At 72.7% G+C, this 56,966-nt stretch carries 47 protein-coding genes (1 of these 47 running past the window's edge); 20 read left to right on the plus strand and 27 right to left on the minus strand.

Going from position 1 to position 56,966, the window contains the following annotated elements; genetic code table 11:
- Nucleotides 1–54: 54 nt before the first annotated feature.
- Together AB0M28_RS04310 and AB0M28_RS04315 are read right to left on the minus strand one after the other, a co-directional pair.
- The gene (locus AB0M28_RS04310; protein ID WP_365397806.1) at nt 55–255 is read right to left on the minus strand and encodes a hypothetical protein; all 201 of its coding nucleotides are present in this window, start codon (nt 253–255) and stop codon (nt 55–57) included.
- 171 nt (nt 256–426) lie between these two features.
- Entirely contained in the window at nt 427–684 is a 258-nt protein-coding gene (locus tag AB0M28_RS04315; protein ID WP_365397489.1) for a DUF6158 family protein, read from the minus strand.
- 145 nt (nt 685–829) lie between these two features.
- Here AB0M28_RS04315 and AB0M28_RS04320 point away from each other — a divergent pair, with 145 nt between their 5' ends.
- Both AB0M28_RS04320 and AB0M28_RS04325 read left to right on the plus strand, forming a co-directional pair.
- Entirely contained in the window at nt 830–1,627 is a 798-nt protein-coding gene (locus tag AB0M28_RS04320) for a methyltransferase domain-containing protein (RefSeq protein WP_365397492.1), read from the plus strand.
- Nucleotides 1,628–1,679: 52 nt separating this feature from the next.
- On the plus strand, nt 1,680–2,648 hold the full coding sequence (locus AB0M28_RS04325) for a 2-dehydropantoate 2-reductase N-terminal domain-containing protein (RefSeq protein WP_365397495.1): 969 nt from the start codon (nt 1,680–1,682) through the stop codon (nt 2,646–2,648).
- Nucleotides 2,649–2,669: 21 nt separating this feature from the next.
- On the opposite strand, the gene AB0M28_RS04330 is transcribed toward AB0M28_RS04325, so the two are convergent.
- Complete coding sequence (locus tag AB0M28_RS04330; protein WP_365397498.1) at nt 2,670–3,134, minus strand: DUF2269 family protein; 465 nt, start codon at nt 3,132–3,134, stop codon at nt 2,670–2,672.
- Between the two features lie 184 nt (nt 3,135–3,318).
- Between AB0M28_RS04330 and AB0M28_RS04335 the strand changes: the two genes are divergently transcribed.
- Nucleotides 3,319–4,287 (plus strand): helix-turn-helix domain-containing protein, encoded by a 969-nt coding sequence (locus AB0M28_RS04335; RefSeq protein ID WP_365397501.1) that lies wholly within the window; start codon nt 3,319–3,321, stop codon nt 4,285–4,287.
- 71 nt (nt 4,288–4,358) lie between these two features.
- Nucleotides 4,359–5,273, plus strand: coding sequence for an LLM class flavin-dependent oxidoreductase (locus AB0M28_RS04340; RefSeq protein WP_365397504.1), 915 nt, complete (start codon nt 4,359–4,361; stop codon nt 5,271–5,273).
- Between the two features lie 52 nt (nt 5,274–5,325).
- On the opposite strand, the gene AB0M28_RS04345 is transcribed toward AB0M28_RS04340, so the two are convergent.
- The 5 genes from AB0M28_RS04345 to AB0M28_RS04365 all read right to left on the minus strand — a co-directional run bounded on the left by AB0M28_RS04345 (nt 5,326) and on the right by AB0M28_RS04365 (nt 10,062).
- Nucleotides 5,326–6,627, minus strand: coding sequence for a M48 family metalloprotease (locus tag AB0M28_RS04345; RefSeq protein WP_365397507.1), 1,302 nt, complete (start codon nt 6,625–6,627; stop codon nt 5,326–5,328).
- A gap of 56 nt (nt 6,628–6,683) precedes the next feature.
- Nucleotides 6,684–8,735: a DUF5107 domain-containing protein gene (locus tag AB0M28_RS04350; RefSeq protein WP_365397510.1), complete on the minus strand. Its 2,052-nt coding sequence runs from the start codon at nt 8,733–8,735 to the stop codon at nt 6,684–6,686.
- Between the two features lie 118 nt (nt 8,736–8,853).
- On the minus strand, nt 8,854–9,396 hold the full coding sequence (locus tag AB0M28_RS04355) for a GNAT family protein (protein ID WP_365397513.1): 543 nt from the start codon (nt 9,394–9,396) through the stop codon (nt 8,854–8,856).
- Nucleotides 9,389–9,778: a glyoxalase superfamily protein gene (locus tag AB0M28_RS04360; protein ID WP_365397516.1), complete on the minus strand. Its 390-nt coding sequence runs from the start codon at nt 9,776–9,778 to the stop codon at nt 9,389–9,391. Before AB0M28_RS04360 ends, AB0M28_RS04355 begins: the two co-directional genes overlap by 8 nt.
- Before the next feature lie 56 nt (nt 9,779–9,834).
- Entirely contained in the window at nt 9,835–10,062 is a 228-nt protein-coding gene (locus AB0M28_RS04365; RefSeq protein WP_365397519.1) for a LapA family protein, read from the minus strand.
- An 83-nt stretch (nt 10,063–10,145) separates the two neighbouring features.
- Here AB0M28_RS04365 and AB0M28_RS04370 point away from each other — a divergent pair, with 83 nt between their 5' ends.
- Nucleotides 10,146–10,949 (plus strand): HAD family hydrolase, encoded by an 804-nt coding sequence (locus AB0M28_RS04370; RefSeq protein WP_365397522.1) that lies wholly within the window; start codon nt 10,146–10,148, stop codon nt 10,947–10,949.
- Between the two features lie 69 nt (nt 10,950–11,018).
- Here the strand turns inward: AB0M28_RS04370 and AB0M28_RS04375 are convergent, their stop codons facing one another.
- On the minus strand, nt 11,019–13,220 hold the full coding sequence (locus AB0M28_RS04375) for a M4 family metallopeptidase (protein WP_365397525.1): 2,202 nt from the start codon (nt 13,218–13,220) through the stop codon (nt 11,019–11,021).
- Nucleotides 13,221–13,467: 247 nt separating this feature from the next.
- Between AB0M28_RS04375 and AB0M28_RS04380 the strand changes: the two genes are divergently transcribed.
- Nucleotides 13,468–14,442, plus strand: coding sequence for a LysR family transcriptional regulator (locus tag AB0M28_RS04380; RefSeq protein ID WP_365397528.1), 975 nt, complete (start codon nt 13,468–13,470; stop codon nt 14,440–14,442).
- 40 nt (nt 14,443–14,482) lie between these two features.
- On the opposite strand, the gene AB0M28_RS04385 is transcribed toward AB0M28_RS04380, so the two are convergent.
- From AB0M28_RS04385 to AB0M28_RS04420, 8 genes are all read right to left on the minus strand, one after another.
- A complete protein-coding gene (locus AB0M28_RS04385) occupies nt 14,483–15,409 on the minus strand; it encodes an LD-carboxypeptidase (protein ID WP_365397530.1) in 927 nt (308 codons plus the stop codon).
- Nucleotides 15,410–15,423: 14 nt separating this feature from the next.
- Nucleotides 15,424–17,412, minus strand: coding sequence for a prolyl oligopeptidase family serine peptidase (locus AB0M28_RS04390; protein WP_365397533.1), 1,989 nt, complete (start codon nt 17,410–17,412; stop codon nt 15,424–15,426).
- A 117-nt stretch (nt 17,413–17,529) separates the two neighbouring features.
- Nucleotides 17,530–18,879 (minus strand): M20/M25/M40 family metallo-hydrolase, encoded by a 1,350-nt coding sequence (locus AB0M28_RS04395; protein WP_365397536.1) that lies wholly within the window; start codon nt 18,877–18,879, stop codon nt 17,530–17,532.
- Complete coding sequence (locus AB0M28_RS04400) at nt 18,872–19,705, minus strand: M55 family metallopeptidase (RefSeq protein ID WP_365397538.1); 834 nt, start codon at nt 19,703–19,705, stop codon at nt 18,872–18,874. The genes AB0M28_RS04395 and AB0M28_RS04400 overlap by 8 nt, the downstream gene beginning before the upstream one ends.
- Before the next feature lie 59 nt (nt 19,706–19,764).
- Nucleotides 19,765–20,502, minus strand: coding sequence for a methyltransferase domain-containing protein (locus AB0M28_RS04405; protein WP_365397541.1), 738 nt, complete (start codon nt 20,500–20,502; stop codon nt 19,765–19,767).
- A gap of 113 nt (nt 20,503–20,615) precedes the next feature.
- A complete protein-coding gene (locus tag AB0M28_RS04410; protein WP_365397544.1) occupies nt 20,616–23,090 on the minus strand; it encodes a SpoIIE family protein phosphatase in 2,475 nt (824 codons plus the stop codon).
- A gap of 128 nt (nt 23,091–23,218) precedes the next feature.
- Nucleotides 23,219–25,639, minus strand: a complete 2,421-nt coding sequence (locus AB0M28_RS04415) for an MFS transporter (RefSeq protein WP_365397784.1) — start codon at nt 25,637–25,639, stop codon at nt 23,219–23,221.
- Nucleotides 25,640–25,914: 275 nt separating this feature from the next.
- Entirely contained in the window at nt 25,915–26,358 is a 444-nt protein-coding gene (locus tag AB0M28_RS04420; RefSeq protein WP_365397546.1) for an SRPBCC family protein, read from the minus strand.
- Between the two features lie 141 nt (nt 26,359–26,499).
- Between AB0M28_RS04420 and AB0M28_RS04425 the strand changes: the two genes are divergently transcribed.
- Complete coding sequence (locus AB0M28_RS04425) at nt 26,500–27,567, plus strand: Rv2578c family radical SAM protein (protein ID WP_365397549.1); 1,068 nt, start codon at nt 26,500–26,502, stop codon at nt 27,565–27,567.
- A 7-nt stretch (nt 27,568–27,574) separates the two neighbouring features.
- Here AB0M28_RS04425 and arc read toward each other — a convergent pair whose 3' ends face one another.
- The 3 genes from arc to AB0M28_RS04440 all read right to left on the minus strand — a co-directional run bounded on the left by arc (nt 27,575) and on the right by AB0M28_RS04440 (nt 31,159).
- The gene (arc, locus tag AB0M28_RS04430; protein WP_365397552.1) at nt 27,575–29,287 is read right to left on the minus strand and encodes a proteasome ATPase; all 1,713 of its coding nucleotides are present in this window, start codon (nt 29,285–29,287) and stop codon (nt 27,575–27,577) included.
- Complete coding sequence (locus tag AB0M28_RS04435; protein WP_365397555.1) at nt 29,284–30,357, minus strand: hypothetical protein; 1,074 nt, start codon at nt 30,355–30,357, stop codon at nt 29,284–29,286. The genes arc and AB0M28_RS04435 overlap by 4 nt, the downstream gene beginning before the upstream one ends.
- 148 nt (nt 30,358–30,505) lie before the next feature.
- Complete coding sequence (locus AB0M28_RS04440) at nt 30,506–31,159, minus strand: TetR family transcriptional regulator (RefSeq protein WP_365397557.1); 654 nt, start codon at nt 31,157–31,159, stop codon at nt 30,506–30,508.
- Between the two features lie 80 nt (nt 31,160–31,239).
- On the opposite strand from AB0M28_RS04440, the gene AB0M28_RS04445 reads away from it, so the two are divergent.
- On the plus strand, nt 31,240–31,917 hold the full coding sequence (locus tag AB0M28_RS04445) for a DUF2993 domain-containing protein (RefSeq protein ID WP_365397560.1): 678 nt from the start codon (nt 31,240–31,242) through the stop codon (nt 31,915–31,917).
- A 58-nt stretch (nt 31,918–31,975) separates the two neighbouring features.
- On the plus strand, nt 31,976–34,153 hold the full coding sequence (locus AB0M28_RS04450; RefSeq protein ID WP_365397563.1) for an MMPL family transporter: 2,178 nt from the start codon (nt 31,976–31,978) through the stop codon (nt 34,151–34,153).
- A gap of 3 nt (nt 34,154–34,156) precedes the next feature.
- Here the strand turns inward: AB0M28_RS04450 and AB0M28_RS04455 are convergent, their stop codons facing one another.
- The 3 genes from AB0M28_RS04455 to AB0M28_RS04465 form a co-directional block, all read right to left on the minus strand.
- On the minus strand, nt 34,157–34,537 hold the full coding sequence (locus AB0M28_RS04455; protein ID WP_365397566.1) for a VOC family protein: 381 nt from the start codon (nt 34,535–34,537) through the stop codon (nt 34,157–34,159).
- Nucleotides 34,538–34,598: 61 nt separating this feature from the next.
- Nucleotides 34,599–35,225, minus strand: a complete 627-nt coding sequence (locus AB0M28_RS04460; RefSeq protein ID WP_365397568.1) for a HEAT repeat domain-containing protein — start codon at nt 35,223–35,225, stop codon at nt 34,599–34,601.
- A 42-nt stretch (nt 35,226–35,267) separates the two neighbouring features.
- Nucleotides 35,268–36,482 carry a sialidase family protein gene (locus AB0M28_RS04465; protein WP_365397571.1) on the minus strand — a complete coding sequence of 405 codons (1,215 nt, stop codon included), beginning with the start codon at nt 36,480–36,482 and terminating at the stop codon, nt 35,268–35,270.
- A 307-nt stretch (nt 36,483–36,789) separates the two neighbouring features.
- On the opposite strand from AB0M28_RS04465, the gene AB0M28_RS04470 reads away from it, so the two are divergent.
- Nucleotides 36,790–38,592 (plus strand): 3-hydroxybutyryl-CoA dehydrogenase, encoded by a 1,803-nt coding sequence (locus AB0M28_RS04470; RefSeq protein WP_365397574.1) that lies wholly within the window; start codon nt 36,790–36,792, stop codon nt 38,590–38,592.
- Nucleotides 38,593–38,614: 22 nt separating this feature from the next.
- Nucleotides 38,615–39,379: a TetR family transcriptional regulator gene (locus AB0M28_RS04475; protein WP_365397577.1), complete on the plus strand. Its 765-nt coding sequence runs from the start codon at nt 38,615–38,617 to the stop codon at nt 39,377–39,379.
- Between the two features lie 300 nt (nt 39,380–39,679).
- Here AB0M28_RS04475 and AB0M28_RS04480 read toward each other — a convergent pair whose 3' ends face one another.
- From AB0M28_RS04480 to AB0M28_RS04495, 4 genes are read right to left on the minus strand one after another with little or no spacing between them, the layout of a single operon-like run.
- Nucleotides 39,680–40,918 (minus strand): RDD family protein, encoded by a 1,239-nt coding sequence (locus AB0M28_RS04480; protein WP_365397579.1) that lies wholly within the window; start codon nt 40,916–40,918, stop codon nt 39,680–39,682.
- 43 nt (nt 40,919–40,961) lie between these two features.
- A complete protein-coding gene (locus tag AB0M28_RS04485) occupies nt 40,962–42,194 on the minus strand; it encodes an NAD(P)/FAD-dependent oxidoreductase (protein ID WP_365397582.1) in 1,233 nt (410 codons plus the stop codon).
- Nucleotides 42,191–42,826 (minus strand): PadR family transcriptional regulator, encoded by a 636-nt coding sequence (locus AB0M28_RS04490; protein ID WP_365397585.1) that lies wholly within the window; start codon nt 42,824–42,826, stop codon nt 42,191–42,193. The genes AB0M28_RS04485 and AB0M28_RS04490 overlap by 4 nt, the downstream gene beginning before the upstream one ends.
- 7 nt (nt 42,827–42,833) lie before the next feature.
- Entirely contained in the window at nt 42,834–43,313 is a 480-nt protein-coding gene (locus tag AB0M28_RS04495) for a hypothetical protein (protein ID WP_365397588.1), read from the minus strand.
- Nucleotides 43,314–43,750: 437 nt separating this feature from the next.
- Here AB0M28_RS04495 and AB0M28_RS04500 point away from each other — a divergent pair, with 437 nt between their 5' ends.
- The 9 genes from AB0M28_RS04500 to AB0M28_RS04540 all read left to right on the plus strand — a co-directional run.
- The gene (locus AB0M28_RS04500; protein ID WP_365397787.1) at nt 43,751–46,486 is read left to right on the plus strand and encodes a Tat pathway signal sequence domain protein; all 2,736 of its coding nucleotides are present in this window, start codon (nt 43,751–43,753) and stop codon (nt 46,484–46,486) included.
- A gap of 372 nt (nt 46,487–46,858) precedes the next feature.
- Complete coding sequence (gene ccrA, locus AB0M28_RS04505) at nt 46,859–48,172, plus strand: crotonyl-CoA carboxylase/reductase (RefSeq protein WP_365397790.1); 1,314 nt, start codon at nt 46,859–46,861, stop codon at nt 48,170–48,172.
- Complete coding sequence (locus AB0M28_RS04510; RefSeq protein WP_365397590.1) at nt 48,172–50,181, plus strand: protein meaA; 2,010 nt, start codon at nt 48,172–48,174, stop codon at nt 50,179–50,181. The genes ccrA and AB0M28_RS04510 overlap by 1 nt, the downstream gene beginning before the upstream one ends.
- The gene (locus AB0M28_RS04515; RefSeq protein WP_365397592.1) at nt 50,178–51,143 is read left to right on the plus strand and encodes a CoA ester lyase; all 966 of its coding nucleotides are present in this window, start codon (nt 50,178–50,180) and stop codon (nt 51,141–51,143) included. The genes AB0M28_RS04510 and AB0M28_RS04515 overlap by 4 nt, the downstream gene beginning before the upstream one ends.
- 3 nt (nt 51,144–51,146) lie before the next feature.
- Complete coding sequence (locus AB0M28_RS04520) at nt 51,147–51,653, plus strand: MaoC family dehydratase (protein ID WP_365397594.1); 507 nt, start codon at nt 51,147–51,149, stop codon at nt 51,651–51,653.
- A 3-nt stretch (nt 51,654–51,656) separates the two neighbouring features.
- On the plus strand, nt 51,657–52,862 hold the full coding sequence (locus AB0M28_RS04525; RefSeq protein WP_365397597.1) for an acyl-CoA dehydrogenase family protein: 1,206 nt from the start codon (nt 51,657–51,659) through the stop codon (nt 52,860–52,862).
- Nucleotides 52,863–53,028: 166 nt separating this feature from the next.
- The gene (locus AB0M28_RS04530; protein ID WP_365397601.1) at nt 53,029–53,676 is read left to right on the plus strand and encodes a phosphatidylserine decarboxylase; all 648 of its coding nucleotides are present in this window, start codon (nt 53,029–53,031) and stop codon (nt 53,674–53,676) included.
- Entirely contained in the window at nt 53,663–54,517 is an 855-nt protein-coding gene (gene pssA, locus AB0M28_RS04535) for a CDP-diacylglycerol--serine O-phosphatidyltransferase (protein WP_365397603.1), read from the plus strand. Before AB0M28_RS04530 ends, pssA begins: the two co-directional genes overlap by 14 nt.
- 1,156 nt (nt 54,518–55,673) lie before the next feature.
- Nucleotides 55,674–56,966, plus strand: the 5' portion of a protein-coding gene (locus AB0M28_RS04540; protein WP_365397606.1) for an AlkA N-terminal domain-containing protein. Its footprint extends 183 nt past the window's final position; 1,293 of the gene's 1,476 nt are visible here — the first part of the coding sequence; it begins with the start codon at nt 55,674–55,676; its stop codon lies off the right edge, out of view.

Genomic DNA, 56,966 nt, shown 5'->3' on the forward strand with positions numbered 1-56,966 from the left:
GCCTGCTGGACGAGGCGGACGACTCCGGTGGCCTGCTGCTCAACGGCGACCTTGTCAAGCTCGGCACCGGCCAGGACGTGCGTGGCCGGGGCCGGTGTGCAGGCCGCGCCGGGCGAACCAGCCGGCCGCCGCCAGCCGGAGCGCGTCGCCGCCGCCCGGCGGCTCGGGGCGCGCGGGGGCGGCGGAGAGGGCGGCCGCGAGCTCGGGCAGCGCCGGCAGCCCCGCCTCGTCCGCCATGGCCACGGTCCGCTCCATGCGCACCTCCGTCGGCACCCTCGGTTGACCGCCGGTCGTTCCGACCCGCGCCGGCTCTCGATGAACTCCCGGTCGATCCCTCCACCTTCGCAGATCGGGGCTGGTGGCGGCGGGAGGCTTCACCCGCCCCGGTGACGCGGGGTGCCTCGCCACCGGGGCCGCGCGGGTGGTTCAGTGCCGCTCGCGGGCGCCGTCGCGGGTGCGGCCCGGGGCCACCATGCGTTCGGGGTGGCGGCGCAGGAACTCGCCCTCCAGTTCGGCCATGCGGGTGTTGTGGGCGGCGAGCGCGGCCGGGGAACCGTGCAGCAGGGTGTCGTGCCGGGTGCGGTGGATCGTCTCCAGCTCCCGGATGAGCTGGTGCTCCTCCAGCTCATGGGGCGCGACGCCGTGGGGGCGGCCGTCCTTCTCGCTGTCGGGGTCCTCTGACATGGCAGCGTCCTCTCGGCTCGGCGGTCTGAGGCCAGGATCGGGTACCCGGCGCGAGGCGGCTATTCAGGAGGGGTTGCGGGTCACGGATCGTCCGTATGATGATACGGATCTGCTCACTATGCGAGAAGATCGCTAGGCTGCGGACATGGCTACCTACACCCACGGGCACCACGAGTCCGTCCTGCGCTCCCACCGCTGGCGCACCGCCGAGAACTCCGCCGCGTACCTCCTCGGCGAGCTGCGCCCGGGGCTGCGGGTGCTGGACGTCGGCTGCGGTCCCGGCACCATCACCGCCGATCTCGCCGAGCGCGTCGCCCCGGGCCGGGTGACGGCCGTCGACACGGCACCGGGCGTGCTCGAGGACGCCCGGGCGGAGGCGGAGCGGCGCGGCGCGACCACCGTGGACTTCGCGGTGGCGGACGTGGAGCGGCTGGACTTCCCGGACGACTCCTTCGACGTCGTCCACGCGCACCAGGTCCTGCAGCACGTCGGCGACCCCGTGCGGGCGCTCGCCGAGATGCGCCGGGTGTGCCGGCCGGGCGGCGTGGTCGCGGCGCGCGACTCGGACTACGCGGCGATGACCTGGTACCCCGCGGCGCCGGAGCTGGACGACTGGCTGGCGCTGTACCGGCGGGTCGCCCGGTCGAACGGCGGCGAACCGGACGCCGGGCGGCGGCTGCTGAGCTGGGCGCGGGCGGCGGGCTTCACGGACGTCACGGCCGGCGCCTCGGTGTGGTGTTTCGCCACGCCGGAGGAGCGCGCGTGGTGGAGCTCGCTGTGGGCGGACCGGACGACGGCCTCCTCGTACGCGGGGATCGCGGTCGGCGGCGGACACACCACGGCGGAGGCGCTGGAGCGGATCGCGGCGGCGTGGCGGACGTGGGGCGAGGCGCGGGACGGGTGGTTCAGCGTGCTGCACGGGGAGATCCTCTGCCGGGTGTGAGACCGCCCCGGGCGCCTTGCGGGGTCCGCGGGGCGCCCGGCAAGATCACCGCATGCGCTACGTCATTCTTGGGGCAGGGGCCGTCGGCAGCACGATCGGCGGACGGCTGCACGATTCCGGGCACGAGGTGGTCCTCGCCGCCCGCGGCAGACAGTACGAGGCGCTGCGCGCCGACGGTCTGCGCCTGACGCTGGCGGACGGCGTCCGCTCGCTGCGGATACCGGTCGTCGGCGGACCCGACGAGCTGGAACCGGGCGGCGACGACGTACTCCTGGTCGCGGTCAAGACGCAGGACGCGGTGGCCGCCCTCGACGCGTGGGCGCCACGGCACGGCGCGACCCCCGTGATCTGCGCGCAGAACGGCGTGGAGGGCGAGCGCCTGGCACTGCGGCGGTTCGCCGAGGTGTACGGGATGTGCGTCTGGCTGCCGTCGGTGTTCGTCGAACCGGGCGTGGTGGCGGCGCCGTGCGCGCCGCTCACCGGCGTGCTGCATCTGGGGCGTTACGGCGCGGGGCCCGACGACACCGCGCACCGGGTCGCCGGGGACCTGGAGAAGAGCGGCTTCGCGGCGCCGGTCGTCGCGGACGTGATGCGCTGGAAGTACGCCAAGCTGCTGTCGAACCTGGGCAACGCCCTGGACGCCCTGACCGGCGACGTCAGCTCACCGCAGGCGGCGGACCTGCTGGCGCGGGCGCGGACGGAGGGCCGCGCGGCGCTTCAGGCGGCAGGCATCGCGTACACACCGGCCGACGAGGAGCGCGCCGTGCGGGGTGACCGCGTGCGTCCGCAGCCGGTCGAGGGGGTGCCGAAGACGGGCGGTTCGTCGTGGCAGAGCCTGGCGCGCGCCACGGGGTCGATCGAATCGGACTACCTGAACGGCGAGATCGCGCTGCTGGGCCGCACCCACGGCGTACCGACGCCCGTCAACGACCTCCTCCAGCGGGAGGCCGCCGCGGCCGCCCACGCGGGGCGGGGGCCGGCGAGCATGACGGCGGCGGAACTGGCGGGGCTCGTGGGGTGATCCGGCCCGGGCGGTCGGATCTCAGGCGCCCGTCGTCGAGCCGGGGCGGACGATCATCAGGACGGTGACCGTCGCCCACAGCAGGTTGAACAGCCCCGTGAGCATCGCCAGCTGTGCGGTGTGGGCGCGCTCGACCGGCTGCCCGGCGTCGACGGCCTCCAGCAGCTCGTCCTGGCGCGGCAGGACCAGGACCGCCAGCACGCCGGCGGCCGCCGCTGTCAGCGTGATGGAGGCGATGAGCCAGGCGTCGCCCAGGACGCCCATCGCGGAGGCCGTGCCGAAGCCGAACAGCGGGACGGCCAGGCCGACACCGGCGTAGACGCGGCAGATGCGGTGCAGCAGGCGGACGGTGCCCGCCCCCGCGTCCGTCTCCGCGTCGGCGCGGGCGCGGCGGACGGCCGCGGGGTACATGCTGGCGGCGACCGTCACCGGGCCGACGGCGAGGATGGCCGCGATGACGTGCAGGGAGAGCAGGAGCTTGGTCACGGGAGCGGGGGCGCCTTCCTGAGGGTGGCCACGGGTTTGCCCGCCCCACGCTAGGAAGCGGCCCGTCGTCCGCCCAGTGGCTGGAACGACAACAATCCACGGATTCCCGCCAGCACCCCGCGCCGTGGCCGTCCCGTACAACCCCAGTTCATCGGGCTGGCGGGAACCCGCCTATCGTGGGGAAATGCACACCGTGGCGATCCTGGTCCTGGACGACGTGATCTCCTTCGACATGGCGGCCCCGCTGTGGACCTTCCGGCTCACGCGGCTCCCCGACGGCCGCCATCCGTACCGGGTGCGCGTCTGCGCGCCGACGCCCGACGTACGGTCCGACGGGATGACCATCCACGCCGAGTGGGGGCTCGAGGCGCTGGCCGACGCCGACACCGTCATCGTGCCCGGCTGCACGGAGGAGGCCGCCCCGCCGTCCGCCGAGGTCCTGGACGCGCTGCGCCGGGCCGCCGCGGCGGGCACCCGGATCGCGTCCGTGTGCGTGGGCGCCTTCATCGTGGCGGAGGCGGGTCTGCTGGACGGCCTGAAGGCGACGACCCACTGGATCGCCGCCGCCGAACTGGCCCGCCGCCACCCCCTGGTCGAGGTCCAGCCGGACGTGCTGTACGTCGACAACGGCCAGATCCTCACCTCCGCGGGCGCGGCGGCGGCCCTGGACCTGTGCCTGCACATGATCCGCCGGGACTTCGGCTCGGCGGTGGCCGCGGACGCGGCGCGGATGTCGGTGATGCCGCTGGAACGGGAGGGCGGCCAGGCGCAGTTCATGACGCACGCGTACCCGCCGGTGCCGCGGGGCTCCGCGCTGCAGCCCGTGCTCGACTGGATCGAGGACAACCTCGCCCGCGAACTGACGCTGCGCGACATGGCGGAGCGGGCCGGGATGAGCGAGCGGACGTTCAGCCGCCGGTTCCGCGAGCAGACGGGCAGCACCCCGCTGCAGTGGCTGCTGCGGGCCCGGGTGCGACAGGCGCAGTACCTGCTGGAGACGACGGACCACCCCGTCGAACGCATCGCCCACCGCGCGGGCTTCGGCTCCCCGACGGCGTTCCGCGAACGCTTCCGCCGGGTGGTCGGCACCACGCCGCAGTCGTACCGGGCCGCCTTCCGCGGCGGCGGTCAGGTGGCGGTGACGGCGGGCTGACCCGACTTGCCGTTCGCAATACGAACTAATATGGTTCGTGTTACGAACTCAATCGGTGGAGGGGGAACACGATGTCCGCACAGGAAGTCGTCTTCGGATTCGGCGCGCACAGCAGTATCGACGACGCGGCCGAACTGCTGCGCATGGTGCGGCAGGCCGACCGGGACGGGCTCGACCTCTTCTCGCTGTCCGACCACCCCTACCTCGGCGGCCGGCTGGACGCGTACGCCGCACTCGGCTTCCTGCTCGGCCGCACGGAGCGCATCGCGGGCTTCGCCAACGTCACCAACCTGCCGACCCGGCCCGCCCCGATGCTGGCCCGGACGGTCACGTCGCTGTCGGCGCTGTCCGAGGGGCGGGTGGTGCTCGGTATGGGCGCGGGCGGGCTGTGGGACCGCATCGCCGCCATGGGGGTGCCGCGGCTGTCGCCGGGCGAGGCGGTGGAGGCGTTCGAGGAGGCCATCACCCTGGTCAAGCGGCTGTCCGGGGGCGGGGCGCCGGTCACCTTCCACGGCCGCCACTACCGGGTGGACGGGATCGAGCCGGCGCCCGTCGCCGCGCCCCTGGTGTGGACCGGGTCGAACGGCCGCAAGTCCCTGGCCGCCACCGGCCGCGTGGCCGACGGCTGGATCCCCGGGCACGCGGCGGACTGGCTCAGCGACCGCTACCGGACCTCCCGTCCCGTGATCGACGAGGCGGCGGCGTCCGTGGGCCGCGCCCCGGCCGACGTCCGCACGGTCTACAACTTCCCCGGCCGCATCACCGACCGCCCGCTGTCCGCCACGCGCGACGCGGAACGCCGCTGGCTGGGCGGCTCCGTCGAGCAGTGGACCGAGGAGCTGACCGGCGCCGTGCTGGAGCACGGGGCCTCGGGCTTCATACTCTTCGACGCCGGCCACGGCTCCCCGGACCCGCGCACCCTCGCCCGCTGGGGCGCGGAGGTCGCCCCGGCGGTGCGGGAGGCGGTCGCGAAGGAGCGGGGCTGAGGGGCGCGCGGGTCCGGCCCACGGGATCGGCGGCGCGCGCCCCTTCGCGCACTCAGTACTGCGCCAGGTCCCGTACGACCACGCGGGCCAGCCGCCGGGCCGCCGGGCGCAGTTCCTCGTCGACCGCCTTGGCCTGCGCCTCGTCCAGGGTGATCCGCGCGGGGACCTGCTCGCCCTCGCGGATGCGCCGGGCGCGCAGGTGCGTCGGCGGGTGCGTGGTGTCGACGGCGTGACCCCGGGCCTCGTCGACGCGGCGCAGGCGTTCGAGTTCCCGGGGCGGCACCGTGCGCACGGCCTCCGTGACCTGCTCCCACAGACCGTCCTCGATCGCCCGGGCGTCCACACCGGCCCGGCGGGTGCCGGCCAGGGCGGACTGCCGCCGCAGCACGGACTCGGCGGTGCCGTGCTGCGCCAGCCGGTCGAACAGCCCCGCCGCCGCCTCGCTGGATCCGGTACGGGCGGCGAGGTCGTCGGCGTGGTACTCGGCGCGCTGCGTGGAGCGCAGCATGAGCCGGCTCAGCAGCATGGCCGTCCAGACCGCCAGGGCGTACGGCACGGTCATGACCGCGCTGATCACGAACTCGACGGGCCCGGACGGGCGGTCCGGCACGAGCACCCGGATCCACTCGGACAGCGACCGCATGGCCGTGCCGATGACGAGGTTCCCGCCTGTGTCGCCGTTCACGAAGTGCCCGAACTCGTGCCCGAGGAGCGCCACCCGCTCCTGCGGACCGAGCGCGCTCCACAGCGCCATGCCGATCTCCAGGCGCCGCCCGCGGCGGATCCCGTAGGCCATGACCGAGGCGTTGTACTCGGGGCTGACCTCGACCACGTCCACCCGGCGGGTGCCGTAGTCGTCGGCGATCCGGTCCAGCAGCTCGAACAGCTGCGGAGCGTCCTGCCGCCGCAGCCGCGGCAGTTCGTCGTCCAGCTTGGGGAACCGCGGGCGCAGCAGGACCACCAGCGCGAGACAGAACACCCCGTACGCCGGATAGATCCCCTTCCCCCAGCCGAGGGCGATGAACAGCACGCCCCCCACGAGCAGGGCGACCGTGACACCGTGCACCAGCCAGGCCACGGCGTACGCGGCCAGCGTCGTCGCGTCACGCCGCGGTCTGCCCGCCGGCCGCCCGCCGGACAGTTCGGCGTACAACCGCTCGCCGTACGTCCTGGCCAGCCTCCGCTGGAACGCCGCCAGCCGCCCACCCCGCGGCTCCTCGGCGACCGGGTCCACGTTCCACCCGCAGCCGTCGCACCAGACGACGAACCTCGGGTCCACGGGCATGTCCGCACCGCAGTCCGGACACGCCCGTCTCTCGCCCGCCGACACGCCGGCGGACACTCCCTCGCTCATATGATCCCTCCCGATTCGGGGGGAGATCATATGCACGTCCGTGCTGGTCAGGAACCCTACGGACGCATCCGGAAGTCATAGTCCGCCGGGAGCGGATGGCGCAGGCGCGCCTCGGCGCGGACGTCGCCCGTCACCGGGCCGTCCCCGGCCTCCAGCCGCTCCGCGATCGCGTACCAGACCTCGGCCAGGATCTCCGCGCCCTCGCGCAGGTCGGGGACCTCGAAGCCCGCGTCGAAGATCTCCCGGGCCTCCCGGACCCGGCCCTGGGCCAGCAGGACCTGGGCACGCAGCAGTTGGAGGCGGCCGCGCTCCAGCACCGAGGGGCTGAGGCGGTCCAGGACGCGGGCGGCGGCGTCGTGGCGCGCCACCGCCAGCAGCGCCGGAACCGCCTCGCAGGCGAGGGCCGTGAGGAGCGCCGTGCCCGCCGCGCAGCGCTGGACGGACTCCTCGTACAGGTCCACCGCCCGCTCCGCCGAGCCGGTCACCGCCTCCGCGACGGCGAGGCACCGCAGCGTCCACGGCGCCGGACCGGCACCGGCACCGGCATCCGCGTCGGCACCCACGCCGTCGCCGGCGCCCGCACCCGCACCCGCGTCCGCCGAGCGCTGCCAGCTGCGCACCGCCTGCGAGAGGTCGCCCGCGTGCCACTGCGCCACCCCGAGGTGGTAATCCGTGAGCGCGGACGGCGGCGCCGCCTCCAGCAACTCCCGCCAGGGCGCGGCGACCAGCGTCGGCCCGGGTATGCCGCCGCCGGCGGGGAACACGCCCGTGCGCAGCAGCTCCCGCCAGGGCTCCTGCTCCTCCCCCAGCGCCGCCGGCCCGAACGGCGTGCCCTGCAGGTCGAAGCCCGCCCGCTCCACCTCCAGCGCACCCCAGCCGGAGCCGGCGGCCAGCGCCTCCTTGGGCTCGGTGTCCGCGTACGGCAGCCACTCGGCGTACGCGGCGTCCACCGCGCTCCGGGGCAGCGCCGACTCCAGCCGTGCCGACGCCTCGGCGCGCGCGGCCGCCCAGTCCTCGCCGTGCACCGCGGCGGGGTCCGCGGACAGCGGGCCGTACGCCTCCAGCCAGGTGAAACTGCCGCCCGGGTCCAGCGGTATGTGCTCCAGCTGGGTGCGGGCGAGACCGGCCTGGATCTCCAGATAGCCGCCGTCCGTACCGCCGTTGAGCCACCGCTGCCACTGCTGTCCGCCGCGCCCGTGGCCCCAGAGGAACAGCTTGCGGCCGCGCAGCAGGTCCGTGGACGTCTGCACCAGCCCCTGACCGTCGCCGTCCAGCGCGGTGATCCAGCGGCGGGTGCCGTCGGTGAGCTCGTAGAAGTAGTCGGCGGGGTACTCGCTGCGCAGCGGGTACGAGCGGTCCAGCCCGTCGTACTCCGGGACCGGCACACGGTTCAGCGTGCGGCTGTAGCCGAAGTGCCAGGCCTCGTCGGCGGGGGCGATGACACGGGTGTCCGGTGTCTCCGGCGCGGCGATGTTCGACCACCAGTACACCGGTTTGACCTCGGCGTGCGGATTGCGCACCCGGACGCCGACGTACAGGAAGTCGGAGCCGTCCGGCAGCCAGAAGTCGATCTGGTACGGAAGGTCCCGCAACCGCTCCCACTCCCACAGCCGCAGCATCTCGCCGCCGTCCGGCGCGGGGACGCGTGCCGCGTGCATCGGGGCGCAGCTCAGCGTGGTGTGGCCGGTGGCCCCGAGGTTGAACTCCACCCCGCCGGAGAACCAGGCGCCGGCGAGGGCGAAGTCCGCGAACTGCAGCACGGGGTTGACGTACAGCAGCTCGCGGCCGAGCCCCTTGTGGAACAGCGAGTGCAGCCGGCCGCCCAGTCCCGGCAGCACCGTGGCGCGCAGCCGGTCGTTCTCCAGCACCAGGGCCTCGACGTCCGTCGCGGCGCGCTGCCGCGAGTAGCCGTCCTGCCGCCGGACGGGGAGCGTGTCGCGTATCGCCGCGTAGCCGATCTGCCGGGCCATGTCGGGCGGCAGATCCTGCCTCGCGGCGCTGTCGAGCTCGTGCAGCTCGTCCAGCGGGCGCAGGGCGGGCAGTGGGTTGGCCGGGCCGAGCGGCGCGGCGGGGAGGGTCAGTGTGGTACGGCGTACTGTCGTGGGCACGGAAGCAGTTGACCATGTGGCCGCGGGCGCTGACCAGCCCCCTTTTACCCTCTCTCGGCGATGACTTTTGTCAGCGGTCGGGGCGTCCGAGGGTAGGCGAGGGCGCTGAGGGTAGGCGTCAGGCCCCCGCGACCATCTCGCTGGTGATCGCCCACCGCTCGTGGTCCCGCCAGGCCCCGTCGATGTACAGGAAGTCCGGCGAGAAGCCCTCCAGCCGGAAGCCGCCCCGCTTGACGAGGGCGATCGACGCCTCGTTGCCCGGCTGGATGTTGGCCTCCAGCCGGTGCAGGCCCAGCGCGCCGAAGGCGTGCCGGACGACGAGCCCCAGCCCCTCCGTCATATGGCCGCGCCCGGCACCGGAGGCGAAGGCGCCGTAGCCGACCGCGCCGCAGAGGAAGCCGCCCTGGACGATGTTGTTGATGTTGAGGTAGCCGACGATGGCGCCGCTGTCCCGGGCGCACACGACGAACCCGGCCGCGCCCGGTCCCTCCAGCCGGTCCAGCAGCGCCGCGAACGCCTCCGGCGTGTCCGCCGGGAAGAGCCACGGCCGGTGCATCTCGGCGCTCTCCCGCACCCCCGCCAGGAACTCGGCCTCGTCCCCACGTGCGGTGTAGCGGATCGCGGTGCGGTCGGTGGCGCCCAGATATCGATGATCAAGCATCGCCCGAGTGTACGGAATCGGGCTGCACCAGACGCAACCGGTTTCCGAAGGGGTCGGTGAGCTCGAGGACCGTCCCGACCTGGGAGTCCTCCTCCAGCCCGGGCTTGAGGTACGGATAGTTCCGGGCGCTGAGCTCCGCGTGCAGCTCCCCCACGCCGTCGGCCTCCACGTACACCGCGGAACCGGGAGTGGCGTCGCCGTGGTGCTCGGACAGGTGCAGCGTCAGCCCGTCGCGCGAGACCTGGAGGTACACGGGCAGGCCCGCGGCGTAACGGTGCTCCCAGTCGACCTTGAAGCCGAGGTAGTCGACGTAGAACTCGAGCGCCTTGGTGATGTCGAAGATCCGCAGGATGGGTACGGTGCGCCGGAAGAAGACCGTCATACACCCACTATGCCGCGCCTCCCGCCATCCGGCCGAGGTCCGTCGTAAGGCAGCGTTCAGCCGCGCCTGCTGCGCAGCGCCCAGCCGACGAGTACGCCGATCAGGGCCGTGATCAGCAGGGCGACCCACAGCGGCATCGTCACTTCGGGGATGAGCAGCCGGATCTTCGTCTGGCCGGTGTTCTCGAAGATGAAGACGAGACCGAGGATGCCGAGCACGCCCACGGTGATCCGGCCCGGCGTGAGGAACCCCCGCTTGCCTTTCTGCTCCGTTGTTTTCGCCATGATCCAGCATGTGCGCAGCAGGGCCCCGCCCGCCGCACACGTTACTCCGAACGGGTGAATCTCCTGCCCGTTAACCTGGGCCGATGCCTCTTCCAGCGCTCATCGCCACCGACCTCGACGGCACCCTGCTGCGCCGCGACGGCACGGTCTCCGCCCGTACCCTCGCCGCCCTGCGCCGGGCCCGTGACCGGGGCGCCGAGATCGTCGTGGTCACCGCCCGCCCGCCCCGCTACGTCGACGCCCTCGCCGACGCCACCGGGCTCACGGGGCTGGCGGTCTGCAGCAACGGCGCGATCGTCTACGACCTTCGGACGCGCACCGTGCGCGACAGCCGCGTCCTCGCGCCGGAGGTGGCGCGGCGGGTGGCCGGGGAGCTGGACGCGGTGCTGCCGGGGATCGCGTTCGCCGTGGAGAGCGGGCACCAGGTGTGGTGCGAGCCCTCGTTCACCCTGCGGTTCGCGGCGGACGGCGGGGCGGAGGTGGAGCTGCCGGGGCGGGACGAGCTGTGGCTGCGGGACGCACCGATCGTCAAGCTGCTCGCCTGGTCGGCCCGGCTGGACGCGGACACCATGCACGCCGCGGCGGCCGCCGCGGTGCCGGGGCTGGCGGAGGTCACGCACTCGGGCGGTACGGGGCTGCTGGAGATCAGTGCGCCCGGTGTGACCAAGGCGGGCACGCTGGCGGCGCTCTGCGCGGCGGCGGGGATCGCCCCGGCGCAGGTCCTGGCGTTCGGCGACATGCCCAACGACCTCACCATCCTGCGCTGGGCGGGTGCGTCGTACGCCGTGGCCAACGCCCACCCGGCGGTGCTCGCCGCGGTGGCCGCGCACACCGCCGGGAACGAGGAGGACGGGGTGGCCGTGGTGCTGGAGGAGATCTACGGATAGGCGGACGCGGAGCGGGGTGCCGCGGCGTGGACGGAGTTCACCGCGGCACCCCCTTTCCCTACCCCCGGACTAGGGCGTGGTCACGCCCAGGGTGTAGGTGCCGGAGCCGCTGTAGGCGTGCACGACGTAGCGGTAGTAGCCCGCCGTGCCGCTGTAGCGGATGTCCTCGTCCTGGCCGGGGCTCGTGGACTCGGCGACGTCGGCCCAGGCCGCGCCGTTCCACTTCTGCAGGTAGAGGTCGAAGTCCGTGCCCGCCGGGCCGCGCAGGCAGCCGGTGTGGGTGCCGGAGACGGACGAGTAGTAGTACGACCCGCCGGGCTGGACGGCCGCCTGGCCGCTGCTCAGCGTGCCCTGGTAGGTGTACTCGGGGCTGTCGCAGCCGGTCGGCGGGTTGCCGGAGCCGACGGTCAGCGTGTACGTGACGGTGTGCTCGACGCTGCCGGTGCCCTTGACGGTGATCGGGTACGTACCGTCGGCCGTGCCGGCCGCGACGGACACGGTCATCGTCGAGGAGCCGCCCGAGGTGACGGAGGACGGCGAGAAGCCGACGGTCACGCCGCTCGGGGCGCCGGAGGCGGTGAGCTGGACGGTCTGGGCGCTGCCGGAGGTGGTGGCGGTGCCGACCGTCGACTGGGCCGAGGCGCCGGGCTGGACGGTGCCGGCGGACGGGTTGAGGCTGAGGGAGAAGTCATTGCCGGGGTTGGTGGTTCCGCAGTCGGTCTCGCCGGACTGGGCAGGGACGCCGACGGCGTTCCACGCGGTTCGGACAGCGGCGCACTCCGTGCTCCCGTAGGTGTTCTTCGCGGCGGTGAGGGTGGCCTTCCGCGCCTGGAGGTGGTTCCAGGTGGAGGTCTTGGCCAGCAGGGCGCCCATGAAGATCTTGCCGGCCTTCTGCACGCCGATCCCGGTGACGGAGGACGGCCCGCCGCTGCAGATCGGGCTGGAGGGCTGGCCGTTGGTGGGCGAGCTGCCCTCGGCGAGCAGGTAGAACCAATGGTTCTGCGGGCCCGCCGCGGCGTGCACCTCGGTGGAGGAGGACAGCTGCGGGTAGCAGTTGGGGTCGCCGGCCAGGGACGGGTTGTACATCCAGCGGATGGGCTGGTTGTCGCCGAGGAAGTTCATCATCTCGCCGACGGTGTAGTCCGGGCGGTCGTTCGGGTTGTTGAGGTAGTGCTCGGTGAGGGCGCCGAAGATGTCGCCGGTGGACTCGTTGAGGCCGCCGTTCTCATTGGACGTGCCCGCGCTGCCGGGGGTCTTGTCGAAGATCTCGTGCCCGTACTCGTGGGCGACCACGTCGATGGCGGTGAGCAGTTCGTTGTTGTTCTGGTTGTGGCCGTAGTACGTCTTGGTGCCGTCGTAGTAGGCGTTGACGTCGTTCAGCGCGACCTGGGCCCGGACCATGCCGCCCTGCCCGTTCTGGCCGTTGTAGCCGAACCACTCCTTCAGCATGTCGAACTCGCCCTGCGCCGCGTACATCACGTCCACGCAGCCGGTCTCGTAGTTCGTGGCGCCGCCGTTGCCCCAGACGTCGTCGGTGCCGGTGAAGGCGGTGGAGCTGGTGCCGCAGCGCAGGCCGGTGCGGACCGGGTCGGTCATCGAGTAGCTGCCGCCGGAGCCGGAGGTGTCGATGCCGACGGTGCCGTTGTGGTAGCCGTTGCCGGTGGCGTGCATCACCTTGTCGGTGGACTGCACGATCTGGCCGGTGCCGGCGTCGACGTGGGTGACCAGGGCGCTGGGGTCGCCGGCGGTGTCGCGGCCGGTGACGGTGGTCTGCCAGGTGAGGACGGCCTTCTTGTCGCGTATCAGAACGGTGAGTTCGGGGGCGGTGGCCTCCTCCACCGTCGCGAGCTGCCCGCGCGCGATGGCCCCGGCGGCGGCCGCGGTGACGCTCGCGCGGATGCCGACGGAGATCCGCGGGACGGCGGCGCCGGTGACGTCGCGGACGCGGCCCGCGCTGTCGGAGAGGACGACGGCGTCGCCGCCGCCGGCGACCGGCAGACCGCGGTAGGTCCGCTCGTACGCCGTGTAGTACAGGCCGTTCGCCCAGGGGGTCACCCGGGTACGGACCATGGCCTCGTCGGGGCCGTGCCGCAGTTCGTCGAGACCGCTGCTCGCCGCCGCGTCGGCCGCGGCGAGAGCGGTCGCCCTGCCGGAGCCGGGTGGCGGGGCGGGGTTCTGGGCCGCTGTGGCGGCCGTCCCGCCGAACGCGCCGGCGAGACCGGCGGCGAGAGCCATCGCCGCCGCGGCTGCCGTGAGTCTGCTGGACTTCACGGGTCAACTCCCATCGGTGGTGGGGAAGGGGAGGATCGCGGAGGGCCCCGGCCGGATACCCGGGAAGGAGGTCCTCCGGGACCGAAGTATCGACATGGCCATGTCGTCCTGGGATATCCCACAGGCTCTAACGCGCGAGTTATGCTCCGTTTCCCCTGGCAGAGTCCACGCCGGCCCGTCGGCTGACCTGTTTGTCCGGCTGGGGGTCCGGGGGTCATCCCCCGGGAAAGCGCAGTACGCTGCGTCAATGCAGCTGGAGTTGAGGCATCTGGAGGCGGTCTGCCGGATAGCCGAGGCCGGTTCGCTGGCCCGGGCCGCCCGGCTGCTGGGGGTCTCCCAGCCGGCTCTGTCGGCGCAGCTGCGGCGGATCGAACGGGTCGCCGGCGGCGAGCTGTTCAGCCGCGGTCCGCAGGGCGTGGTGCCGACGCCGCTCGGCGAATACGTGCTGGAGCGGGCGCGCCGGGTGCTCGGTGAGATGGAAGCGCTGTCCGCGGGGGTGCGGTCGGTGCCGACGGCGGGGCCGCTGCGCCTGGGCTGCGTGTCGGTGGTGCTGCTGCACTCGATGCTGGAGCGGCCCGATCCTCGGCTGGCCGGGCGTGAACTTACCGTCGAGAACACGGACTCGCTGACCGCCCTCACCCGCCGGCTGGCGGCGGGCCGCTACGACGCGATCCTGTACGCCGAGATGGGCGACCGGGAGGCGGAGCTGCCCGAGGGTTCGCGCAGCCGGACTCTGGTGGCGGGCGAGCCGACGTACGTGGGGGTCTCCGACGCGCATCCGCTGGCCGGGGGTGCGGAGATCGCGCTGGCGGACCTGGCCGGGGAGCACTGGGTGGCGATGCTCGCCGAGGACGACGGCGGGCCGGAGGAGTTCGAACGGGCCTGCGCGCGGGCGGGCTTCGCCCCCGTGTACCGCTACCGGCTCAGCGACTGGCGGCTCAACCGGCGGATGATCGCCTCCGGCGGGGCGGTCGGCCTGTTCCAGCCGACGGCGCGCGAGGGTGAGGGGCTGGCCCTGCGCCCGCTGGCCGGGGAGCCGCTGTCGGCGCGCATCAAGCTCGCGTGGCTGCGCTCCCGGCTGTCGGCGGGGCTGGCCGACGAGCTGTACAACGCCGCCGCGCGGGCGTATCTGGCGAACGTCGACAACAACCCGCGCTACCGCGCCTGGTGGGACGGGCACCCGGAGGTGCATCCGGCGCCGCCGGCGGGGGCCGGGGAGTGAGCGGCCTCCCTGGCGCCCCGGAGCGGCCCCCGGCTCGCGGCTACGCCAGCGCCGGCACCTCGAAGCGCAGCGTGCGCGCGTCCGCGTCCAGCTCCGCCGGGACGCCCAGCGGCAGCGTCAGCGCGGGGCTGCCGTGGCCGAAGCCCAGTTCCTCCAGGATCGGGACCTGAAGCGGGCCGAGGCGGTCCAGGATGACGTCGCGGATCCGGTCGTACGGGCCGCAGTCCCGCCACGAGCCGAGGGCCACGCCCGCGACGCCCTCGAGCCAGCCGGAGCGCAGCAGCTGGGTGAGGATCCGGTCGAGCCGGTAGTCCTCCTCGTCGATGTCCTCGATGAGCAGGATGCCGCCGGCCGCCGACGGACGCGCGTCCGCCGTACCGAGCCCCGCCGCGATGAGGCTCACACAGCCGCCGAGGGTGACCCCGCGGGCCCGGCCCGGCACCAGGCAGCGCGCCGTCGGGGAGGTGACGGTCCGCACCGCCTCCGGCTCGAAGAGCGTCTGGCGCAGGTGCTCCTGCGTCACCGCGTCCTTGTCGAAGGTCGTCCACGCCGGCATCGGCCCGTGCAGGCTGACCAGGCCGAGGTGGACGGCGATGGCGTCGTGCAGCGCCGTGGCGTCGCTGAAGCCGAGGTAGAGCTTGGGTCCGGCGGCCCGCAGCCGCGCCCAGTCGACGAGGTCCGTCATCCGCTGGGCGCCGTAGCCGCCGCGGGCGGAGAACACCGCCGTCACGTCGGGGTCGCACCAGGCGGCCTCGAAGTCCCGCGCCCGGGCCTCGTCGGTGCCGGCGAGGTAGCCGAACCGGGGGTGCACGTCGTAGGCGTGGTCCAGCACGAACGGGTCGAGGTCCCAGCCGCGCAGGACGTCCATCCCCGCGTCGAGGTTCTCCCGGGGGAACGGGCCGCTGGGCGCCACGATCGCCACCCGGTCCCCGGCCCGCAGTCGCCGCGGCCGGGTCAGGGGCCGCACCCCCGCTCCCCCGCTCACGGCGCCAGCTCCAGCACCGGCACGCCGGGCGCCTCGAACCCGAAGGTCTGGGCGTACAGCGACATCTCCGCCCGTACCGCGCTGATCATCGTGTCCGCCCTGCGGAAGCCATGGCCCTCCCCCTCGTACGTCAGATAGGCGTGCGGGATCCCGCGGCCCTTGATCTGCTCGAGGAACCGCTCGCACTGCACCGGCGGGCAGATCACGTCGTCCAGCCCCTGCAGGATCACGAACGGCGCCCGCACCCGGTCGGCGTGGCTGACCGGGGATCGGTCGGCGAACCGCTCCGGCACCTCCTCCAGCCGTCCCACCAGCGACACCAGGTACTGCGACTCGAAGTCGTGCGTCTCGCCCGAGGCCCAGCCCGCGAGGTCCAGGATCGGGTAGATCACCGTGCCGCAGGCGTACAGCCCCTCGGTGATCGGCGAGGTCAGCGAGGCGGCCGAGGTCCAGCCGCCGGCGCTGCCGCCGCGGATCGCCAGCCGCGCCGGGTCGGCCAGGCCCTCCTCGGCGAGCGCGCGGGCCGCGGCCGCGCAGTCCTCGATGTCGACCACGCCCCACTGCTCGCGCAGCCGGTTGCGGTACTCGCGGCCGTAGCCCGTGGAGCCGCCGTAGTTGACCTCGACCACGCCGATGCCGCGCGAGGTGAAGTACGCCAGCTCCAGGTCCAGCACCAGCGGCGCGTGGCCGGTGGGGCCGCCGTGCGCCCACACCACGTACGGCGGCAGCTCGCCCTCGGGGGCGGCGAACTCCGGGTTGTGCGGCGGGTAGACGTGGGCGTACACCTCGCGGCCGTCGGTGCCGGTGAAGGTGCGGTGCGCGGGCCTCGGGTAGTACGCCGGGTCGACGCGGTCCGTGTGGGCGGCGCCGGTCACCCGGGTGTGGCCGGTCTTCGAGTCCAGCTCGACGATCTCGTACCCGGTGTACGGGCCGGCCGCGACGCCCGTGACACGGTCGCCGCTGACGGCGAGCGCGGAGGCCCACTCCGTCCGGGCGCCGGGCACGTCGGCGAGCCGGCCGGTCCCGGGGTCGAGTATCCCGAGCCGGGTGTCGCCCTTGCCGTGGACGGTGGCGATCAGGCCACTGGGCAGCGGCGCGAACCAGCGCAGGCCCAGCTTCCACAGCCCGGCGGCGAACTCCTCCTCGCGCGGGCAGAGGTTGACCGCCTCGCCGGTGGCCGGGTCCACCCGGTGCAGGTTCCACCAGCCGCTGCGGTCGGTGGCGGCGATGAGCGTGCCGTCGGGGGCCCATTCGGCCTGCGCCACGGACTCCTCGGGCCCGCCGATCAGCGTGCGGGCGCCGGTGAACGCGCCGTCGGGAGTCACCTCGGCGATCCGCAGCTCGGTGCCGTCCCACGGCATGCTCGGGTGGTCCCAGGTGATCCAGACGACCTGCCGGCCGTCCGGGGAGATCCGGGGCCCGGTGACGAAGCGGCGGCTGTCGTCGGTCAGCTCGCGCACGGCGGAGCGGTCGTCGGCGGCCGACCCGTCCAGCGGCACCGCGGCGATGACCCGGCGCACGTCGGTGGGCCCGTCGCCGGTGAACTCCTCCAGTACGCACCACACCTCGCCGGTCTCCGGCCGCAGCACCGGATCGCACCAGCGCAGCCCGCCGCCCACCGACGACACCGGGGTCAGGGCCCGGGGCTCGGCCCCGCTGTCCGGCTCGACGGCGTACAGCCGCTGGTCGGCGAAGTCGGTGAAGACGATGAGCGGACCGTCCTCGCCGGGTGTCCCCGCCCACGGCTGGCCGCCGTACTCGTGCACCCGGTTGCGCACGTTCCACGGGGCGGGCAGCACGGACTGCTCCGTGCCGTCCGGGCGCCGCCGCACCAGCGCCCGCCGACCGCCCTCCTGCGGGCGGGGCGCGGTCCACCACACCTCGTCGCCGACGGCGCCGAGATACTCGGGCCGGCCGTCGCTCGAGGCCGCCAGCTCGGCGGTGATGGGCGACTCCCAGGAGCCGTAGGGGGCGAGCGTCACCATGGGGGGTTGGTCTCCAGTCGTGCGGTGGTACGGGTGGGGGTGCGGCTTCGGGAGCTGTTTCCGGTGCTGTCGCTGGTGCGGTTTCCGGTGCGCTTTACGGTGCTTTTTCCGTCGCTGTCACGCCCCGCGCAGGAACCGGTCGAGCACCCGGACGCCGAAGTGGAGCGCCTCGACCGGCACCCGCTCGTCCACGCCGTGGAACATCGCGGAGTAGTCGAAGCCCTCGGGCAGCTTCAGCGGCGAGAAGCCGTAGCCGGTGATGCCGAGGCGCGAGAACTGCTTGGCGTCGGTGCCGCCCGACATGCAGTACGGGATGACGTGCGCGTCGGGGTCGAACGCCAGCAGCGCCTCACGCATCCCCGCGAAGGCGCGCGAGTCGACGGGGGCCGTCAGCGGCACCTCGCGGTGCTGGAACTCCCAGTCCACGTCCGGCCCGGTGAGCCGGTCGAGCGTGGCCGTGAACTCCTCCTCGCCGCCCGGCACCATCCGGCCGTCGATCTGGGCCGAGGCGTGGCCCGGGATCACGTTGACCTTGTAGCCGGCATCCAGCACCGTCGGGTTGGAGCTGTTGCGCACGGTCGGCTCGACCAGCGCCGCGGCCCGGCCCAGCCTTGCCAGCAGCGCGTCCACGTCGAAGCCGGGAGCGTCGAGGTCGGGCTCGAGGCCGTACAGCGCGGAGAGCTCCAGCAGCGCCGCCCGTACGGTCGGGGTGAGCCTGACCGGCCAGCGGTGCTCGCCGATCCGGGCGACGGCGGCGGCAAGCCGGCTGACCGCGTTCTCCCGGTTGACCTTGGAGCCGTGTCCGGCTCGGCCGTGGGCGGTCAGCTTCAGCCAGGCGGTGCCGCGCTCGCCGGCAGCCACCGGGTAGATGCGCAGCCCGTCGCCGGCGTGGAAGGTGTAGGCGCCGGACTCGCTGATGCCCTCCGTGCAGCCCTCGAAGAGGCCGGGGTGGTGGTCGGCGAGGAACCCGGAACCGTACTCGGCGCTGGCCTCCTCGTCGGCGGTGAAGGCCAGCACGATGTCGCGGCGCGGCCGCACTCCGGCGCGGGCCCAGGCCCGTACGACGGAGAGGATCATCGCGTCCATGTTCTTCATGTCGACGGCGCCGCGTCCCCACACCACGCCGTCGCGGACCTCGCCGGAGAACGGGTGCACGGTCCAGTCGGCGGCCTCCGCGGGCACCACGTCGAGGTGCCCGTGGACCAGCAGCGCGTCCGCGCCCGGGTCCGTGCCGGGGATGCGGGCGACGACGTTCGTCCGGTCCGGGGCCTTCTCCAGGAGCGTCGGTTCGATGCCCGCGTCGGCGAGCTGCTCCGCCACGTACTCCGCGGCGGCGCGCTCGACGCCGTCCCCGCCGCCGCGGTTGGTGGTGTCGATGCGGATCAGGTCCGAGGTGAAGCGCACCACCTCGTCCAGCGACTGCTCGTCCACGCCGTCGGCCCTCTCCCGCTGTGCCGTCTCAGCCATACTGCTCCTCCACTGCTGCCGAGACGAGCGTGGTCACGGCCTTGAAGCATCGGATCCCGTCGAACATGGTCTCCGTCGTATACGCCACCCGCCGCTCGCCGCTCGGCGCCACGCCGGGGACCACGGTCGCCGCACCGGCGAGGTGCTCGGCGTCGAATTCCAGCTCGATGGTGAAGGGCCCGCCGGAGACCGGCTCGTGCCGCACGGCCAGGGCGGTGGCCTCCTTGGCGGCGGCGCGGATGTCGGCGGCCGTGCGCTGCGGGGTGCGGCAGACCGCCGCATACCGGGACACATAGTCCTTCACGGCGACGCCCTTGGCCTGCGGCGCGTAGTCGTGGGCGTCCACGATGGTCTTGTCGTCCCCGGTGACCAGCACCACCGGGACGCCGTACTCGGCGACGACGTGGGCGTTGAGCATGCCCTCGCTCGCCCGCTTGCCGTTGAGCCAGACGCCGGTGATGGAGTTGGCCAGGTAGGTGTGCGCCAGCACGCCCTCCGTGCCCGCGCCCGTGTGGTAGCCGACGAAGGCGACACCGTCGATGTCGCCGCGCTGGACGCCCTCGACCATCGACAGCGACTTGTGCCGGCCGGTGAGCATCTCCGCACGGTCGTCCAGGCGCTCCAGCAGGAGGTTGCGCATGGTCCAGTGCGCCTCGTTGATGAGCACCTCGTCGGCGCCGCCCTCAAAGAACCCGGTCACCGCCGCGTTGACATCGGAGGTGAACATCGGGCGGCAGCGCTCCCACTGCGGGCCGCCCGGTAGTACGTCGGCGGGCCAGGTGACGCCGGTGGCGCCCTCCATGTCCGCGGAGATCAGGATCTTCATGCGGAGAACGGTACGCGGTCTGGTCAGGCGACAAAACCCCTGTGGATAACTGCAGAGGTCTAGACCACTTGGGCAACCGTCACATGCCCCGCGACCAGCCACTTCGACGGAAGTGCCAGCCGCGAGCCGTCCGCCTCGAACTCCGTTGTGGCCAGCGGCAGCTCCCCGTCCGCGAGCACCGTCAGCCCGGCCTCGCGAAACAGCCGGGGCAGCGCGGCGTCGCTCACCTCACCCGGCACGATGCCGTGCGTCAGCACGGGCAGCAGCTTCGCCGGCGGGCCCTGCGGCCGCTGCGCCAGGCCCATCAGCACCGGCTTCGCCGCCTCGGCCAGCTCCACCGCGAACACCCGGCCCCGGCCGCCCGTCAGTGCCGCGATGCCGCGCACGATCCGCGGCCGGTCGGGCTCGGGCGCCTGGTGCAGCACCCCGCGCAGATAGACGTCGCAGTCCCCCAGCCGGCCGTGCAGCCGCTCCATGGCGGCCTCGTCCGCCGCGTCCGCCTGCTCGTACCCGGCCCGCCCCGCGGGGTCGGCGGACCGCGCCCGCTCCACCGCCGCCGCCGACAGGTCGACGCCGTGTACGCCGCGATACCTCCCGGCCAGGTAGCGGGTCTGGGTGCCGTTGCCGCAGCCGACATCGACCAGGGGCAGGCCGGCCTGGAAGTGGTCCGCGAAGAGCGGCAGATGGAGCTGGGCGGCGAGGGCGGGCGGCGCGTCCCAGAAGACCGCGCCCTCCCCTTCCGGGGCGTCCGCCCAGAAGCCCTCCCACGCCTTCAGACTGTCGGCGGACACGCTCATGGCATGCTCCTCCGTCGCGGTGGATGCGGTCATCTCATGTGCTACCGGCACATGCCCGTGCACCACAAGGGCTCGTACCGCGCGCACGGGGGCGCGTCAGCGCACGGACGGCCTCAACACCCCGGCGGCAGCGTCTGTTCGAACCACACGGACTTGCCGCGTGCGGTGCGCGCCGCGCCCCAGCCGGCGGCGAGCCTGCTGACGATGCGCATCCCGCGCCCGAACTCGTCGTCCGCTCCGGCCTCCAGCAGCACCGGCATGGTCGGCTCCTCGTCCGACACCTCGCACTGCAGGGCCCGTCCGGCGCGTACGAGCCGCAGCCCGATCGGCCCGCCGCGGGCGTGCCGTACGGCGTTGGCGACGATCTCGTCGACGAGCAGCTCCGCCGTGTCGGACGCCTCGGCCAGCCCCCAGTCGGCGAGCTGCGCGCGCACCAGCCGGCGTGCGTGCCGGGCCTCCTGGGGCGCCGTGCCGAGCTCCCAGACGGCGACGTCGGAGCGGGGGATGCCGCCCAGGCGGGCCATCAGCAGGGCCACGTCGTCCTTGCGCCCGGCGCCGCCGAGTGCGCGGATGATGGTGTCGCAGGCGTCGTCCATGGACGCGGCGGGGTGCGCGGCCGACTCGCACAGCGCCGCCAGCCGTACGCCGATGTCCTCGCCCCGCACCTCGATCAGCCCGTCGGTGCACAGCACCAGCCGGTCCCCCGGCCGTACGCCGAACGACACGGTCTCGAAGGGCACGCCGCCGACCCCTATGGGCGCGCCGGTCGGTACGTCCAGGAGCTCGCTGCCGCCGTCCTCCGCGCGCACGAGCACCGGCGGGATGTGCCCGGCGTTGGACATGACCAGCGTGGACTCGACGGGGTCGTAGACGACGTACAGACAGGTCGCCAGATAGTGCTCGCCGAGCCGCTGCGCGAGGTCGTCGAGGCTGCGCAGCAGTTGCGCGGGCGGGAGGTCGAGCGCCGCCATCGTCTGTACGGCGGTGCGCAGCTGGCCCATCATGGCCGCCGAGTTCAGGCCGTGGCCCATCACGTCGCCGACCACGAGCGCCGTACGCGAGCCGGGGAGTTTGACGGCGTCGAACCAGTCGCCGCCGATCCGGCCGAGGCGGGTGCCGGGCAGATAGCGGGTGGCCACGTCGCAGCCGGCCATCCGGGCGTCGACGCGCGGCAGCATGCTCTCCTGGAGGGTCTCGGCGACGGTCTCCTGGTGCGTGTACATGCGCGCGTTGTCCAGTACGAGCCCGGCGCGCGCGGCGAGTTCCGCGCCGGTGACCCGGTCCATGTCGTTGAAGACGAGGCGGCCGGGGTGGCGCAGCAGGATCATGAAGCCGAGGACGACGTCGCGCGCCTTCAGCGGTACGACGAGCATGGAGCGCCCGTTGATGAGGGGGCGGATGTCGCGCTTCTCGAACTGGGCCGCTATGCGGTTGCCCATCTCCTCCGAGATGCGCGGGACGAGCACCGGCTCACCGGTCGTCATGCACTGGAAGAACGGCGTCTGGACGGGGAAGGGCATGGCCTCGCCGACAGGCACCACGTCGTCCCAGCGGCCCGGCGCGTCGGTGTGCTCGACGGCGACCCGGTGCCACATCGTCGTGGCGTCCGGCGGGCCGTCGGGGAACCCCTCGCCGGCGACGACCTGTTCGCGCAGGTATGTGCCGGCCACGTCGGTGAAGCGGGGGACGACGGCGGCGCTCACCTCGTGGATGGTGCGGGCGAGGTCGAGGGAGGTGCCGATGCGGCCGCTGACCTCGTTGAGGAACTCCAGGCGTTCGCGCACCGCCGCGTACTCGAGGTCCTGCTCCGGCTCGGCGGGTCCGGTGACCGCAGTCCGCTCGGCGGGTCCGGTGCCCGGCACCGCGTCGGTGTCCGCCGTCCGCTCTGCGACCGCGTGTCCGTGCCGTTCGCGGCGGGCTGCGCGCAGCGGCACGCCCCAGTCGGGGGTGACGGGGACGCGGTGGTGGAGGCTGATCTCCAGGACGGGATAGCCGAGTTCGAGCATCTGGGCGACGACGCGGCCGCTCTCCGCGGGGCTCATGCTCGGCAGGATCTCGGGCAGGCGGCGGGCGAGTTCCGTCGCGTCGGGGAAGTCGGTGTGGAGGGCGAAGCCGGGGGCGATGCGCTCGCCGTCCGTCTCGACGCCGGCGATCTGCGCGGTGTCGGCGGCCAGCACGAGCAGCCGTCCGGTGCCCGGTCCCACGAGCGGGTACGCCCACCAGAGGATGTCGCCGGCGCCCCTTCCGGGTGCGGCGATCCGGGCGCGGCCCGTCCTCGGGTAGCCCGAGAGGGCGCCCCGCAGATCCAGCTCGGGGCCGAGTTCGCCGCTGCCGTCGTACGCGCCGCCCGCCGCGGCCCGTTCGTGCGCGTGGTCCTCTCCCCTGGAGACGGCGAGGGCTCCGGCGACGGGCAGCAGATCGGCGGCGGACGAACCGACAGCTTCCTCACGGGTGGATCCGAACAGCCGTCGCGCACCCGAACTCCAGTGCGTCACCAGGCCGCTTCCGTCCACGACGACGACACCGAGCGGAACCCGCCCGGGCACCGTCGAGGCGTCCGGGGGCGTCGTACGCGTGCCTGGGGCCATGGCCCGGCTCCTTCAACGCATGAACTCAGGTCCTACGGAGGGACGGTTTCCCGATACCCACCGTAGTCCCGGCCGCGACCTCCGAGGGAGGCAAACGGTCAAACCCCGGGGGGAACAGGGGTGGCCCGTCAGTCTTCGTGGCCCAGCTGCAGATCGCGCTCCGTCCTGCCGCCGCCCGCCAGCCGCAGCACCGTCGCCACCGGCGGGTAGCCGGCGGCGATCACCGTGTACTCGCCGGACGCGAGGTCCACGAACCGGAACACTCCGTCCGGTCCCGTCGTGCCCGTGTCCACGACGTTGCCGCCCGCGTCGAGCAGCGTCACGCGCGCGTCCTCCACCGGCCGCCCGCCGCTCCCGCGGACCGTCCCGCGCAGCACCGCGCCGCCGGCCAGCTCCACGTCCTGCCGCGTCTCGCGCGCCGCCTGCACGCTCACCGGCAGGGCCGCCGGCCGGAACGAGGGCGCGCTGGCGGCGAGCGTGTACTCCCCGGCCACCAGCTCCGCGATGGCGTACGCCCCGTCCGCGGCGCTGCGGGTCGAGGCGACGACCTCCCCGCGCGCATCCGTCAGCGTGACGTTCGCATCGCGCAGCGGCGTGCCGTCCGCCGTGGTGATCCGTCCCGCCAGCCTTCCCGCGCCCCCGAGGACCAGGTCGATCTCCACGGGCCGCTCCCCCACGGTGACCGTGACGGCATGCGGCTGGTGCCCGCCGGCCGCCGCGATCAGCGTGTACGAGCCGGACCCGGGCGTGCTCAGCGCGAACCGCCCGTCCTCCGCGCTCGCGTCGCGGCCGATCTGCCGCCCTTGTACGTCGATGAGGGTGAGCGCCGCCCGCGGTACGGAACTGCCGTCCGCGTGCTGCACGGTGCCGCACACCGGCACCCCCATCCGCGCCGGGGCCGCGACGGCCACGGTGACGCCCCCTCCGCGCGCGGAAGGGATGGCGGCTGTCTCGTCGTACACCGGGGTCTCCGGGAGGTCGTGGGACACGAGTGGTTTCTCCTTCAGCCAGAAGGCAATCAGCAGCCCGATCAGGAGCACGGGCACCAGATAGAGGAAGATCCGGGGCATCGCCTCGGCGTAGGCGCGGATATAGCCGTCGCGGACCTCGGCGGGCAGCGCGCGGACCATCTGCGGGGTGATCGACTCGGCGTCCGGCAGGGCCCGCCCCGGCGTCCGCGGCACCTCGGCGGCCAGCCGGTCGGCTAGTCGGTCGAAGAAGAGCGTGCCGAAGACGGCGGCGCCGACGCTGCCGCCGATCTGCCGGAAGTAGTTGTGCGCGCTGGTGGCGGAGCCCAGGTCGGCGGGCGGCACGGCGTTCTGCACGGCGAGGATGAGCACCGGCAGCACCATGCCGATGCCGATGCCGAGGACGGCCATCCAGACGCTGTAGGTGACCCGTTCGGTGTCGATCCGCAGCAGGGACAGCAGCCACATGCCGACCGCGCTGACGGCGCAGCCGAGCACGGGGTAGACCTTGTAGCGTCCGGTGCGGGTGATCAGCTGCCCGCACACGATGGAGGCGACGACCACGCCGCCCATCATGGGCAGCATCAGCAGCCCGGACTCCATGGCGGTCGCGCCGTCGACCATCTGCAGGAAGGTCGGCAGATAACTGGCGGCGCCGAAGAGGGCGATGCCGATGACGGCGCCCACGAGGCTGGTGGTGTTGAAGATGCCGTTGCGGAACAGCCGCAGCGGGATGAGCGCCTGCGGCGCGAACCGTTCGACGACGAGGAACAGCACCCCGGTGACCAGCGCCCCCGCGCCGAGCCCGAGGATCATCCGGTCCGTCCACTCGTACTCCACGCCGCCCCAGGTGGTGAGCAGCACCAGGCAGGTGGAGGCCGCGGCGAGCAGCAGCGCGCCGAGGACGTCGAGGCGGGGACGGGCGGTGGGCTTGGGCAGCCGCAGCACGACCGCCACGACGGCCAGGGTGAGCAGGCCGAAGGGCACGTTGAAGTAGAAGCACCAGCGCCACGACAGGTGGTCGGTGAAGAACCCGCCGAGCAGCGGACCGGCCACGGACGCCAGCCCGAAGGCGGCGCCGATCAGACCCATGTAGCGGCCGCGCTGCCGGGACGGCACGATGTCCGCCATGATCGCCTGTACGCCGATCATCAGCCCGCCGCCGCCGACGCCCTGTACGGCGCGGAAGGCGATGAGTTCGTCCATCGACCGCGACCAGCCGGCGAGTCCCGAGCCGACGACGAAGACGACGATGGCGAAGAGGAAGACGCCCTTGCGCCCGAAGAGGTCGCCGAGCTTGCCGTAGACGGGCATCGCGATGGTGGCGGCCAGCAGATACGCCGTGATCGCCCACGACATCCGGTCCAGGCCGTGCAGTTCGCCGACCACCTCGGGCAGCGCGGTGGCGACGATCATCTGCTCGAGCGCCGCGAGCAGCAGCGCGAGCATCAGCCCGAGGAAGACGAGGCGGACCTGACGCGGCGAGAGTCCGGCGGCGGACCCGGGGGGCAACGCGCCGCCGGGCAGTGGGACGGGGGACTCGTCCACGACGGCGGCAGCCGTGTGCTCGTCGTTCGTCATCAGGGTGGTCCCCACCTGTCACTCCCCGTCGTCCCGCCATGGCCGAAGGCCATTTCTCGCATCGGGCGACAACAACGAGCAAGTGCGTTCAAACCACTCCGCGGTGGTCACCGAGGGCGGTACGGGAGGCGGGCGCGGGCCTCTCAGCTGGGGGTTCACGCCGGAGCGCGCGGGGCGGGCGTTCACACACCCGCCCCGCCGAATCCACCCGATCCGGTGACCGGATCAACCGGCCGTCCGGGCTACTCCGGCCGGGGCGCCGGCCGGACAGTCGGCTACTTCGCCATCTCCCGGGCGAGGTTGTCCAGCAGCTCGTCGTAGATGCGGGCGAGGCCCTTCGGGGCGAAGGTGCGCTCGAAGAAGCCGCCGATGCCGCTCGCGCCGTCCCACACCGTGGTGACGACGACGCGCGCCCCGCCGTCGCCGGCAGGAGTGACGACCCACTTCGTCACCATGCTGGAGTTGCGGTCCTTCTCGACGAGCTCGCCGTCCGTCGGCTCGCTGGCCTCGATCAGGCAGTCCCGGACCCGCTTCTTGGTCGCCTGCAGCTTCCAGCGCACGACGGTGCCCTCACCGTCGCCGCCCTCGCGGATCTCGTACGCGCTGTAGTTCGCGGGCAGCACCCGCTGCCGCGCCCCGGCGTAGTCCGCCAGGGCATCGAAGACGTCCTCGGGCTTGGCGTCGATGACGCGCTCAGTGGTGGCTTCGACCTGTCCCATGGGCCCAGCCAACCACCGCGCGGGGACGGGCGCCAAATCGCCCCCCGGGGTGCGGGGCGCGTCGCAGGTTCACCCGAAAGTGGACTCGACGGGAAGGGAACAGCTGTTCTATTCTCGGGCGGAGCGACACTGGAGGTCCGCATGAGGTGGGAGAACCTGACGAACGACGAGTCCGGGGAGCAGCGGCCGGCGGCCTCCCCCGCGGCCCTGTTCGGCACGGGGGCGGTGATACGCCGCTTCGACACACCCGAGTTCCGCGGCATCACCTTCCACGAGATCCGCGCCCGCTCGATCATCAACCGCGTCCCGGGCGCCTCCCGGATGCCCTTCGAGTGGACGGTGAACCCGTACCGGGGCTGCTCGCACGCGTGCGTGTACTGCTTCGCGCGCAAGACGCACAGCTATCTCGACCTGGACACCGGCCTCGGCTTCGACTCGCAGATCGTCGTCAAGGTCAACGCCGGCGATCTGCTGCGCCGGGAGCTGGCGGCCAAGCGCTGGCACGGCGCGCACATCGCCATGGGCACGAACGTGGACTGCTACCAGCGGGCGGAGGGCCGTTACGCCCTGATGCCGCGCATCCTGGCCGCGCTGCGGGACTACGCGAACCCCTTCTCGATCCTGACCAAGGGCACCCTGATCCTCCGCGACCTCCCCCTGCTGAAGGAGTCGGCCCAGGTCACCGAGGTCGGCGTGGCCGTCTCCGTCGGCTTCCTCGACCAGGAGCTGTGGCGCACCGTGGAGCCGGGCACGCCGGCTCCGCAGCGCCGCCTCGACGTCGTACGCACCCTGACCGCCCACGGCATCGGCTGCGGTGTGCTGATGGCGCCGGTGATCCCGTTCCTGAGCGACTCGCCGGAGCAGCTGCGCGCCACCGTCCGCGCGATCGCCGCCGCGGGCGCCACGTCGGTCACGCCCCTGGTGCTCCACCTGCGCCCGGGCGCCCGGGAGTGGTTCATGGCCTGGCTGGCGGAGCACCACCCGCACCTCGTCCACCGCTACCGCACGATGTACGCGGGCGGCAGCTACGCGCCGACGTGGTACCAGCGGCAGATAACGCGCCAGGTCCACGAGTTCGCCCAGGAGGCGGGCATCGGCCCGTCGGGCCGGGGCGCCGCCCGGCGCATCCCGGTGCCGGAAAGGACGGCGGACGCGACGGCGGATGCGACGGCGGAGCCGGAGGAGGCCACGCAGCTGACGCTGCTCTGAGCGCCCGCTACGACAGCGAGTAGTTGCCCGTGGCGACCGCCCGGCCGCCCCGCCCGGTGCCGTCACTCGTGATCGTCCGGACATACACGATCCGCTCGCCCTTCCTGCCGGAGATCCGCGCCCAGTCGTCCGGGGTCGTGGCACTGGTCAGGTCCTCGATGGCCAGGATCTCCTCGGCGGCCGCCCGAAGCAGGTCCTGGACCCGCAGCCCGAGCGGCTCCCCGCTCTCCAGATGCCTGGTGATGAGGGCCAGTTTGGCCCGGTCGACGATGTTGCGGATGGTCGCCCCCGAGCAGAAGTCCTTGAAGTACAGCAGCTCACGCTCACCGTTCTCGAACTTGACCTCCAGGAACTCGTTCGCCGGCTCCTTCGCGTAGAGGTACTCGACGAGCCTGCGCATCATGTTGTCAAGGGCGGCCGGGGCGTCTCCGCCGTGCACCCCCAGATCCCCGGGGTGGACGGGCACGTCGGGCCCGAGATGCCGCGACAGGATCTCCCGCGCGGCCGCCTCGTCGGGCCTGGCGACCCTGACCTTCAGGTCCAGCCGGCCGGGGCGCAGGATCGCGGGGTCGATCATGTCCTCGCGGTTGGAGGCGCCGATGACGATGACGTTCTCCAACCCCTCGACGCCGTCGATCTCGGCGAGCAGCTGGGGGACGATGGTGTTCTCCACGTCCGAGCTGATGCCAGAGCCGCGGGTGCGGAACAGGGAGTCCATCTCGTCGAAGAAGACGATGACGGGGGTGCCCTCGGAGGCCTTCTCGCGGGCCCGCTGGAAGACGAGGCGGATCTGGCGCTCGGTCTCGCCGACGTACTTGTTGAGAAGCTCGGGGCCCTTGATGTTGAGGAAGTACGAGCGGCCCGCGGCCTGCCCGGTCACCTCGTGGACCTTCTTGGCCAGGGAGCTGGCGACGGCCTTGGCGATCATGGTCTTGCCGCAGCCGGGCGGACCGTACAGGAGGATGCCCTTCGGCGGCCGGATGCCGAGGCGCCGGAACAGCTCCGGGTGCAGGTAGGGGAGTTCGACCGCGTTGCGGATGCGCTGGATCTCCTTGTCCAGGCCGCCGATCTCGCCGTAACCGACGTCCGGGACCTCCTCCAGGACGAGGTCCTCGACCTCGCTCTTGGGGACGACCTCGTAGGCATGGCCGGAGCGGGGCTCCAGCAGCAGGGCGTCGCCGGGCCGGATCACGGTGTCCAGCAGCGGCTCGGCGAGCCGCACCACGCGCTCCTCGTCGGCGTGCGCGAGGACCAGGGCCCGCTCGCCGTCCTCGAGGACCTCCTTGAGGGTGACGATGTCCCCGGCGCGCTCGAACTCCATCGCCTCGACCACGTTGAGGGCTTCGTTGAGCATCAGCTCCTGACCGCGCTTGAGGTCGTCGGGATCCAGACTCGGGCTGACGTTCACCCGGAGCTTGCGGCCCCCGGTGAAGATGTCGGCCGTGCCGTCCTCATTGGCCTGCAGGAACACGGCAAAGGTGGCCGGCGGCTGCGCGAGCCGGTCGACCTCCTCCTTCAGGGCCACGATCTGGTCGCGGGCCTCGCGGAGGGTGCCTGCCAGCCGCGCGTTCTGCGCGGCCACGCCCGCCAGTTCGGCCGTCAGCTCACCCACCCGCTCCTCCAGGGCCGCCATCCGCGGTTCCTCGGGCCCGGGCTCCGGGACGGACCGCTCCCCGCCCGCTGCGGACGCGCCCTCCCCCGGCGTACGGCTGTCGCTCATTTCGCCTCCCTGTGGCGCAGCACGGCGTCCAGGGAATCCTCGAGCTCCTCGCGGAACGGGACGGCGCCCCGGACCCGCAGGTCGGGATCGCGGAACAGCATCGACAGGACGACGACGTCCCACGGATTGCCGTCGGGGACGAACCCCCGGCTTCTGCTCTCCCGGGTGAGTTCCGCGAGGCTGTCTGATTCCTGGGTGGTGGATTTCATCAGATCGGCGAAATCCCCCAGGGTCTGCGCCCCGGCGACGGACGTGAGGGAGAGCAGATTGTTGAGCGAGAAGTCGGACGGGGACTCCGGCACACCGTGCGGCTGTTCCGTTACGGAGAATCCGGCGCGTTCGGCGACCGCGACGACTTCGTCGACGGGCAGCCTTTCCCTGCTCGCGATCACCGAATCGAGGTCGAGGGGCAGTGCGCGCCAGTCCTCCGCGGTGACCTGGTGCTCATAACCGGCGCGAATCGCCTCCACCTCGGACCGGAACGCCCCGAACAACTCGTCACCCGTTTCCAGGAGGGCCGCCACCCGGAACAGCTTCCTGCGGACTTCGGCGGGAACGGCGTTCTCGGTCTTGTAGTCCAGGGCATGGCTGATCACCCCCCAGGCATGCTGCAGTACCGTCCTCACCTGGAATTCGATGCGCAGGTCCGCGAAGGCCCGGTACTCGATCAGCTCGCGGCGCCGGTCGGGTAACCGCGCGATGAGATGGAGGCTGCGATAGCCGAAGGCGTCCGGTGAGGACGCCTGACGGCTCTCCTCCTTCAGGATCTCGAACTCGGCGCGGAGCATGTTCCGCACGCGCTGGATGTCGTCCAGGTAGAACGTGACGACTCTGACGCCGCACAGATCCTCGATATCGGACAGGGTCCGGTAGCCCGGGTGCCGGTCGAGTTTCCCGAGGACGCTCGCGGGCTCCTTGGCGCGCGCCTCGACCGTCTGGATCTTCATCCCGTGCTGTTCGCAGAAGTTCTGCGTCAGATTCTTCAGGGTGACGGCGAACTGCTGGTAGAGCGGATAGGCACCTTCATAGGATTCCAGCGCTTTGGTGCGCGGAATGTCGTCACCGAACATGGATTCGCCCCCCGGCCCAGTCCGCTCCCGCAGTCGGCGGTACGGTAGGTACGACTGCGGTGAGAAGCAGTGTGGCACAGCGGTGCGCGCGGCGAGGCGTGTTGGAGCAGCGGACGCCCCCGCCGCCGAAAGGGCCGGGGCAGGACCCTCAGGCCCCCAGCACGCCGAAGGACTTGCGCAGGAGGTCGAGGAACAGCTCCGGGTCCGGGCGGTCCGGCTCGGTCCGGTCGGCATGGGCGAGCAGCGCGCTGCGCATCGCTGACACCGCCGCCCGCGCGATCACCGCGGCCCGCAGGTCCGCGTCCTCGTCACCGGCCGTGTCCCCGCCGATCGCGCCGGCCGCGTCCTCGCGCCCCCCGATCGCCCCGCCCCCGCGGAGGCGCCCGCGCACCGCCTCCGCGATGCCGTTCTCGAACTCGAAGAGCACCGGGAGCGCCGGCCGCGTCGGCGTCCCCATCATCCGGGCCGGCGGCCCGGTGAAGAGGATGGCCAGGCCCGAACCCCGTGCGTCGGCGAGGGCCAGCAGCGTGCCCAGGATCGCCGTCTGCGGCGGCTCCGCCGCGGGACGGCCGCGGATGCCCTTCACGATCAGGGGCAGCAGGTCGAACAGCTCCCCCAGGACCAGGTCCTCCTTGGACGGGAAGTAGCGGAAGAACGTCCGCTCCGTCACCCCGGCCGCGGCCGCGATGTCCTTGACCGTCGTCCGCTCGAAGCCGTGCTCCTCGAAGAGCAGCAGGGCAGCCTGCTGCAGCGCCTGCCTCGTCGCCGCCTTCTTCTGCTCACGCAGTCCCGTCGCGCTCACGCAGGCATCTTCCCATGCCTCCCGCACACACCCGTCAGCGAAAGTGTCAGCACTGACACTTTTCCGCTAACGTGTCAGTCGTGACATTTTTCGGTACGGCCCTACGCCGCCGCCCTCTCCTGCTGCTCGGCGCCCTCGGGCTCGCCGTCTGCCTGGCACTGGTCGCCGAGGTCGCGGCCCGGTCCGTGGTCGCCGGACGGATGGCGGACGGCGCGGAGCGGCGCCTGAAGGTGCGGCCGGAGATCCGGTTCGGCACCTCACCGGTGCTGCTGCACCTCGCCGAGGGCGGCTTCCCGGAGGTCGGCGTCAGCGGGCACGACGCGACGTTCGGCGACTTCTCCGGCATCTCCTTCGACGCCCGCCTGTCCGACGTCGAGCGGCGCGACGACGGCGTCTCGGTCCGGCGCAGCTCCGTACGGGCGGACGTCGGCGCCGACGCCCTCGGCGCGGACGCGGGCGCGGTCGTGGAGGCCGACCCCGGGGCCGGTGTGCTCGTCGCGCATGCCGGACCGGGCGGCCTGGTACGGATCCCGCTCACCCCCGCCCTGGACGGCACCCGGATCGAACTGCGCCCCGGCGAGCCGACCTTCGACGGCACCGCCCTCCCCCCGCTGCTCGCGGACCGCGTCACGGAGCAGGCCGCCCGCACGATCCCGCTCACCGGTCTGCCCCTGGACCTGCGGCCCCGCTCCCTCTCCGTCACCGAAGACGGCCTGCGACTGCAACTGACCGGCGGACCCGCGCGGTTCGCGGTCTGACCGGCGTACCCGAACCCGAGAACACGTACCGGACCCACCCTCCAAGGAGCACTTCCCCATGGCCACACTCCTGTACCGCCTCGGCCGCGCGGCCTACCGGCGCCGACGCGCCGTGCTCGGCGGCTGGCTCGCCGTGCTGGCGGCCGTCGCGAGCTGCCTGTTCGCGTTCGGCGGCGAACTGGACAACGAGTTCACCATCCCCGGCTCGGAATCCCAGCAGGCCCTCGACTCCATGGCCCGCACGTTCCCCGAGGCCTCCGGCACCAGCGCGCAGATGGTCTTCGCCGCCCCCGAGGGCCACCGGATCACCGAGGAGCCCTACGCCTCCGCCGTCGGGCGGACGATGGCCGAGGCGGCGAAGGCGCCGCAGGTGGCCGCCGTCGTGGACCCGTTCCAGGTGAAGGCCGTCAGCCCGGACCGTACGGCCGCTCTCGGCCAGGTGCAGTACACCGTCGCCAAGGACGACCTCGGCGAACACTCCCTCGACGCCCTGGAGGAGACCGCGTCGGCCGCGCGGGACACCGGGCTGACGGTCGAGGTGGGCGGCGCGGCCTACACCAACCAGCCGCAGGAGGGCGGACACGCCAAGGAGGCCGCCGGCGTGGTCGTGGCCCTGGCGGTGCTCGCCCTCACCTTCGGCTCGCTGTTCTCCGCCGGCATCCCGCTGGTCACCGCCCTCACCGGCGTCGCCGTGGGGCTGCTGGGGCTGCTGGCGCTGACCGACGTCGTCTCCGTGTCCAGTACGGCGCCGACGCTCGCGCTGATGCTGGGCCTGGCGGTCGGCATCGACTACGCCCTGTTCATCCTCTCCCGCCACCGCTCCCAACTCGCCCACGGCATGGCCCCCGAGGAGTCGACGGGCCGCGCCACCGCCACCGCCGGCAGCGCGGTGGTCTTCGCCGGGCTGACCGTCGTGATCGCGCTGTGCGCGCTGGCCGTGGTAAGGATCCCGTTCCTCACGGTGATGGGACTGGGCGCCGCCGGCGCCGTCCTGGTCGCGGTGGCCGTGGCGCTGACGCTGCTGCCCGCCCTGTTCGGCCTCGCGGGCGAACGGCTGCGGCCGAAGCCCGGATCGCGGGCCGAGCGCCGTGAGACGGCCGACTCCAGCGGCGGGGAGCGATGGACGCGACTGGTCATCAAAAAGCCCCTGGTCACGGTCCTGGTGGTGGTCGCCGCCCTGGGCGCGGTCGCCGTACCGGCCCGCGATCTGCAGCTCGCGCTGCCCGACAACGGCACCGCGGCCGCCGACACCACCCAGCGCCGGGCGTACGACCTGATCGACGCCCGTTTCGGGGCGGGCGCCAACGGCCCGCTGCTCGTCCTCGCCGAGGAGTCCACCCCCGAGTCGGCGCGGACGCTCGCCTCGGACCTCGGCGGGCTGCCCGGTGTCGCGGCCGTGTCGCAGCCGCAGCTCGACTCCGCCTCGGGCAGCGCCCTGATCCAGGTGGTGCCCGGGACCGGCCCCTCCGACGAGCGCACCACGGACCTGGTCCGGGAGATCCGCGACCGGGCGCCGGCGTGGGAGGACGGCTCCGGCTCCCGTATCTCGGTGACGGGCTCGACGGCGGTCAACATCGACGTGTCGGACCGGCTGGCCGACTCGCTGCTCCCGTTCGCCGGGATCGTCGTCGGACTGTCGCTGCTGCTGCTCCTGCTGGTGTTCCGCTCGGTGGTCGTGCCGGTGAAGGCGGCGCTCGGCTTCCTGCTGTCGGTCGCCGCGTCGTTCGGGGCGGTCGTGGCGGTCTTCCAGTGGGGCTGGGCGGCGGATCTGCTGGGCGTGGAGAAGACGGGGCCGGTGGTGAGCTTCCTGCCGATCATCCTGATGTCGGTGCTGTTCGGACTCGCCATGGACTACGAGGTGTTCCTCGTCTCCCGGATGCGCGAGGCGTACGTCCACGGGGCCCCGCCCCGTCAGGCGGTCGTCTCCGGCGGCCGGCACGCCGCGCGCGTCGTCACGGCGGCCGCGCTGATCATGTTCTCGGTGTTCGCGGGCTTCATCCCGGGCGGTGACGCGATCTTCAAGCCGATCGCGTTCGCCCTCGCCCTCGGTGTGCTGGTCGACGCGTTCGTGGTGCGGATGACGCTCGTGCCGGCCGTGCTCGCCCTCACCGGCCGGGCGGCCTGGTGGCTGCCGCGGCCGCTGGCCCGCCTGCTGCCCGAACTGGACGTCGAGGGCGAGAAGCTGGCCGCCGCGCAGCCCCCGGCACGAGAGGCCGCCGAGCCGGTCGGGGTGTGACGGTCAGCCGCCGTAAGGCCGGGTGATGATCTCCAGATTGTGGCCGCTCGGGTCGGCGAAGTACGTCCCGCGTCCGCCGTCGTTGCGGTTGATCTCACCCGGCCTGCGGTGGAAGGGGTCGGCGTAGTACGTCACGTCCTCCGCCCGCAGCCGGGCGAAGATCTCGTCGAACTCCTCCTCCGACACGAGGAACGCGTAGTGCTGCGTGGACACCGCCCCGGCCGGTACGTCCATGAAGTCGAGCGTGACGCCGTTGCCGGTCTCCACCGGCAGGAACGGCCCGTACTGCGGGCCGACTTCGAGCCCCAGGATCCGCGCCGTGAACTCGGCGGACCGCTTCTTGTCCTCGGATTCGACGATCGTGTGGTTCAGCATGACGGACATACCGCGACGGTACGTCGCGGTGGGCGGCGGCGCACGGGGGGCCGTGCGTGGGGCGGCCCCGTCACGCGCTCGACGGCGGCGACTCGCGCCAGATGCGGGCGAGCGCGCCGCCCGCCGGTTCCCGCAGTTCGGGGAAGACGCGGGCCGAGCTGAGCACCGGGACCGCGCGGTCGTCGCCCATGGCCCCGAGCGCCTCGATGCAGGCCGCGGCCACCGCCCAGTGGTGGTCCGGTCCCTGGACCAGCCGCTCCAGCGCGCTGATCAGCGCGGGTACGGACTCCGGCGCCCGCAGCCGGCCCAGCAGCCGCACGGCGTGCAGCGAGTACGACGTACGCAGCGGGTTCGTCGCCAGCGCGGCCGCCGCGCGGGCGGTGCGGGGGTCGCCGAGGCGGGCCAGGGCCTCGGCGGCCGTGGCGGCCCGCACCGGATCGCGGTAGTTGAGCAGCAGGACGAGCGTCTCGAACGCCCGCCGGTCACCGAGCGTCCCCAGGGAGAAGGCGGCGAGCTCCCGGGCCCACAGGGGGTGGCCGGGGAGCTCGAGGGTGCGGGCCAGTTCGTCGCGCGCGGTGGACGTGCCCTGGCGGGCGAAGGTGACGGTGCGCTCGTACAGGGCCCACTGGCCGTGGCCCTTCAACTCCCCCCGGACCCGCTCGGTCAGCGCCCGGAAGTCGTCGTCGCGCGAGTGCATATGGCGCCCCCCTGCCGTGCATGACAGGTTCAGGGTAGGCGGTCAGCCGCGCCGGCCGAACGGTTCAGCAGGATGGTGTTCACTCCAACGTGTGCCGTCGGCGGAGAGCCGGATCGTCGCCCCGTCGGTCAGCAGATAGCCGGCGCGTGTACGCCACACCCAACGGCCCGCGCCGGGTGCGTCGTCGGGCGACCCGCCGGGTGCGAAGGTGCGGGCGCCGTCGCGGCTGCGGAACACCCGGTCGTCCTCCGTCACCAGCAGCAGGCTGCCGTCCGCCCCGACGAGCGGGGTGCCGAGCGCCGACCACGGCGCGCGTCCCTGCCGGTGCGTCCAGCGCCGGTCCCAGGTGCGGCCGCCGTCGGTGCTGGCGTAGACCGCGGAGAGGGGGTTCTTGGTCGTCTCGGCCGTGGCGGTGGACTCCCGAGCCAGGCTCGCGTACAGGGTGCGCCCTGTCGTACCGAAGACGTCCACCCGCATCACGTCCCCCGGATCGCCGGCGAGCCGGCTCGTACGCCAGCTGCGGCCGTCGTCGCGGGACGAGGCGACGACCAGGTCGCCCGACGCGGGGTCCCTGCCCCACACCCACCACGTGCCGTCGGCGAGGGGCTCCACCCGCCAGTCGTGGGCGAGGTCCAGCGGGGGCTGTACGGCGAGGACGCGCAGCCGTCCCGTGGCCGGGTCGTGGGCGGCGAGCCGGGGCCGCTCGCAGTCCATGTTCTCGTCGGGACTGTCGCACCAGAAGGCCGGGGAGACGCCGTCCGGGATCCGGACCGTGGTGCCGGAGGCGTCCCGGTCGACCTTCGTCCAGGTGCGGCCGCCGTCCGTCGTGAAGAGGCCCGGGGCGTCGCGGTCGACGGTGTAGTCGGTCACGAGGGCGGTGCGCGGGCCGAGGGAGGTGACGACGGCCGAGACGCCGTCGTCGCCGCCCGCCGGCGGCAGCGGGACGGTGCGTTCGGCCCAGCCCCCGTCGTCGAGCACGGAGAGCCGCTGCTCGCAGCGGGCGACGGGGTCGCCGTCCTGGGGGCAGCGGTAGAGGAGCGCGAAGCCGTGCGTGGTGTCGTGGAAGTCGGCGGAGAGTACGTCCCAGCCGCCGGCTTCGCCGGGCGGTCCGGCGGCCGGGAGCCGCGGGGGCAGGGCGCCGACCGGGTACGGGACGTCCGCGGGGGCCCGGCCGGCGTCCGCCGCCTCGGGTCCGCAGCCGGCCAGCAGGAGCAGGGCGGCCGCGGCCACCGGGTATCGCAGGGAACCGTGCCGCATGTGACCTCACCCTGGTCGTGGCCCACCCTGGCTGGTGGCCGCCGGTAGAGCCCGTACACCGCCGGGGGCGCGGCCGTTCCCCGTCCCCTCTGGCGCGGGGGTTACTCATGAGTTACTCTGCTCGTACGAGCGGGACCCCGCTCTGGTGACTGGTGACGCAGTCGCCGTGTTGCACTCGGTTCAGTGGACTTCACCGCACGGCCCGGCCCCGGGACAGGGCCGGCCGCCCCTTCCTCAGCTCGCTTCCGCCGCACGTGGGCGCCCCAGCGCGCGCCCCGCGGCAGCCGACCGCGCTTGGAGTCCCGCCATGTCCCCTGAGATCCCCGACACCCCCTCCCCCCTGCGCACCGTCGCCGTCGTAGGCCTCGGCACCATGGGCACCGGCATCGCCGAGGTGCTCGCCCGGGCCGGCCGCGAGGTCGTCGGCATCGACGTCAGCGCCGCCGCCACCCGGCAGGCCGCCACCGCCCTGGAGCGGTCGACGGCGCGTGCCGTGGCGCGGGGCCGGATGACGGAGGCCGAGCGCGGCGACGCGCTGGCCCGGTTCCGCACCTTCACCGAGATCGAGGCCGCCGCGTCCGCCGACCTGGTCATCGAGGTCGTGCCGGAGAGCTACGACGTCAAGCACGAGGTCCTCGCCGAACTGGACCGCGTACTGCGGCCGGAGACGATCGTGGCGACCGGCACCAACGCCCTCTCCGTGACCCGGCTCGCCGCCGACTCCGCGCATCCGGAACGGGTGCTGGGGCTGCACTTCTTCAACCCCGTGCAGGCGATGAAGCTGGTCGAGGTCGTCTCGTCCGTGCTCACCGACCCGCGCGCCGTCGCGGCCGTCACCGACCTCGCCGTCGAACTGGGCAAGGAGCCCGTCGCGGTCGGCGACCGGCCCGGCTTCATCGCCGACGGACTGCTCTTCGGCTACCTCAACCAGGCCGCCGCGATGTACGAGTCGCGCTACGCGACCCGCGAGGACATCGACGCCGCGATGCGGCTGGGCTGCGGGCTGCCCATGGGCCCGCTCGCGCTGCTCGACCTGATCGGCGTCGACACCGCCCGCAGGGTCCTGGAGGCGATGTACGCCGCCTCCCAGGACCGGCTGCACGCCCCCGCCCCGATCCTGGGCCAGCTGGCCGCCGCCGGACTGACCGGCCGCAAGGCGGGCCGGGGCTTCTACACCTACGCGGCCCCCGGCAGCGCCGAGGTGGTCGAGGACGCCCTCACGCCCGGCCACGGACGAGCGGCCGCCGGGGGGCGGCCGGTCGCCTCGGTCGGGGTCGCGGGCAGCGGCACGATGGCCAGCGGGATCGCGGAGGTGTTCGCGAAGTCCGGCTACCAGGTGGTGCTCGCGGCGCGCAGCCCCGAGAAGGCCGAGTCGGCGAAGGCACGTATCGCCAAGTCGTTCCAGCGCTCGGTCGCCAGGCAGCGGCTGAGCGAGGCGGACGCCGAGGCGGCGCTCGCCCGGATCACGCCGGCCGGCTCGCTCGACGCCTTCGCGGACGTGGACCTGGCGGTGGAGGCGGTGGCCGAGGACCTGGAGGTCAAGACGCAGCTCTTCGCGACCCTCGACAAGGTGTGCAAGCCGGGCGCGGTGCTCGCCACGACCACGTCCTCCCTGCCCGTGATCGCCTGTGCCCGCGCCACGTCCCGCCCGCAGGACGTCATCGGCATGCACTTCTTCAACCCGGCGCCCGCGATGAAGCTCGTGGAGGTCGTGAGCACCGTGCTCACCGGTGAGGACGTGCGGGCCACGGTGCACGCGGTCTGCGCGTCCGTGCGCAAGCACGGGGTCGACTGCGGCGACCGGGCGGGCTTCATCGTCAACGCGCTGCTGTTCCCGTATCTGAACAACGCGGTGAAGATGGTCCAGGAGCACTACGCCACCCCGGACGACATCGACGCCGCGATGAAGCTCGGCGGCGGGTATCCGATGGGCCCCTTCGAGCTGCTGGACGTCGTCGGGCTCGACGTGTCCCTGGCCATCGAACAGGTGCTGCACCGCGAGTTCCGCGACCCCGGGCTGGCGCCCGCGCCGCTGCTCGAGCACCTCGTCGCGGCGGGCTGTCTGGGGCGCAAGACCGGGCGGGGCTTCCGCGAGTATGCCCGGCGCTAGTGCATGGAGTACGTTCACACTCATGTCGCAACCTGCAAAGCCCACGCGTACGAACGCCGCCGGTCAACGGCTGAAGATGCGCCGCGAGCTCGCGGCGGCGGCGATGGAGCTGTTCGCGACCAAGGGCTACGAGGCGACGACGGTCGACGAGATCGCCGCGGCGGCGGGTGTGGCGCGGCGTACGTTCTTCCGGCACTTCCGGTCCAAGGAAGAGGCGATCTTCCCCGATCACGACGACACGCTCGAGCGCGTGAACGCGGTCCTCGACGCGGCTCCGCCGCACGAGAACCCGCTCGACACCATCTGCCGCGGGATCAAGGAGGTCATGCGGATGTACGCGGCCTCCCCCGCGGTGTCGGTCGAGCGCTACCGGCTCACCCGTGAGGTCCCGACCCTGCGGGAGCGGGAGATCGCCTCGGTCTCCCGCTACGAGCGGCTGTTCACGCGCTACCTCCTCGGGCACTTCGACGAGGGGGCGCACCACGACGGCGACGACGATCCGCTGCTCGCGGAGGTCGCGGCGTCCGCGGTCGTCACCGCGCACAACCACGTGCTGCGGCGGTGGCTGCGGGCGGGGGGCAAGGGGGACGTGGAGGGGCAGCTGGACCACGCCTTCGACGTGGTCCGGGAGACGTTCGGGGCGGGGATCGGGCGGTGGGGTGGGCGGCCTCCCGCGGCGCGGCCTGCGGCGGCTGTGGCGGGGGATGAGGTGCTTGTTGCGGTTGCGCGTACGGATGCGCCTCTCGGGGAGGTTATGCGGACGATCGAGAAGGCACTGCGGAAGTAGCGTCCCTCGGATACGGTCCCGCTTCCTGGGGGCTGCGCCCCCAGACCCCCCTGTCGCGCCTGCGGCGCTCGTCCTCAAGCGCCGGACGGGCTGGGATGCGCCCTTCGCCCTGATGCCTGGTCGCCGTTTTTTCGGCGCTGCGCGCCTCGTCCTCAAGCGCCGGACGGGCTGGGGTGCGGCCGTCCCCCTCGTGCGCCGGACAGGTTGCGAGGCGGCCGCCCCTGGCCTCCGGGCAGGCCGGGAGCGGCCGCCCATCTGACTGGCCCGGGCAGGCTGGGAGCGGCCGCGCGGCCGTGGGTGTCAGCCGTCTGACAGTTTGTCCTTCGCGCGGCGGAGGCGGGCGCTCAGGCGTTTGGCTGTTTCGCTCTGGCGGGCCTGGTGGAGGCGGGCTGCCGCTGCCTGGCCGGGCTGGCTGTCGCGGGCCTGTTGCAGGCGGGCCGCCGCTGCTTGGCCTGCCTGGCTGTGGCGGGCCTGGTGGAGGCGGGCCGCCGCGGACTGGGCGGCCTGGCTGTCGCGGGCCTGTTGCAGGCGGTCGGTCGCCTGGGCGCGGACCTGGGCGCCCGCTCCGGCTGCCCGCTCGCGGGCCTGCGCGCCCGCCCCGGCTGCCAGTTCGCGGGCCTGGGTGCCCGCCGAGCCCGCCATCCGGCGGGCGGTCGCCGCCCGTTCGAGGTCGACGACCACCGTGCCCGCCATCCGGTCGTGCAGTGTGCGGGGGATGCCGTCCTTGGCCAGGAGGGCGTGGATCGGGTCCCAGACGCCGAGCAGGAGCAGGGCCAGGCCCGCGATCAGGACCACGATGCCCGTCGGCGTCGCGCCCAGCGCCGCCATGCCGGTCGCGGCGGGGACCGCCAGCAGCAGGCCCAGGACCAGCAGCGGAGGGCCGATCAGGGAGCGGGTGAGGGCGTGGCGGGCCGGGAGGCGGCGGGTGCGCTTGTCCGGGAGGTCGTGGGGGTGCGGCGGGCGGGCCACCTTGACGCCGGTCAGCGCGCGGCCCGGCGTCGTACCGAACCAGCACAGCCCCGCCCACTGGTAGACCACCGGCAGGAAGGCCACCGCGAGCACGATCACCGCGACGCCCGCGAGCACGGGGACGAGGAGCTTGGTGACCACGTCGTGCACGGCCGTGTCCAGCGCCGCCTGCCCCGCGGCCTCCGCGTGGCCGGAGACGAGCCGCGGCCAGGCGCTGCGGAACGAGTGCTGCAGCAGGTCCTGCCAGAACACGGGGTCGGTGACCTGGCTGTGGACGTACGCCACGACCGCCCCGCTGATCGCCGCGCCGAAGGCCACGACCAGCGTCCAGGCGATCAACTGGTCGACGGTGAAGGCGAGCAGCCGCTTCCCGGTGCCGGCCACGGGCAGGTCGTCGCCGAGGGAGAGGGCGATCCGCGGCCGGATGTCGGGGACGGCGCCCGGCGCGTACGCCGGTGCATAGACGGGCTCCGGCCCCATAGGGGCCGGAGGCGGGCCGAACTCCCCCGGCCCGCCCACCTGCTGAGGTATCACGTACCGGCCCCCGTCCGGGGCGTGCGACTGGCTCATGGTCCGGCAGCATTGCCGAAGCGACCCGGCCCCCGCAACGCCCTCAGGCGCTTTGTGCCGCGCCTGTGGCATTCGCCGGGACGGGCTCGACCTGCGCGTCCCAGTCGATCCGGTACCCGAACTGCCAGGCCATCTTCTCCGGCTTCGCCATGGACTTCATCAGCACGGGCATCAGCGCGTCCCGCACCACCCGGGCCACGGGACCGGCCGCCTTGTTGCTGTTGGTACGGGCCGCGGTGGCGATGATCTTCTCGCACCGGGCCCGCCGCAGCCCCTCGTACGCCGCGAACGCCTGGTCGTACGGCAGGTCCCGCAGACAGCGCGCCAGCTGCACCGCGCTCTCCGCGGCGAGCGAGGCGCCCTGCCCGGAGCTGGGCGAGGTCGCGTGCGCGGAGTCGCCGATGAGCACCATGCGGCCGCGGCTCCACACCGGCACCCGCGGCAGGTCCTCCATCGGGCCGACGATCAGCAGCTCCTCCACCGGGCACGCCTTGATGACGTCCGCGGCCGGGCTGTCGTCGTCGGTGAACGCCTCGATCAGCTCGCGGCGCCACTGCTCCTTGTCGACGGCCCGGCACTCCGCGAGGGTCATGGCCTCACGCCGGGGCAGGTTGACGAACCACACGCACGTGCCGTCGTCCTCCGTCTGCCAGCCGAAGAAGGCGCGCTTGCCGAAGCTCATCGCCATCTTCCCGCCGGTCGACGCGAGGCCCGTGCCGGTGAAGCGGCCGCCGAAGTTCAGCAGGCCCTGGTAGCGCGGGGCGGGCGCGGCGGGGTCGATCAGGCGGCGGGTGGTGGAGCGCAGGCCGTCCGCGCCGACGAGGATGTCGGCGGTGGTCTCCGTGCCGTCCTCGAAGCGGGCGGTGACGCCGTCGGCGGTCTCGTCCGCGTCGACCAGGCGCTTGCCGTGCTCGATCCGCACGCCGCGCCGGGCGGCCTCGTCGTACAGCGCGGCGTACAGCTCGGAGCGCCAGACGAGTTGCTGGTCGGGCAGCCCCGCAGGCGGCGCGAACTCCGCCAGCTGCTTGCCGTTCCAGCTCTTGACGACGATCGAGCGCATCGGCGTGCCGACGGCGCGTACGACCTCGTCGGCGTCGATGAGGGCGAGGGCGTTCAGTCCGTTGGGCGCGATGCTGAGGCCGCCGCCGACGCCCTCGGCAGTGCCCTCGTACGCCTCGTGGACGACGGCCTCGATGCCCGCCTTCTGCAGGGCCATCGCGAGCGCCGGTCCGGCGATGCCGCCGCCCACGACGGTCGCGGTGCGTATGCGTGTCATGGCTGTTCCTCTTCGTCTGCGTCGTCTACGGGGGCGGACTCGCCGTGGAAGGACGCCCACGCGGCGGTCCACTCGGTGTCCGGGTCCTGTACGCGCTTCAGGAATTCCTCGGTGAAACGCGCCTCGGTGCGCAGCTGGGCGAGCCGGTACTGCTCCTCGATCACGAACAGTTCGGGCACGCCCTGCGCGAGTACGCCGTCGATCAGCTTCGTGGTCTCCTCCTGCGCCACGGCGAGGTGGTAGAGCCGGCCCCGCAGCAGGGAGACGACCTCGCTCGGCGGCAGTGCGGCGATCAGCGACAGCGCGGTGACGAACCGGGGGTACTCGAACCCCGGCTCCTCGAGCATCTCGCGCAGCCAGTCGCGCAGTTCGGCGCGGCCGGCGTCGGTGAGGGCGTAGACCGTGCGCTCGGGGCGCTGCCCCTCGCGCACGGTCTCCTGCTCGGCGACGAACCCGGCCTTGGCCAGCTGCTGGACGACCATGTACAGCGAGCCGTGGTTGAACTTGATGCTGCGGTCGTCGCCGTGGTCCCGCAGGGTGCGGCTGAGTTCGTACGGGTGCATCGGCTTCTGGCTCAGGTACGAGAGCACCGCCAGGGCCAGGGGGTTGCCGACCTTGCGCTTCTTCGCCATCGCTGTCTCAGGCCGCCGTCCGGGCCGGGTCCGGGAGGGAGGGGTGCGTGCCGTGCTTCCGGGCGGTCCGCGCCTCGGCGAGGAACTCCCGGGAGAAGAGTGCCGCGAGTACGGCGATTCCGCCACGGTTGACGCGGATTTCGCTGTTGCCCATGTGACCGGCGAGCACGATCCGGCGTCCGGCGCCGGCGGTGGGGGCCTCGGCGTCCTTGACCTTGCCGCCGCGGCCGGCGCGCTTCAGGTCCCAGTCGTCGATGACGGCGTCGTCCGGGAGCAGCAGCTTCAGCGTCGATCCGTCGAGGTCGACGGTGATCCGGATGTCGCCGCCGTCCGCGATCCGCGGGGACCGCAGGTCGAGCGTCACGCTGCCGCGGTGGGCGCGGACCTCGATGCCGCCGGCGGTGGTCCAGTGGCCGAGCCGCTTCACGCTGTCGCGGTGGGCGGCGATCCGCTCCTGGACGTCCTGACGGGTGTCGGTGTCGAACATCGGGGTTCTCCCTCTCGGTCGGTGGTGCCTCCGTACTTGCTGGTTGACTTAGATTATTCAGCTCTGATTAGTCAGAGTCAACTATTTAGAGAGAGGTCGGATGAACCTGCTGTATTGACGGACCAGAAAGCGCTTCCTAGAGTCCGCGAGGCAGCACACATCCGAGGAAAGCAGCGGAACGGCACCACCATCAGCCCGTCCGGCGCTTGAGGACGAGCGCCGCAGGCGCGAAAAGCGGGCGCAGCCCGCAAGGGCCCCACAGCGCAACGCGACCCGCACACCCCACAAGGAAGGAAACCCGCATGGCGGTCAGCAGAAGGAACTTCCTGGGACACGTAGCCGCGACCGCCGCCGCAGGCGGCACCCCGGTACTCCTGGCCACCCCGGCGGCGACCGCCGCCGAGGCACCGGACACCGCCGGCCCGGTCCTCACCGGCATGACGACCGACGAGGAGTGGAACCGCTTCCTGTCCGCCCAGGACCCCACCTGGCACCGCCTCCCCCGTACCTGGTTCGAGGGCCCGTTCCTGGGCAACGGACTGCTGGGCTCGATCGTCTACCAGGAGCCCGGCGCGAACGCCCTGCGCTTCACCGTCCACCACAGCGAGGTCCAGGACCACCGCCCCGCGTTCGGCAACGAATGGGGCGTGGCCCGCCTCCCGGTCGGCAACCTACTCCTCCACCCCGTGGGCACGATCACGGGCGTGGACCTCCGCCTGGACCTCTGGCAGGCGGAGCTCCGCGGCACGGTGACCACCGACGCCGGCACGCTCACCCTGCGCGCCCTGGTGCACAACGACCGCTCGCTGCTGCTCGTGGCCGTGGAGGCGACCGGCGGCGAGGAGGGTTTCCGCTTCGAGTTCCGGCCCTCGGCGGCGGTCAGCCCCCGCGTCATCCGCGAGCAGCCGCCCGCGGGTTTCGTCCCGAACCCGCCGTTCGACTCCCGTACGGAGGACGACGGTCTCGGCGTCACCGTCCAGCCGATGACCGCGGGCGGGCAGACCGCCTCGGCGTACCGGGAACGCGGCGGCGGCCGGGAGCGGGTGTACTACCTGTCCGTGGCGCACTCGTACCCCGGCGAGGGCGCCGAGGGCCGGGTCACGGCGGCGGTCCGCGAGGCCGCCGCCCTGCCGCCGGCGGACCTGCTGCGTACGCACCGGGAGTGGTGGCACGCCTTCTACCGCAAGAGCTTCCTGTCCGTCCCGGACGCCCTGCTGCAGAGCTTCTACTGGATCCAGCTCTACAAGCTGGCCTCCGCCGCCCGCGCGGACGCTCCGGTGATGTCCACCACCGGCCCCTGGCTGGAGCCCACGCCCTGGCCGAGCGTCTGGTGGAACCTCAACGCCCAGCTGGAGTACTGGCCGTGCTACGGCTCCAACCATCTGGAGCTCGACCCGATCGGGCGCACGCTCGCCGAGAACACGGACATCCTCGTCGACGCGCTGCGTCCCGAGTACCGCCACGACTCGATGGGCCTGCGCCGCAGCACGGACGCCCAGTGCGACGACGCGGGCTACGTCGGCGTGCCCGGGGTGGGCGATCCGGAGGTCGGCGACCTGCCGTGGGCGCTGCACAACGTCTGGCTCAACTACCGCCATTCGATGGACCGCGGTCTGCTGCGCGACACGGTCTTCCCGCTGCTGCGCCGGGCGATGAACTACTACCTGCACTTCCTCACCGAGGGCGCGGACGGACGGCTGCACCTGCCGAAGACCTTCTCCCCCGAGTACGGCAGCGCCCCGGACTGCAACTACGACCTGGCGCTGATCCGGTGGAGCTGCCGCACGCTGCTGGAATCGGCGAAGGCGCTGGACATCGACGACGAACTCGCGCCCCGCTGGCGGGAGGTGCTGGACCGGCTGGTCGACTACCCGGTGGACCGGAACGGCTTCATGATCGGCACGGGCGTTCCGTTCGCCAAGTCGCACCGGCACTACTCGCACATGCTGGCCGTCTATCCGCTCTACCTGGTCAATGGAGACGACCCGGCGAGCCGCGAGCTGATCGAGCGGTCCCTGGAGCACTGGATCGGCTTCGAGGGCGCGCTGCGCGGCTACAGCTTCACGGGGGCGGCGTCCATCTCCACGCAGCTGGGCAGGGGCGACGACGCCCTGCGGTACCTGCGGGAGCTGGTGGCCCGCTTCATCCAGCCCAACACCATGTACTACGAGGCCGGTCCGGTCATCGAGACACCGCTGTCGGGTGCCCAGACGATGCACGACATGCTCTGCCAGAGCTGGGGCGGGGTCATCCGCTTCTTCCCCGGTGTCCCCGCCGACTGGCGGGACGTCACCCTGCACGACTTCCGTACGGAGGGCGCGTTCCTGGTCAGCGCGGTCCGGGCGGGCGGGGAGACGCGCTGGGTGCGGGTGCGCAGCCTGGCGGGCGAGCCGTGCCGGATCCGGCACTCGCTGGCCGGTCCGGTGACGGTCGCCGGGGTGGGCGGCCCGGCTCCGGCGTGGCGGGAGGTGGCGCCCGGGGAGATCGAGCTGGACCTCGCGCAGGGGTGGGAGGCGCTGGTGCACCCGGCCGGTACGGCCGTGTCGCCGCGCGTCGCGCCGGTGCGGGTCACCGTGCCCGCCCCGCGCTGGGGGCTGCAGCCGCTGCCGCCGGCGGGGGCCTCGACGCGGGTCGATCTGGGGCCGTACCTGAACAACGACGGCATCACGACCGAGATGTTCTTCGGCGACGGCGACTTCGACGGCTCGGGGCGTACGTACCCGATGGCGCAGCTCCCGCAGACGGGGACCCTGACGGACGGCGGGGTGGGCTTCGCCTTCGTCAACGGGGCGGAGGGCACCGCGAACAACGTGCTGGCCGCGGGACAGCGGGTGGAGGTCCCCGCGGGCCGGTACGCGAAGCTGCACGTGCTGGGCGCCGGGGACACGGGCGACGTACGGATCCCGGCGACGCTGACGTACGCGGACGGCTCGGCGGTGGCGGCGGAGATCGCCCTGACGTCCTGGCTGAACAGCCCGTCGTACGGCGAGACCCAGCCGGTCACGACGAGCCAGATCCACACCCGCACGGGCCCGCTGCCGACCCGCGGCGGGATCTTCCACCAGACGGTGCCGGTGGACCCGGCCCGCACGCTCACCTCGGTCACCCTGGCCGCGCCGGACGGGGCGGCACGGGCGCACGTCTTCGCGGTCACCGTGGAGGGCGGGGCCTGAGTTCACCCATTCGGCGTAGCGGGGTGCGGCGGAGCGAGGGACCCCCGCACCCCGTGTACCAGCGCTCATCCGTGATCTGCGGATGACATCTGAGAGAAATTGTTGGCACTCGGTGTCTTGTCACCTGGCACGCCGTGCCATACGTTGAAGGTGTCCGGGCGGCCGGCGCATGGCGAAAGAGCCGTGCGCCGGCTGTCCCCGCAACGCACCACCGCGCGCCCGGACACGCCTCGTCACAGGCATGAGCGCACACCACGCGCACCCCAGCACCGACACCGCTGAACCGACGGACAACACCCCCGACGTCCCCTCAAGCGTTCCCGCAAAGCGCTTCGCCGGAGGCATACCGTGAACCAGATCCTGGACGCCGTGATGGCGACCGACACGACCCCCGCGGACTTCGCCGCGCTGCCCGTCCCCGAGTCCTACCGCGCGGTCACCGTGCACAAGGACGAGGTCGACATGTTCGAGGGCCTCGACACGCGCGAGAAGGACCCCCGCAAGTCCCTGCACGTCGAGGACGTGCCCGTGCCCGAGCTGGGCCCGGGCGAGGCCCTCGTCGCCGTGATGGCCAGCTCGGTCAACTACAACTCGGTGTGGACGAGCATCTTCGAGCCGATGTCCACCTTCGGCTTCCTGGAGCGCTACGGCCGGCTCAGCGAGCTGACCAGGCGCCACGACCTGCCGTACCACGTCATCGGCTCCGACCTGGCGGGCGTCGTGCTGCGCACCGGCCCCGGCGTCAACGCCTGGCGGCCCGGCGACGAGGTCGTCGCGCACTGCCTGTCCGTCGAGCTGGAGAGCGCCGACGGACACAACGACACGATGCTCGACCCCGAGCAGCGCATCTGGGGCTTCGAGACGAACTTCGGCGGCCTCGCGGAGATCGCGCTGGTGAAGTCGAACCAGCTGATGCCCAAGCCGAAGCACCTGAGCTGGGAGGAGGCCGCCGCTCCCGGACTGGTCAACTCCACCGCGTACCGCCAGCTCGTCTCCCGCAACGGCGCCGGTATGAAGCAGGGCGACAACGTGCTGATCTGGGGCGCGAGCGGCGGACTCGGCTCGTACGCCACCCAGTTCGCCCTGGCCGGCGGCGCGACGCCCATCTGCGTGGTCTCCAGCGAGCAGAAGGCGGACATCTGCCGCGCCATGGGCGCCGAGGCGATCATCGACCGGGCCGCCGAGGGCTACCGGTTCTGGAAGGACGAGAACAACCAGGACCCCAGGGAGTGGAAGCGCTTCGGCAAGCGCATCCGCGAGCTGACCGGCGGCGAGGACGTCGACATCGTCTTCGAGCACCCGGGCCGCGAGACCTTCGGCGCCTCGGTGTACGTCACCCGCAAGGGCGGCACCATCGTGACCTGCGCCTCCACCTCGGGCTTCCGGCACGAGTACGACAACCGCTATCTGTGGATGTCGCTGAAGTCCATCGTCGGCTCCCACTTCGCCAACTACCGCGAGGCGTGGGAGGCCAACCGGCTGGTCGCCAAGGGGAAGATCCACCCGACGCTGTCGAGGACGTACCACCTGGAGGACACCGGGCAGGCCGCGTACGACGTGCACAAGAACCTCCACCAGGGCAAGGTCGGCGTGCTCTGCCTGGCCCCCGAGGAGGGTCTGGGCGTGCGCGACGAGGAGATGCGCGCCACGCACATCGACGCCATCAACCGCTTCCGGAACGTGTGATGGCCGCTCCCAAGGACCGTCCGTGGCTGATGCGCACCTACGCCGGCCACTCCACCGCCGAGGCGTCCAACGAGCTCTACCGGCGCAACCTCGCCAAGGGCCAGACGGGGCTGTCGGTCGCCTTCGACCTGCCGACGCAGACCGGCTACGACCCCGACCACGTCCTCGCCCGCGGCGAGGTCGGCCGGGTCGGGGTGCCCGTCTCGCACCTCGGTGACATGCGGCGGCTGTTCCAGGACATCCCCCTGGAGCAGATGAACACCTCGATGACCATCAACGCCACCGCCATGTGGCTGCTGGCGCTGTACCAGGTGGTCGCCGAGGAGCAGGGCGCGGACGTCGGCGGGCTGTCCGGCACGACCCAGAACGACATCGTCAAGGAGTACCTCTCCCGGGGGACGTACGTCTTCCCGCCCGGGCCCAGCCTGCGGCTGACGACCGACATGATCGCGTACACGGTCGCGCACCTGCCGAAGTGGAACCCGATCAACATCTGCAGCTACCACCTGCAGGAGGCCGGGGCCACGCCGGTGCAGGAGATCGCGTACGCCATGTCGACCGCGATCGCCGTGCTGGACGCGGTGCGCGACTCGGGGCAGGTGCCGCCGGAGAAGATGGGCGACGTCGTGGCCCGGATCTCCTTCTTCGTCAACGCGGGCGTCCGGTTCGTCGAGGAGATGTGCAAGATGCGGGCCTTCACCCGGATCTGGGACCGCGTCACCCGCGAGCGCTACGGCATCGAGGACCCCCGGCAGCGGCGCTTCCGCTACGGCGTCCAGGTCAACTCCCTCGGGCTGACCGAGGCCCAGCCGGAGAACAACGTCCAGCGGATCGTGCTGGAGATGCTGGCCGTCACCCTCTCCAAGGACGCCCGCGCCCGCGCCGTACAGCTGCCCGCCTGGAACGAGGCACTGGGCCTGCCGCGGCCGTGGGACCAGCAGTGGTCGCTGCGGATCCAGCAGGTGCTGGCGCTCGAGAGCGATCTGCTGGAGTACGACGACATCTTCGAGGGCTCGAAGGTGATCGAGGCGAAGGTGGACGCCCTGGTCGAGGCGGCCATGGCGGAGATCGACCACATCCGGGAGCTGGGCGGGGCGATCGCGGCCGTCGAGTCCGGTTATCTGAAGTCCCAGCTGGTGGCCTCGCACGCGGAGCGGCGGGCGCGGATCGAGTCCGGCGAGGAGAAGATCGTCGGAGTGAACGCGCACACCGGGACCGAGCCCTCCCCGCTCACCGCCGATCTGGACTCCGCGATCATGACCGTGGACCCGGCGAACGAGGCGCGGGTGGTCTCCGCCATGCACGACTGGCGGCTGCACCGCGACGAGCAGCGCGCCCAGCGCGCCCTGAGCGCGCTGAAGGCCGCGGCGGCGGGTACGCGGAACCTCATGCCCGCGACGCTGGAGTGCGCCCGCGCCGGGGTCACCACCGGCGAGTGGTCCTGGGCGCTGCGCGACGTGTTCGGCGAGTTCCGCGCCCCGACCGGTGTGTCGTCCGCGCCGGTGGCCGTGGCCCCGGAGGAGGGCAGCGATCTGGCGTCGGTCCGCGGGAAGTCCGCGCGTACCGCCGCCGACCTCGGCACCGGGCGGCTGCGGCTGCTGGTCGGCAAGCCCGGCCTGGACGGCCACTCCAACGGCGCCGAGCAGATCGCCGTACGCGCCCGCGACGCCGGCTTCGAGGTGGTCTACCAGGGGATCCGGCTGACCCCCGAGCAGATCGTCTCGGCGGCCGTCGCCGAGGATGTGCACTGCGTGGGCCTGTCCATCCTGTCCGGCTCGCACGCCGAGCTGGTGCCGGACGTACTGGCGCGGCTGCGCCGGGCGGGCGCGGGCGACATCCCCGTGGTCGTCGGCGGGATCATCCCTCTCGCGGACGCGAAAGCCCTGCTCGAAGCCGGTGTGGCCGCCGTCTTCACCCCGAAGGACTTCGGAATCACGGAGATCATCGGCCGTATCGTCGACGAGATCCGCCAAGCGAACAAGCTCGACCCCCTGGAGGTCCCCGCATGACCACGCCGGTCAACCGCCTGCGCCCCCGGCGCTCCTGTCTCGCCGTGCCGGGAAGCAACCCTCGCTTCCTGGAGAAGGCCCAGGGGCTGCCGGCCGACCAGGTCTTCCTGGACCTGGAGGACGCCTGCGCGCCGCTCGCGAAGCCGGAGGCCCGGCACACCATCGTGAAGTTCCTGAACGAGGGTGACTGGACGGGCAAGACCCGGGTCGTACGGGTGAACGACTGGACGACCGAGTGGACCTACCGCGACGTCGTGACGGTCGTGGAGGGCGCGGGCCCGAACCTCGACTGCATCATGCTGCCGAAGGTCCAGGACGCCCAGCAGGTCGTCGCCCTGGACCTGCTCCTCACGCAGATCGAGAAGACGATGGGCTTCGAGGTCGGGCGGATCGGCATCGAGGCGCAGATCGAGAACGCGCGCGGCCTGAACAACGTGAACGCGATCGCGGAGGCGTCGCCCCGGCTGGAGACCATCATCTTCGGCCCGGCGGACTTCATGGCGTCCATCAACATGAAGTCCCTGGTCGTCGGCGAGCAGCCGCCCGGCTACGACGCCGACGCCTACCACTACATCCTGATGCGGATCCTGATGGCCGCCCGCGCCAACGACCTCCAGGCGATCGACGGCCCGTATCTGCAGATCCGCAACGTCGACGGCTACCGCGAGGTCGCGCGGCGCGCCGCCGCGCTGGGCTTCGACGGCAAGTGGGTGCTGCACCCGGGCCAGGTCGAGGCGTCCAACGAGATCTTCTCCCCCTCCCAGGACGACTACGACCACGCCGAGCTGATCCTGGACGCGTACGACTACTACACGTCCGAGGCCGGCGGCAAGAAGGGCTCGGCGATGCTCGGCGACGAGATGATCGACGAGGCGTCCCGGAAGATGGCCCTCGTCATCTCCGGCAAGGGGCGGGCCGCCGGCATGCGGCGGACCTCCGAGTTCGAGATCCCGGAGGGCTGAGGCGTGCAGTTCGGACGCACCTACGAGGAGTTCGAGGTCGGCGCGGTGTACAAGCACTGGCCCGGCAAGACGGTCACCGAGTACGACGACCACCTGTTCTGCCTGCTGACCATGAACCACCACCCGCTCCACATGGACGCGAACTACGCGGAGCAGACCACCGACTTCAAGCGCAACGTCGTGGTGGGGAACTACGTCTACTCCCTGCTGCTGGGCATGTCGGTCCCGGACGTCTCCGGCAAGGCGATCGCGAACCTGGAGGTCGAGTCGCTCCGGCATGTGGCGCCGACCTTCCACGGCGACACGATCTACGGCGAGACGACCGTGCTCGACAAGTGGCCGTCGAAGTCGAAGGACGACCGCGGCATCGTGCACGTCGAGACCAAGGGCTACAAGCAGGACGGCACCCTCGTCTGCGTCTTCCGGCGCAAGGTGATGGTGCCCACGTCCGTGTACACCGAGGCGCGCGGCGGCGAGCAGCCCGGGCGTCCGGAACTCCGGGAGGGCTGACCGATGGGAAGACTGGCGCAGACCGAGGGCCTGACCGAGATCCAGCAGGAGATCGTCGCGACGGTCAGGGACTTCGTCGACAAAGAGATCCTGCCGGTGGCGACCGAGCTGGAGCACCGCGACGAATACCCCACGGAGATCGTCGAAGGGCTGAAGGAGCTCGGCGTCTTCGGGCTGATGATCCCGGAGGAGTACGGCGGGCTGGGTGAGTCCCTTCTCACATACGCGCTGTGTGTCGAGGAGATCGCACGCGGCTGGATGAGTGTGTCGGGGATCATCAACACCCACTTCATCGTGGCGTACATGCTCAAGCAGCACGGCACCCAGGAGCAGAAGGACCACTTCCTGCCCCGGATGGCGGCCGGCGAGGTGCGCGGCGCGTTCTCCATGTCCGAGCCGGGGCTGGGCTCGGATGTGTCGGCCATCACGTCCAAGGGCGTACGGGAGGGCGACGAGTTCGTCCTGACCGGGCAGAAGATGTGGCTGACCAACGGCGGTACGTCAACTCTCGTCGCGGTCCTCTGTCGCACGGACGAGGGGCATCCCGAGGGCACGGCGCCGCACCGGTCGATGACGACGTTCCTGGTGGAGAAGGAGCCCGGGTTCGGCGAGGTGCGGCCCGGGCTGACCATCCCCGGGAAGATCGACAAGATGGGCTACAAGGGCGTCGACACCACCGAGTTGATCATGGACGGACTGCGAATTCCGGCCAATCGCGTACTCGGTGGCGCCACGGGCCGAGGTTTTTACCAAATGATGGACGGCGTCGAAGTCGGCCGCGTGAACGTGGCAGCGCGTGGTTGCGGCGTCGCTCAGCGTGCGTTCGAGCTGGGTGTCGACTATGCCCAGCAACGTCACACTTTCGGTAAACCCATCGCCCAGCACCAGGCGATCCAGTTCAAGCTCGCCGAGATGGCTACCAAAGTCGAGGCGGCTCATGCGATGATGGTCCGAGCAGCACGCAAAAAGGACACTGGGGAACGTAACGACCTCGAAGCAGGGATGGCGAAGTACCTCGCCTCCGAATACTGCAAGGAGGTCGTCGAGGACGCGTTCCGCATTCATGGCGGCTACGGCTTCTCCAAGGAGTACGAGATCGAGCGTCTCTATCGCGAGGCGCCGATGCTCCTCATCGGGGAGGGCACCGCCGAGATCCAGAAAATGATCATTGGCCGCCGCCTCCTCGAGGAGTACAGAAGCCAGGGATGAGTGTCGTTTTTGTGGGGACAAGCCGGGAACCGAACAGCGTCCGATGGACGTTGTAGGTCCGGGACTGTCCCCACAAGCTTGCCGAGTTCCCGGTCACACCCGGTAACATCCCGGGAAGCCGCCGTCCCCCATGTCTACGCGGCACCCTCCGCTACGAAGGTCATCCATGCCCCACAGCACACCTGAAGTACCGCGTCGCAAGGTCCGCCTGGCACGTGGCGCGTCGCCGTGGCTCCTGCCGACCTTGGCAACCGCAGCAGTCAGCCTCGCCCGCTCCCGGCGCTCCGGGAAGTGGGCGGCTGTCGCCGTGCCCTCCACCGCGCTGGCGGCGGGCATGCTGTGGTTCTTCCGCGACCCCGAGCGCGAGATCACGCAGGGCCGTGTGATCTCCCCCGCCGACGGCGTGGTGCAGAGCATCATGCCGTGGAAGGACGGGCGCACCCGGGTCGCGATCTTCATGAGCCCGCTCAATGTCCACGTCAACCGCGCGCCTCTGGCGGGCACGGTCACGTCGGTGGAGCACATCCCCGGCGGGTACGTCCCCGCGTTCAACAAGGAGAGCGAGAACAACGAGCGGGTCGTGTGGCACTTCGACACCGAGATCGGTGATGTGGAGATGATCCAGATCGCCGGCGCGGTGGCGCGTCGCATCGTCCCCTACGTGCCGGCCGGCACGAAGGTGGAGCAGGGTGACCGCATCGGCCTCATCCGCTTCGGCTCGCGCGTCGACGTGTACCTCCCCGAGGGTGTCGACGTCGCCGTCGAGGTGGGCCAGGCCACTGTCGCGGGGGTGACTCGCCTTGACCGTGATTGATCCCGACAGTAAGACCACCACGTGGGTCGACGACGCGGTCGACGACGCCGTGGACGACATGCCGCTCTCGACGCGGCTGTCCATCGCGGACACGCTGACGCTGGCCAACGCCACGTGCGGGTTCCTCGCGGTCTACTTCACGACCACGGGCGTGCTCATGCCGCACCTGATGGGCACGGACGGTGACGGCGGCATCGCACGGCACTCCGCGGCCACGGCCGTGATGCTGATGCTGCTGGCGTCGGTCTTCGACCTCTTCGACGGCCTGGTCGCGCGCAAGCTCCGCGCGTCGGCGATGGGCGCCGAGCTGGACAACCTCTCCGACCTGATCAGCTTCGGGCTCGCCCCGGCGTACTTCGTGCTGGTCTACGGCATCGTGGCGGACGACGCGCACCAGCGGGTGTCGACGGTGGCGGCCGTCGTCGTGCTGCTGGCGGTCGTCCTGAGGCTGGCCCGCTTCTCGTGTACGACGGTCCGGGACGGGGTCTTCCAGGGCATGCCCTCGCCCTTCGGGGCGCTGACCGTGGTCTCGATCGTGCTCCTCGAGCTGCCCTTCGTCCCGACGCTGCTGGCGATCGTGGGTGTGGCGTGGCTCATGGTGAGCCGGGTCGAGTACCCGAAGCCGCGCGGGCGGCTGGCGGTCGCCACGCTGGTGTGGATCTTCATCAGCATGACCTGCCTCACGGCGTGGGCGTTCGACGCGCCGGGCGCGGCGGCCCTGCTCCAGACGGGCTGCGCGCTCCAGGTCGTCACGGCGGCGACGATCCCGCTCTTCGCCACGGCCCGCCGCGTCAACACAATCCGCGACAACCGCCGCGAGGCCCGAGCAGCCCAGGGCTGACGCCCACCTCGAACCTGCCCCCGAAGGGCCCCGGGACCCCGTCCCGGGGCCCTTCGCGCTACCCGCCCCCGCCAAGCCCCGCCACGCCCTCGGGGCCGGGGCCCCGAGCCCCCTGAGACCGGGGGGCGGGAGCCTGGGCCCTTGGCCCGGGACCGGGGCTGGGAAAGCCCATGGCGGGCCGGGGGCAGGAACTCGGGCCCGGGCCCAGGGGCGGGGATCGGGGCGCCGAGGCGGGGGGCGGGAGCGAAGCTCCCAAGGCACCGCCTCTGCACGGCACTGGCCCCCTCGACGCCGGGGACCGGGGGCGGAGCCCCCGGGGCCCATGCGGGTCCAGGAGCCCGAGGGCGTGAGCCGACCCTGGACCGGGAGCGTGAGCCCAGGGTCAGTAGCCGGGGCCCGGGGCCGAGGGCCGCAGTCCGCGGGCGGGAGCGGAATCCCGGGGCCAGGGCGGAAGTAGCGCTCAGGGTCCCCGTGGCACGGCACCCGCCCAGCGGCCACACTCCTCCAGAGGCCGGAGGCGGAGCCCCCTGGGATCGCTCCGGACCGGAAGTCCGGGACCGGAAGCGGAGGCCCGGGCCCCGGGCCGCGACAGGAGCCCGGGGGCGAGTCCCCGAGGCGGGGGTTGGGGGGCCAAACCCCCAGGGTCCCCCTGGCACGGCACCGGCCCAGCGGCCACACTCCTCCAGAGGCCGGAGGCGGAGCCTCCTGGGATCGCTCGGGACCGGAAGTCCGGGGCTGGAAGCGGAGGCCCGAGGCCCGGGCCCGCGACAGGAGCCCGGGAGCGGGTCCCGGAGGCGGGGGTTGGGGGCGAAGCCCCCAGGGCGCTCCCTGGCCGCGGCACCGGCCCACCCCCGCGGCCACCCCGCCTCCAAGGACCGGGGGCAGAGCCCCAGGCCCCGGGCACGGCACCGGCCCACCTCGCGGCCAGTCCTCCTCCAGGGGCCGGGGGCGGAGCCCCCGGGGGGATCGTTCGGGACCGAGAGTCCGGTGCCGGGGCCCGGGGCTCGCGAGAGGAGCGCGGGGCGGCTCCTCGGTGTGGTGCCGGGCCGCCTCGTGGCCGACCCTCCCTCGGGGCCGGGGGCGGAGGCCCCGGGTGAGGAAGCGTCATGTCGGATTCTCGCTAGAACTACGGCCTGGCTCGCGAGAGGCTGGTCGCATGCACGAGGACAGGGAACGTTGTATCCGGGCCGTTCAGGCCAAGGACGACCGATTCGACGGGTGGTTCTTCACCGCGGTGCGGACCACCCGTATCTACTGCCGTCCGAGCTGCCCCGCCGTACCGCCGAAGCCCGAGAACATGACCTTCTACCCGAGCGCCGCCGCCGCGCAGGCCGCCGGATACCGGGCCTGCAAGCGGTGCCGGCCGGACACCAGCCCGGGGTCGCCGGAGTGGAACGTCCGCGCGGACGCCGTGGCGCGGGCGATGCGCCTCATCGGGGAGGGCGTCGTCGACCGCGAGGGCGTGACCGGGCTCGCGACGCGGCTCGGTTACAGCACGCGGCAGATCGAGCGCCAGCTCAAGGAGGAGCTGGGGGCGGGGCCGCTCGCCCTCGCGCGGGCGCAGCGGGCGCAGACCGCCCGGATCCTGATCGAGACGTCGGCCCTGTCGATGAGCGACATCGCCTACGGCGCCGGCTTCTCCTCCATCCGGACCTTCAACGACACCGTCCAGGAGGTCTTCGCCCTCTCCCCCAGCGAGCTGCGCCGCCGCGCGACCCGCACGCAGGCCGCGGCCACCCCCGGGGTGATCACCCTGCGCCTGCCGTTCCGCAGGCCGCTGACGCCCGACAACCTCTTCGGCCACCTCGTGGCCACCGCCGTCCCCGGCGTGGAGGAGTGGCGCGACGGCTCGTACCGGCGGACGCTGCGCCTGCCGTACGGGCACGGCGTCGTCAGCCTCGCCCCGCGGCCGGACCACATCAGCTGCCGGCTGGCCCTCACCGACCAGCGCGACCTCCAGGTCGCGATCGCCCGCTGCCGCCGCATGCTCGACCTCGACGCGGACCCCGTGGCCGTCGACGAGCAGCTCAGCCGCGACCCGCAGATGGCGGAGCTGGTGGCGAAGGCACCGGGCCGCCGCGTGCCGCGCACGGTGGACGGCGACGAGTTCGCCGTACGGGCCGTGCTGGGCCAGCAGGTGTCGACGGCCGCCGCCCGCACGCACGCGGGGCGGTTGGTGACGGCGTACGGAAGCAAGGTCGAGGACCCCTTCGGCGGCGGGCTGACGCACCTCTTCCCCGATATGGGGACCCTCGCCGGGCTCGACCCCGCGGCCCTCGCGATGCCGCAGTCCCGGCGTACGACCCTGACCACCCTCATCGCCGCGCTCGCCGCCGGCGAGGTCGACCTGGGCGGCGGCAGCGACTGGGCCCGCGCCCGGGAGCAGCTCGCCGCACTGCCCGGGATCGGCCCGTGGACCGTGGAGGTCGTCGCGATGCGCGGGCTCGGC

This window comes from Streptomyces sp. NPDC051940, from assembly GCF_040680895.1.
In the GTDB taxonomy this organism is placed as follows: Bacteria; Actinomycetota; Actinomycetes; order Streptomycetales; family Streptomycetaceae; genus Streptomyces.

Excerpts from the sequence above, each read along its gene's own strand:
- AB0M28_RS04310 (WP_365397806.1), bottom strand. The coding sequence starts at position 255 with ATGGAGCGGACCGTGGCCATGGCGGACGAGGCGGGGCTGCCGGCGCTG.
- AB0M28_RS04315 (WP_365397489.1), bottom strand. The coding sequence starts at position 684 with ATGTCAGAGGACCCCGACAGCGAGAAGGACGGCCGCCCCCACGGCGTC.
- AB0M28_RS04320 (WP_365397492.1), top strand. The coding sequence starts at position 830 with ATGGCTACCTACACCCACGGGCACCACGAGTCCGTCCTGCGCTCCCAC.
- AB0M28_RS04325 (WP_365397495.1), top strand. The coding sequence starts at position 1,680 with ATGCGCTACGTCATTCTTGGGGCAGGGGCCGTCGGCAGCACGATCGGC.
- AB0M28_RS04335 (WP_365397501.1), top strand. The coding sequence starts at position 3,319 with ATGCACACCGTGGCGATCCTGGTCCTGGACGACGTGATCTCCTTCGAC.
- AB0M28_RS04340 (WP_365397504.1), top strand. The coding sequence starts at position 4,359 with ATGTCCGCACAGGAAGTCGTCTTCGGATTCGGCGCGCACAGCAGTATC.
- AB0M28_RS04345 (WP_365397507.1), bottom strand. The coding sequence starts at position 6,627 with ATGAGCGAGGGAGTGTCCGCCGGCGTGTCGGCGGGCGAGAGACGGGCG.
- AB0M28_RS04355 (WP_365397513.1), bottom strand. The coding sequence starts at position 9,396 with ATGCTTGATCATCGATATCTGGGCGCCACCGACCGCACCGCGATCCGC.
- AB0M28_RS04360 (WP_365397516.1), bottom strand. The coding sequence starts at position 9,778 with ATGACGGTCTTCTTCCGGCGCACCGTACCCATCCTGCGGATCTTCGAC.
- AB0M28_RS04365 (WP_365397519.1), bottom strand. The coding sequence starts at position 10,062 with ATGGCGAAAACAACGGAGCAGAAAGGCAAGCGGGGGTTCCTCACGCCG.
- AB0M28_RS04370 (WP_365397522.1), top strand. The coding sequence starts at position 10,146 with ATGCCTCTTCCAGCGCTCATCGCCACCGACCTCGACGGCACCCTGCTG.
- AB0M28_RS04380 (WP_365397528.1), top strand. The coding sequence starts at position 13,468 with ATGCAGCTGGAGTTGAGGCATCTGGAGGCGGTCTGCCGGATAGCCGAG.
- AB0M28_RS04390 (WP_365397533.1), bottom strand. The coding sequence starts at position 17,412 with ATGGTGACGCTCGCCCCCTACGGCTCCTGGGAGTCGCCCATCACCGCC.
- AB0M28_RS04395 (WP_365397536.1), bottom strand. The coding sequence starts at position 18,879 with ATGGCTGAGACGGCACAGCGGGAGAGGGCCGACGGCGTGGACGAGCAG.
- AB0M28_RS04400 (WP_365397538.1), bottom strand. The coding sequence starts at position 19,705 with ATGAAGATCCTGATCTCCGCGGACATGGAGGGCGCCACCGGCGTCACC.
- AB0M28_RS04405 (WP_365397541.1), bottom strand. The coding sequence starts at position 20,502 with ATGAGCGTGTCCGCCGACAGTCTGAAGGCGTGGGAGGGCTTCTGGGCG.
- AB0M28_RS04410 (WP_365397544.1), bottom strand. The coding sequence starts at position 23,090 with ATGGCCCCAGGCACGCGTACGACGCCCCCGGACGCCTCGACGGTGCCC.
- AB0M28_RS04415 (WP_365397784.1), bottom strand. The coding sequence starts at position 25,639 with ATGACGAACGACGAGCACACGGCTGCCGCCGTCGTGGACGAGTCCCCC.
- AB0M28_RS04420 (WP_365397546.1), bottom strand. The coding sequence starts at position 26,358 with ATGGGACAGGTCGAAGCCACCACTGAGCGCGTCATCGACGCCAAGCCC.
- AB0M28_RS04425 (WP_365397549.1), top strand. The coding sequence starts at position 26,500 with ATGAGGTGGGAGAACCTGACGAACGACGAGTCCGGGGAGCAGCGGCCG.
- arc (WP_365397552.1), bottom strand. The coding sequence starts at position 29,287 with ATGAGCGACAGCCGTACGCCGGGGGAGGGCGCGTCCGCAGCGGGCGGG.
- AB0M28_RS04435 (WP_365397555.1), bottom strand. The coding sequence starts at position 30,357 with ATGTTCGGTGACGACATTCCGCGCACCAAAGCGCTGGAATCCTATGAA.
- AB0M28_RS04450 (WP_365397563.1), top strand. The coding sequence starts at position 31,976 with ATGGCCACACTCCTGTACCGCCTCGGCCGCGCGGCCTACCGGCGCCGA.
- AB0M28_RS04455 (WP_365397566.1), bottom strand. The coding sequence starts at position 34,537 with ATGTCCGTCATGCTGAACCACACGATCGTCGAATCCGAGGACAAGAAG.
- AB0M28_RS04460 (WP_365397568.1), bottom strand. The coding sequence starts at position 35,225 with ATGCACTCGCGCGACGACGACTTCCGGGCGCTGACCGAGCGGGTCCGG.
- AB0M28_RS04465 (WP_365397571.1), bottom strand. The coding sequence starts at position 36,482 with ATGCGGCACGGTTCCCTGCGATACCCGGTGGCCGCGGCCGCCCTGCTC.
- AB0M28_RS04470 (WP_365397574.1), top strand. The coding sequence starts at position 36,790 with ATGTCCCCTGAGATCCCCGACACCCCCTCCCCCCTGCGCACCGTCGCC.
- AB0M28_RS04475 (WP_365397577.1), top strand. The coding sequence starts at position 38,615 with ATGTCGCAACCTGCAAAGCCCACGCGTACGAACGCCGCCGGTCAACGG.
- AB0M28_RS04480 (WP_365397579.1), bottom strand. The coding sequence starts at position 40,918 with ATGAGCCAGTCGCACGCCCCGGACGGGGGCCGGTACGTGATACCTCAG.
- AB0M28_RS04485 (WP_365397582.1), bottom strand. The coding sequence starts at position 42,194 with ATGACACGCATACGCACCGCGACCGTCGTGGGCGGCGGCATCGCCGGA.
- AB0M28_RS04490 (WP_365397585.1), bottom strand. The coding sequence starts at position 42,826 with ATGGCGAAGAAGCGCAAGGTCGGCAACCCCCTGGCCCTGGCGGTGCTC.
- AB0M28_RS04495 (WP_365397588.1), bottom strand. The coding sequence starts at position 43,313 with ATGTTCGACACCGACACCCGTCAGGACGTCCAGGAGCGGATCGCCGCC.
- AB0M28_RS04500 (WP_365397787.1), top strand. The coding sequence starts at position 43,751 with ATGACGACCGACGAGGAGTGGAACCGCTTCCTGTCCGCCCAGGACCCC.
- ccrA (WP_365397790.1), top strand. The coding sequence starts at position 46,859 with ATGGCGACCGACACGACCCCCGCGGACTTCGCCGCGCTGCCCGTCCCC.
- AB0M28_RS04510 (WP_365397590.1), top strand. The coding sequence starts at position 48,172 with ATGGCCGCTCCCAAGGACCGTCCGTGGCTGATGCGCACCTACGCCGGC.
- AB0M28_RS04515 (WP_365397592.1), top strand. The coding sequence starts at position 50,178 with ATGACCACGCCGGTCAACCGCCTGCGCCCCCGGCGCTCCTGTCTCGCC.
- AB0M28_RS04525 (WP_365397597.1), top strand. The coding sequence starts at position 51,657 with ATGGGAAGACTGGCGCAGACCGAGGGCCTGACCGAGATCCAGCAGGAG.
- AB0M28_RS04530 (WP_365397601.1), top strand. The coding sequence starts at position 53,029 with ATGCCCCACAGCACACCTGAAGTACCGCGTCGCAAGGTCCGCCTGGCA.